The organism is Polaromonas sp., from assembly GCF_018780625.1.
Classification (GTDB): domain Bacteria; phylum Pseudomonadota; class Gammaproteobacteria; order Burkholderiales; family Burkholderiaceae_C; genus Polaromonas.
On sequence record NZ_JADMJK010000096.1, the window covers coordinates 3033 to 58566 of the forward strand.

The following is a 55534-nucleotide window of genomic DNA, read 5'->3' on the forward strand; positions in this document are numbered from 1 at the left end:
CGATGCCTATATTGCCAAGCCCTTGCGCTACCAGGCCTTGTATGCCGTGATCGATTCCCTGCTGGTCAGGACTGCGCCGCCAGCGACCCGCTAAACCACTTAATTCACTCTGTCGCCATGACCAGCGCCAATGCCCACTCCAACGCCACCATCCTCATCATTGATGACGAAGACCTGAACCGCAAGCTGCTCGAAGCACTGTTACTGCCCGAAGGCTACCGCACCATCTGCGCCGCCAGCGGCGAAGAAGCCCTGGCCATGATTGCGCAGCAGGCACCCGACCTGATCCTGCTCGACATCATGATGCCGGGCATGGACGGTTACCAGGTGACCAGCGTTCTTAAAGCGAATCCCGCCACGTCCCGGATTCCCATCATTGTGGTGTCTGCGCTTGAAGACCGCAGCGCACGCCTGCTGGGCCTTGCGGCCGGCGCCGAAGAGTTCTTGAGCAAGCCCATAGACCGGGCCGAGTTGTGCTTGAGGGTGCGCAATTTGCTCAGGCTCAAGGAATTCAGCGACTTCTACCAGAACCACACCCGCATCCTTGAAGAGCAGGTGCAGGCGCGCACGGCCGACCTGCAGCGCTTTCGCTCAGCCCTGGACGCCACCGCCGATGCGATTTTCCTGACAAACCGCAGGACCATGCAGTATGTCGAGGTCAATGCGACCGCCTGCACCATGCTGGGCTACACCCGCGAAGAATTTTTCAAACGGGGTCCGGGATCATTCAACACCATCACGCGGGACGCGCTGGAGCGCACCTACGACGCCCTGATCGCCGGCAATGGGGCAAACCGCATGATCGAAACGCTGATGCGTTGCAAAAACGGGCGCGCGTTGCAGGTCGAAGTGCACCGGCAGGCCCAGCGCTTTGGTGACGACTGGATTATTGTCAGCGTGCTGCGTGACATCACCGAACGCAAGCAGGCCCAGCAGGAAATACTTCAACTGAACGCCAGCCTGGAGCAGCGCGTGCGCCAACGCACGGCCGAGCTGGAGGAAGCCAACGAAGAACTGCAATCTTTTTCCTACTCGGTGTCACACGACCTGCGCGCCCCGCTGCGCACCATTGACGGATTCAGCAGCCTGCTTCGCAAGGAGATCGACGAGAGCGCGGCCAGCGAGCGCAGCAAGCATTGCGTGACCCGCATCAGCGCCGGGGTACTGCAGATGGGCGAGCTGATTGACGCCATGCTGTCACTGGCGCAGGTGTCGCGGAGCAGCTTGCGCTGGGATCTTGTAGACATGAGCGCGCTGGCCCAAACGATACTGGATGGCTATCAGGAGCAGGCGCCCGAACGAGAACTGCTGCGCGATATTCAACCCACCATCATGGCCCAGGGCGACCCGGCATTGCTCAGGCAGGTGCTCGACAACCTGCTGGGCAACGCGTGGAAGTTCACCGCCCAGCAGCCACACACCCGCATTGCATTTCAAGCCGCCACCCGCCCGGAAGGTGAAACCGTCTATACCGTGCAGGACAACGGCGCGGGCTTTGACATGGCCGATTCGGACAAGCTGTTTGGTGCTTTTCAGCGGCTGCACACCGCATCCGAATTTGCTGGAAATGGCATTGGCCTGGCCACGGTGCACAAAATCGTGACGCGGCATGGCGGCAAGATCTGGGCCGATTCTGCTCCGGGCCAGGGCGCGACGTTCAGTTTCACGCTGGGGCCGCCGCCCCCCTGACCGCCTCGGGTTGATACCGGCGAGGCATCCAAAAAACGCCCTCAATGTCGATGTGGATGATGCGCGTCCGGGACATGCGCATGGTTGTGGGACAAGGGTTCGTGTTGATGAACATGGCTGTGCGTCCCGTCAGGCATCTCGTCATGCACGTGGTTGTGATGCCCATCGTCATGCCGGTGGGCGTGCTCATGCGTCATGGCTTCATGCGTGTGCGCATGCGCATGGCTTTCCATCAAATGCAGCATCACGCCCGCCAGCATGAACAAGCCGCCCAAGCCCATCAACGCGCTGGCTGACCGCTCCCCGAACGCAAAGGCCACCAAGGCACCAATGAACGGTGCGAAGGCAAATACCGATCCGGTGCGCGCTGCGCCAAAAGCGCGCTGTGCAAGCAAATAAAACCGCAAGCTAAGCCCATAACCGGTGGCGCCCACCGCAAGGAGGCCCAGTGCAGCCGTGAGCGTTGGAAGCGGTTCGCCCATGGTCGCAGCCAGCGCGGTGGTGGCAAAAGCGCCCAGCGCCGCTTTGACCAAAACCACCTGTCCAGGGTCGCGATCAGCCACGCCGCGCGACAGCGTGTTGTCCACCCCCCACGCTGCCGTGGCCAGCAGTACCGCCATCAAGCCCGCCAACTGCGCATCGCCCTGGCGGCCCTGGTCTAAAACCAGAACCATTCCACCGGCCAGCAGCAACAGCATGGCGGCCCAGACGCGCCGGTCCATCGTCTCGTGGTACAGCTTCCAGGCCAGCACCGCCGTGAACAGCGCTTCCAGCGTCAGCATCAGCGAGGCACTGGTGCCGCTGGTGCGCTGCAGTCCCCATGCCAGCGCAACGGGTCCAATGACGGCGCCAAAGCCGGCCATGGCCAGCAAGCGCCCCAGGTCGCTGCGCTGCAGGCGGGCCTCCCGTTCTACGGGCTGCCTGAGCAATGTCCCGACGACCGCCGCACCGGCATACAGCAAGGCTGCGGTGGTGAAGGCGCCCAGGCCAACTCCAAAAAATTGAACCAAAGGCGTGCTGACGCCGAACAGCCCTGCGGCCAGCAAGGCCAGCGCTCCGCCCCGAAGCGCTGGCCCACGCAAAGATGCCTGCACGGTCTTACTTGCCTGTGAAATTGGCAGCAATGAAGTTGCCTGGCGGCGTGAAGAACATATAGAGCGTCTCTTTCGTCTTGTCCTTGGCAGCCGAGTCCATGAAGCTCACTTTCCATTCCTTGCCTTTCGCGCCTTCGGCCATTTCGGCCTTGTCATGTTTGACGGCTTGCCAGGATTTGTCGATCTTGCCGCTGGCCACCAGAGCGTCCTTGCGCTGGCGGGCGCAACCGAGCACGGTGGCCTCGTTGGCAGGCTTGTTGCCGTGAAAGTGACAGCCACCACCTTCGGCAGCAAAAGCGGAAGGTGCGGCGGCGAATGCAGCGACGAGAGTGGCGATAGACAAGATGCGTTTCATGGGAGTCTTCTTTCGGTTGAGTAAGTGAAAAATACAAGATAGTTAAAGGGCGTTGCGGCTGGCATCCGTCGAATTTTTTATATCCATGTCTTCATGAATAGGCTGGTGCTCCTCTGCCGGGAATCGAAAGCTGTCGGGGCTGGCATCGTGTTGGTAGCCATGCAATTGCATGAACAGCAAATAAACACCCGCGTAAATCAGGCCCATATTGGCCGCAAAGCTGAAGCGCTTGAATGACGGGCGATGCCGCCAGAACGCCAGCAGACCTACCATCACCGTCAAAGCGGCAATCTGACCGATCTCCACCCCCAGATTGAAGCTCAGGATGCGCAGCAACATGCTGGTGTTGTCGTCGCCCAGGGGCAACTGCTGCAGCCGGGTGGAAAGCCCAAAGCCATGCAGCAGCCCGAAGCCAAAGACCGCGGCCAGCAGGTTGGGCGACTTCATGTCGAAATACTTCTGAAAGCCGCCATTGTTGTCAAAGCCCTTGTAGATCACGCTGATGGCGATGATCGCGTCCACCAGATAGAAATTCCAGGTGATCTTGAAGTACGTGGCAAAGATCAGTGTGATGCAGTGAACCAGGGTGAAAACGGTGACAAACCTGGCCACGTCCTTGAAGCTGGTCAGGAAAAATACCATCCCCAACAAGAACAGCAGGTGGTCGTAGCCCGTGAGCATATGGCTGGCACCCAACCCGATATAGCGCAAATAGCCGCCATCAAGCATGCTCTGACGGTCAGCCTCGGAAATTCCGTGGGCGAGTGCCACCAACGGCAACGCCATCAGCAGCAAGGCCATGAGGCGGCCTGCGAGTAACTTGTTCATTCAATAACTTTCTGGATTTGAGGCACGGTTGCGCACACAGTGCGACCTGCGGCGTAAGCCGGGTCGCAAACGGGATCTTCAGAAGATGCAAATGCAAATACCCAGCGCCCCTTGCAAGGCGCTGGACATTCCCTCAAGCGTTGCGCTGGGGGGGCCTGAGCGGGCCTTCAAGATGCGGGGATGGCCCCAATGATTTCACCGTCTTGCTGGGTGAAAGTGGCCGAACGGTTGCGACCGTGGCCCAGCCCGTGGTCAGCAAACCGGCCGTATTGAATCCAGCATATGCATGCACATGCTGAACCGCGCCGTCCACGCCGTCTGCTTCATCCGCTTCGTCCATGTGCACAGCCTGTCCATCGTCATCATCATGGTGGTGATGGCTGGCATCCTGGCTGTGCAGTGCGATGTGTTCCAGCTTGACGGCACGCTCTGCCACAGCCAGCGGGCTGAACATGGTCAGTGCCTGGCAAATAATGGCAAGTAGCAGAAGAATCGCGCGAATTCGGCGGGGCATGGAGGCAGATGTTATCCTGTCTTTTCTCACGTTGTAGGGCGGATGCAATGTGTTTCCCATTTCTCAATCGCCACAACGCCACCGGCTGAGTGATGAAGTCAATTGACACTCACCCGGCAGCATATTGCGCTGATTCCAGTGGGTTGTGGGGCTCCGAACGACTGGCTCAGACCATATATTGCGCACCGCTTTTTCGCCCAACAGGCAAATGCCCGGCGCATACTCTGCCCATGCCTGCCCTCTTGCTTCACCTGCTAAAAAAAACTGCGCTGACCGGCGCCGTCGCGCCCTCGTCCCGCTTCCTCGCCTCGGCCATGGTCCGCGCCACAGGCGAGGCGAGACATGTCGTGGAACTGGGCGCCGGCACGGGCCCCGTCACGAAGGAGTTGCGCAGCCGGCTGCCCAACGCCTCACTGATAGCAGTCGAAATACAGCCCAGTCTGGCGCAACAGCTTCGTAGCAGGTTTCCGGGGCTGGACGTGCGGCAGGACCTGGCTCACGAGGTACTGGACGGCCTCGTCTACACCGACCCGGTGGTGGTGGTGTCCAGCCTTCCCTTTCGCTCACTCCCAAAGGACATGCACGATGTGACTGTGACGAGCATCGAGCGGCTTTTGCGCAGAGTCCCCGGCTCCAAGCTGGTGCAGTTCACCTACCAGCCGCGCGCGCCCTTTGAGGCATCAGCGGATTTTCAGTGGAACAAGACCTGCTCGGTGTGGCGCAATGCACCGCCGGCGGGCGTGTGGGTGTTGCAAAGCTTGCCCGCGGCTTGAGCTGCGGCTCCTCGCAACCTTTCGCTTTTCATCGCCCGACATCGCGAAAAGGCAAATGGCCTACGGGAACCTTTCCCGCCATCGCTTATCATTAAGTAATGCGTCGCTTTACCTTCGTCCTCATGATCGCCCTGCTGCTGTTGCGCGGCTGGATGGGCGAAGCCATGGCGACCGGGATGGCGCTGGCGCCGTTGCAGCCCCTGCCATCGGCGACACAAACAGTCGCGGCCCATGCCCATGCGCCAAGCGCGCAAATGCATGTTGGTCATGAAACCGCAGAACCCGAGGCGCTTTACGAGGCGCAGGCTGTTCACGACTGCACTGGCGGTCCTGCCAGCGAAGATCCATCCCATGCGGGCCCTGCCCACTGCGACGCCTGCACAGCCTGCCAGGCCTGCCACACCGTGGCCTTGACGCCATTTGCCGCCAGCGCCCACCCCGTTTTCAGCGCACGTGCGCTGCCCCGCGCCAAGGCAGCGTTCTTTGCCAGCGCCGACACGGCACGCGGCCAGAAACCACCGATTTCCTGACCTCCAGGCCCGCAATGGGTCTGTACTTGCTTCCGGCACAGGCTTTACAGGCCCGTCATGCCCGGATCGTTGCGGTGCGCCAAGCATCGCCCCGTTTGTATGTCAGGAGATTTCAGTGAACGTCCGTTTTATTTCAACGTCGCCCGCCAGGCTGGCGTTGCTTGCCTTTTTGGCGCTGCCGGCCGCAGCCATCGCACAGGCTGCGCCCTATCCCCAACTCGACCCCAAGCACACCATGCAGGGCGCCAGTGCCGACACGCCCGTGCCGCCCGCGCTCTACCGCTCGGTGTTTGCCGGCCTGCCCACCGGGGTGGAAGAAACCCGCGTGGACTGGAAAAAGGCCAACGCCGACGTGGGCCAGTTCAAACGAGGCCATGCCGACCTTCTGAAATGGGAACAAGAGCAGGCCAAGGCACCGCCCAAGGCCGCTGACCGCCCTTCCGGCCCACCCACCCGCTAAAGCGCATCATGAAAAAACTTTTGAACACCCGCGCAACCCCGGCATTGCGCCTGAGTGCCATGACCGTGCTACTGCTGGCCTTGAGCGGCCAAGCGCTCGCTGCACCGGATGCCGATGGCGGCGTGGCTGGACTGCAGCAACTTCTCAATGGCAAGCTGGTGGGTTTGGGCGACACCAGCGTCCCGATTGCCCGTCCGGGCGCAGACACAAGCGCCCTGGTGAACGAGTTGCTGAAAGCGCCGCTTGGCGCGGAAGCGGCCGTGCGCATCGCTTTACTGAACAATCCTGGGCTGCAGGTGTCGCTGGGAAGCGCTGGCGTGGGCCTCTCAGACACCGTCGGCGCCGCCAGCCCGGCCAGACGCAAGGCGCAGCAGACCCTCACGCGGCTGTCCACCGATGCGCGCAAGGCCTGGATTGAGGCCGTTGCCGCAGCCCAAAGCGCACGCTACGTGCGCGAGGCCAAAGAAGCCACCGAAGCCGCAGGCGAGTTGGCCAGACGCATGACGCAGGTCGGCAACATCAGCAAATTTCAGCAGGCGCGCGAACAAGCCACGCTGTCTGATGCCGCCGTGCAGCTGGCCAAATCGCAGCAGGCCGCATTCAATGCCCGCGAAAAACTCATCGTCACGCTGGGCTTGTGGGGCGCCCAAACAGGGTTTGAACTGCCCGGCGAACTGCCTGCGCTGCCGCCCCAAGCACAGGACCTGCCCGACATCGAAACCCGCGTGCTCAAACAGAGCGAGGCGCTGCGCCTGGCACAAGTCCAGTGGCAACGCCAGTTGGCAGGGCCACGTCCGGCCAGCGCAGATGACCTGTGGGATGCCATGGGCGACGCGGCCACCGTACGCGAGTTGGCGGTCAAAACGCGCAGCGAAGCGCGCCAGGCCTACAACGACTACCGCACCACTTACGACCTGGCGCGGCATTACCGTGACGAGGTGATGCCGCTGCGCAAGTTCATCAACGACGAGGTGGTGCTGCGCTACAACGGCATGCTGCTCAGCGTGTTTGACCTGCTGGCCGATACACGCGCGCAGGTGCTTGCCACAGGCAGCGCCATCGAGGCACAGCGCGACTTCTGGCTCGCCGAGGCCGAGCTGCAAGCGATGCTGGCGGGCGCACCAGTGGCGCTTTCCTCCGGCGCGCCAGCTTCAAGCGGCACCGCAGCCGGTGGCGCTGCCGCCGCGCACTGAATTGCATAAAAAAATACCAAGGATTTCCCCATGAATCGACGACATTTTTTCAACGGTGCGGCGCTCACAGCCGTCGCAGCGGCCTCGGTCAGCCGGGTCGCCATGGCCGCCCTGCCGGAGCCGGTCATCATGAGCGGGGCGGACACCGCGCCGCCGCTCGTCCCGTCCAGCGGGCGGCCCTACAACCCGGTGGTCACACTCAATGGCTGGACCTTGCCCTGGCGCATGAACAACGGCGTGAAGGAGTTTCACCTGGTGGCCGAGCCGGTGGTGCGCGAGATGACCCCGGGCTTCAAGGCCCACATGTGGGGCTACAACGGCCAGAGCCCCGGCCCCACGATCGAGGTGGTCGAAGGCGACCGGGTGCGCGTGTTCGTGACCAACAAGCTGCCTGAGCACACCAGCGTGCACTGGCACGGCCAGCGCTTGCCCAGCGGCATGGACGGCGTGTCGGGCCTGAACCAGCCGGCAATTCCGGTCGGCAAGACTTTTGTCTACGAGTTCATGGCGCGCCGCCCCGGCACCTTCATGTACCACCCGCATGCCGACGAAATGACGCAGATGGCGATGGGCATGATGGGTTTCTGGGTGACCCACCCCAAAGGCAAACACCCGCTGATTGACGAGGTGGACCGCGACTTCGTGTTCCTGCTCAACGCCTACGACATCGACCCCGGCACCATGACGCCCAAGATCATGACCATGACGGACTTCAATCTGTGGTCATGGAACAGCCGGATTTTCCCGGGTATAGACACACTCAATGTGCGCTTGGGCGACAAGGTGCGGATCCGCATTGGCAACCTCACCATGACCAACCACCCCATCCACCTGCATGGCCACGAGTTCAAGGTCACGGGCAGCGACGGCGGGCCGTGGCCCATGGCGGCACGTGCCCCCGAAGTCACCACCGATGTGGCCGTGGGCCAGATGCGGCAGCTTGATTTTCTGGCCGACGAAGAAGGCGACTGGGCCTTTCATTGCCACAAGAGCCACCACACCATGAACGCCATGGGCCACGCCATTCCCACCACGATTGGCGTGGACCATCGCGGCCTCGTCAAAAAACTGCAAAAAGTCATGCCCGACTACATGATGATGGGCGAGCGCGGCATGGCCGACATGGGCGAGATGGAAATGCAGATCCCCGAAAACACCGCACCGATGATGACCGGCACCGGCCCTTACGGCGGCGTGGAAATGGGCGGCATGTTCAGCATCCTCAAGGTCCGAAAAAACCAAAAGCCTGGCGACTACAAGGACCCCGGCTGGTATAAGCAGCCGGCCGGCACCCAAGCCTATGAATGGACAGGCGCACTGCCCGATCCTGCGCGCATGAAGGCAAGCAGCACAGCCATGCCGGCAACCGCAGGCCCCGGCACCGAAGTCCAGATCCGTAAACCCATGGGCAACATGGCCCACTAATTCACTAATCCATCAACCCTGCAACCAAGGAAATCTCTTGAAAAATACAATCAAACTCATCGCTGCTTGTGCAGTATTGGCGAGCGTCACAGGCACTTTTGCAGCAGGCAGTCACGGCGGCGGGCATGATGCGCAAGTCGTCGGCAAACCCGGCGTCGCCAGCAAGGTGACCCGCACCATCGAGGTTGACATGAGCGACACCATGCGCTTTACGCCCGCCAACATCAAGGCCAAACAAGGCGAGACGATCCGCTTCGTGGTGAAGAATTCGGGCCAGCTGAGCCACGAGTTTGTGCTGGGCACGGCCAAAGACCTGAAGGCGCATTACGAGGTGATGAAAAAGAACCCCGAGATGGAGCACGCCGACGACAACATGCTCACCGTCAAGCCCGGACAGACCAGTGAGATTCTGTGGCAATTCACCAAAGCGGGAACCGTTGATTTTGCTTGCCTGCATCCAGGGCACTACGACGCGGGCATGAAAGGGAAAATCGCCGTTTCACCCACTAAACGGAATGCCGAATTGGCTTCCAGGTAAACACACGAAAGAAAAACCATGAACATTCTTAAAAACTTCGCCCTCGGCGCCCTGCTGGCCACAACCACCCTTGTTTCTACCAGCCTGTTGGCTCAACCCGCCATGGACATGAGCGGGATGAAGGAAAAAGGCATGAGCATGGAGATGAGCAACGGCGAGGTGAAAAAAATTGACATAGAAGCGCAAAAAATTACCCTCAAGCACGGCGAGATCAAAAGCATGGACATGCCGGGCATGACCATGGTTTTTAGAACTCAGGACCCGTCTCTGCTGGACAACCTCAAAGTCGGAGACAAGGTCAAATTCAACGCTGAAAAACGCGAAGGTTTCATCGTTGTCACGGCGATTGAAGCCATCAAGTAATTTGACGGCTTTGGGGTGCGCCTGCGGCAGGCAGAGGCTTCGTTCTCGGCTGCAGCGCCCCCGCCAATCAGTTGTCCATTAACTCCCAGCTCACTCAAGGAGTACATGATGAAAAGACGTTTTCTTATTCAAGCCCTCGCCAGCCTGGCTGGCGCTTCAGCCCTGCCGCCCAGCCTGATGGCGCAAACCAAACCGCTGGTAGAGGTCTGGAAAGACCCCGACTGCGGCTGCTGCCAGGACTGGATCAGCCACCTGGAAGCCAACGGGTTTCGGGTCAAGGTACAAGGCAGCGGCAACACGGCCGCACGGGCACGGCTGGGCGTGCCTGACAAACTGGGCTCCTGCCACACCGCGCAGGTCGGCGGCTATGCCCTTGAGGGCCATGTTCCAGCCCGCGACATTCACCAGATCCTGAAGGAGCGCCCCAAGGCCATTGGTCTTGCAGTGCCGGGTATGCCTGTCGGCTCACCAGGCATGGACGGGCCAGCCTATGGGGGACGCAAGGACCCGTATGACGTGCTGCTCGTGCTTGCGGACGGCAACTCCCGTATCTATCAGTCTTATCCCTCAAGCCAGTTGCAAGCGCCTAAAAAGAAATCATCATGAAATCCTTCTGACTATTTTTCCGTCTCACTGCATGCTGGAAACAGCCAAAGCGGTGGACAGTCCGGAATGCCGTCACGGCGTCACGCTAATGCCGTTGGGCCCCTTTTCCACGCGAACGGTCGCAACGACCTTGCGATCCTTGACGTCAAGCACAGACACCGAGTTGGCGTAGATATTGGTGACGTAAGCGTATCGTCCGTCACGGTCGACGACCACGCCATGCGCACCGGCGCCGGTCACGATTGTCTTTGCGACCTTGAAACTCTCCAGATCAATCAGGCTGACCGTGCTGCCAGGCTTCTTGCGCGTACCCTGGTTGGCCACCAGCAGCGTGCGCGAGTCCGGCGTGGCGTACAGCTGGATCGGCACCGACCCGACAGCAACCTTGCGAATCACCTTGCGCGTGGCCGGGTCGATCACGGCGACGGCGTTTTCCTCAGACAGCGAGACAAAGGCAAGGCGGCCGTCCGGCGCGAAGCCGACCTGCGCCGGGCCCTTGCCTGCTGGAATTTTCGCTACCTCCTTTTGGTTTACGGTATCGATCACCGACACTGTACCGCCCTTGAGGTTGGCGACGTAGACCTGCTTGCCGTCCGGGCTGATCCGAAGACCGTGAGGAAACTGGCCGACCGGAATCGTCGCCACGAGGTGATGCGCCGATGTGTCGATCACACTGACCGTGTTGTCGCCACCGTTGGTGACGTAGGCGAAGCGGCCGTCGGGCGACACCACCACATGGGCCGGGTGCATGCCAACCGGAACCTTGGCGACGACGGCGTCGCTACTGGTATCGATGGCCCAGACCGCCCCGGGCTTTCCCATTGCATCGTGCTCGCCCTGGGCCATGCCCTTGTGCGCAGAAGTGTCAGCCGCCTGGCCAGGCTCGCCGTTGTTGGTCACCCATACGAGCTTGCCGTCGGGCGATACCTGCACGTTGTGCGGCATCTTGCCGACGCGCACGCTCGCCAGCGTTTTGAACGAAGCGGCATCGAGCACGCTGACCGTGTCAGCGCCCTCATTGGCTACATACACCTTGTCGGCGGCCAGGGTGGCGCCAGACCAGGCCAGCAGGGCCATCTGCACCGTTGTCAAAAGCCAGTTGTCTTTTCTTGCCATCACGATCCATCCTTGTTGATAAAAATCAGGCGAAATCTTCCGAACTGCGGCGTCATGTCTTGCTGCGCCGCAAACGCAGCGCATTACCAATCACAGACACCGAGCTGAAACTCATGGCCAGCGCCGCGATCAACGGCGACAGCAGCCAGCCGGTCAGCGGGTACAGCACCCCAGCCGCAATCGGGATACCCAGCGCGTTGTACAAAAAGGCAAATACCAGGTTCTGCTTCATGTTGCCCACCGTCGCTTCCGATAGCGCACGCGCAACTGCAATCCCGCGCAGATCGCCCTTGACCAGCGTGACCTGCGCGCTGTTCATGGCCACGTCGGTCCCGGTACCCATGGCCACGCCAACATCGGCCTTGGCCAGCGCTGGCGCATCGTTGATGCCGTCTCCGGCCATCGCCACGACGCGGCCTTCCTTTTGCAGTTTCTCCACCAGCAGCAGCTTGTCGGCCGGCTTGACCTCACCATGGACCTCGTCGATGCCCAGGCGGGCTGCAACAGCCTTGGCCGTGGTCAGTCCGTCACCGGTCGCCATCACGATGCGCAGCCCGGCCGCTTTCAGCGTCGCCAGCGCCTCGGGCGTGCTGGACTTGATCGGGTCGGACACAGCCAGCAGGCCCATCAGCTGGCCATCGACTGCCAGGTGCATCACGCTGGCGCCTTCTGCGCGCAAGGCCTCGGCCTGCGGCACCAGGGCCGCGACCGAAACGCCAATCTGCTCCATCAGCGTGGTGTTGCCCAGCGCCAGCTGACGCCCGGCCACCTGCCCACGCACGCCGATGCCTGAGCCGGACTCGAAGTTCTCGGGCTTGTCCAGCACCATGCCGCGTTCGCGGGCGGCGCGCACGATGGTTTCGGCCAGCGGATGCTCGCTGCCCTGGTCCAGGCTGGCAGCCAGGCGCAGCACCTCGTCGGCCTCAAAGCCGGGCGCGGGAACGGCACGCTCAAACGTGGGGCGGCCCTCGGTGAGCGTACCGGTCTTGTCGATGATGAGGGTGTCGATCTTGCGCATGTTCTCGATGGCCGCGGCATCGCGGAACAGCACGCCGTGCGTCGCGCCCAGGCCGGTGGCGACCATGATGGACATGGGTGTGGCCAGGCCCAGCGCGCAGGGGCAGGCAATGATCAGCACCGACACCGCGTTGATCAGGCCGAACACCCAGCGCGGCTCGGGACCAAACAGGCCCCAGCCGAAGAAGGTCAGCACGGCAATGCCCACCACCGTGACGACGAAGTAGCCCGCCACCACGTCGGCCATGCGCTGCATCGGCGCCCGGGAACGCTGGGCCTGGGCCACCATCTGCACGATCTGGGCCAGCATGGTGGACGCGCCGACGCGTTCAGCGCGCATCACCAGCGCGCCGCTGGTGTTGAGCGTGGCGCCTATCACCTTGTCGCCCACGCGCTTGGCCACCGGCATGGGCTCGCCCGTGAGCATCGACTCATCGACCGAACTGCCACCTTCGCTCACCACGCCATCGACCGGAACTTTTTCTCCGGGGCGCACGCGCAGCAAGTCGCCCACATGCACATGGTTCAGTGGCACGTCCTCTTCGGTGCCATCTTCCCGGATACGGCGGGCGGTTTTGGGCGCCAGACCCAGCAGCGACTTGATCGCCGCCGAGGTCTGCGACCGGGCCTTGAGTTCGAGCACCTGGCCCAGCAGCGTGAGCGAGATGATCACGGCGGCCGCTTCAAAGTACACGGCGACGCGGCCCATGGAGATGAACGAGGCCGGAAACACCTGGGGAGCGACCGTCGCCACCACGCTGTAAACGAAGGCGGCGCCGGTGCCCAGACCAATCAAGGTCCACATGTTGGGACTGCGGTTCACCACGGACTGCCATCCGCGCGAGAAGAATGGCCAGCCGGCCCAGAGGACGATGGGGATCGACAGCACCAGTTCAATCCAGGTCTGGGTAGTGGATTCAAACCACTGCATTTGATGGCCGAACATCGCCAAAACAGTGACCACGACAGTCAGCGGCAGCGTCCACCAGAAGCGGCGCTGAAAATCGCGCAATTCAGGGTTTTCATCGTCACCCAGTTCCGGCAGCAAGGGCTCGAGCGTCATGCCGCACTTGGGGCAGTTTCCCGGATGGTCCTGTCGAATCTCGGGGTGCATCGGGCAGGTGTAGATCGTGCCGGACGCCGCTGGCGGCACGTCCACAGGCAGGGAAGGTGCGAGGTATTGCATAGGGTTCGCCGCGAACTTGCCCTGGCACTTGGCGCTGCAGAAATAATAGGGCCGCCCCTCATGCGTCAGCGTGTGAGGCGACTGCTCGGTGACAGTCATGCCGCACACCGGATCCTTGAGGTCGGTTGGCGCTGGAGGGCTGCCGCTGGGATGCTGATGCGCTTTCATGTCCATCTGGTGACCTCTTTCTATCGCTTGTTAGAGTTGCCAGCGAAAGGTACGGGGAGCGGATTCGCCCGGCCGGTCGATCCGGAGTTCGATCGCGCCAGGCCGCGGCGCCGGCACATCGAATGCCAGCACGCCTTCACGGTGATGGCCACCCGGTGGCGCGCCGAGCCAGCCCGTGGGCTTGAACCTGCGACCGTCGTCGGTCGTCAAGATGGCGCTTTGAGCCAGGTCATCGCTCAAGTCGGCACTGTGCGTGTCCAGCACGACAGCGAACTCCCACTGGCTGTCCGGCAGTCCGATCGACTTCGCCGTCACCTTGACCGTCACGCCCTGCTCGCTCGACGACTGTGCGGCGCTGGCATCAAGGCTTGTTTGGGCCAACGCCACCGAAGGCGACGTCGCCAGCCCGAGGCTAGCGCAAGCCACCCAGCCCGCGAGCATCCATCGTTGACCAATCCTGCAGCCTCTTGTGTAAACCATGTCGATCTCCTGTAGAAAAAGATTTTGTGCAGAAGCTCAGTCCGCAGCCAGCGCGGCGCACACCCGTTGCAGTCGCTCGCGTGCCTCCCGTGCGACCGTTGCCACTTCCGGGTTGTCTGTCAGTTGCAGCATTGCTATCGGGTCAATAAGGCCGACCGTCACCTTGCCGTCGGCATCCTGACGCACGACTACATTGCACGGCAGCAACAGGCCGATGTCAGGTTCAGCCATCAGCGCGCGGTGAGCCAGCGTGGGATTGCAGGCGCCGAGAATGCGATGCGCAAGAACATCGATGCCCAATTTGTTTTTCATCGTTGCTTGCACGTCGATCTCGGTCAAGATGCCGAAACCCTCATTTTTCAGTGCTGCACTCACCTGTTCGACGGCGGCTGCAAAGTCGGTATTTCCGAGGTAGGCGTGAAACCCGTACGATGGGGATACGGGCTTCGCATTGACCTCGGGCTGTAGGGGGCGGTCGTTAGAGGGCATGGTCATTTCTTTCAAGGAGTGTTAACTGTCCGGGCGTCGGACTCCACCTTGGTCAGCAGCCACCGCAACCACCTGTGCTGCCGCTGTGGCAGCCAGAGGCCTTGGGAAACAGCCTTGCCGCAGTGGGACAAAAAAAGTAAGCCACCGGTAGCGCTTAGCGGCTTGCCTGCGAGACTTCCGTCAATTTTCCACCCGCCAGTTTGAAGTGAAACTTGGCGCTCACCGGTGTGGACCACAGGTCTTTGTCTTTCAGTTCGCGCTGGAACGTCGGGACATCGACCGTCACCGTGGCGGCGTAGGTACCGTCCCCCAGAAGCGCGGTGTTAGCCGAATAGTGAAGGCCACTGCTGCCCCACATCGGCGGCAAAGGCAAGTTGATGGTTTTTCCGGTTTCCTTGTTTGTCGCTGCAAAGTTGATGTTTGCGTAGGGAATGCGCGTCTTGCTCTTCGGGTCTGTCAGCTTTAACTCGACGTGATAGCGCTCGTCGGCAGCCGGTTGATGTGCATCCCAAGTGGGCGGATTGCCCATCTGCATCCACATCGGTTCGGAACCTTCAAGTTCCAGTTGAAACAGCATGTTGCCTGTCGCGGCACGGCCGACGAGCACCGCTTTTTTCAAAGGGTCGGCCGCTACCGCGAGCTTCTCGACTTTTGGCTCGGCAAGCTGCGCCGCAGCGCTTTTCTGACTATTTTGAGAGGTCTGCGCAGAGGTTTGAGCCCATGCGCCCGCAGAGGCTGCAGCAAGAGCGAAAGTCAAAAGGGTGTAACGAAGAGACGACATGGTGAACTCCATTCAGGAAAGTCAAGGTAAAAAGAAACACGCGCTTCGGGACAGTCCCCACAGGCCACGCGAAGAAAGATGCGGGCAAAGGTGAAAGTCATAAGCGGCATTGCCGTCAAGGGGTCTGATGTTTGAATGATTTGTCATGAACCTTTCCAGATGAACTTTTGGGGTTTCGGGTCAATTGGCGCTTGAACGACGAAGTAATCGTGGAAGGAAGCGCGGTGTACGCTCCGCATAACGATCAAAGACCTCGCCAAATTGCGCACGCATTTCGGCCTCTTCAGTCAGCGCCAGGCGCCCGTACATGATCAGCAGAATCGGGAACATGACCAGGGTCAGCAGCGTCGGCCACTGCAACAGAAAGCCCAGCAGGATCAGGACAAAAGCCACGTACTGTGGATGCCGAATCACGGCATAAGGCCCAGTGGTCGCCATCGCATGCCTGCGTTGCGCGTGGTACAGAACATTCCAGGCACTGGACAGCAGGTAAAAGCCAAAGCCCAGGAACACATAGCTTGCGATGTGCAGCAGTCCAAAGTGGGGATCACCTTTTTCGCCCAGAAGCGTAGACCACAGGTGACCTGTGTTGTGGGACAGCAGGTCAAGGTTCGGGAACTTGGTCTGTAGCCATCCTGACAACAGGTAGAGGGTCAACGGGAAGCCATACATCTCGACAAACAAGGCCACGATGAACGCGGAGAATGCCCCAAAGGTTCGCCAGTCCCGCGCCGTTGCCGGCTTGAAAAAACTGTAGGCAAACAGGATGAAAACGGCCGAGTTGAGGGCAACCAGCAGCCATAGGCCGTAGGCCGGTTGTTCGCGGCTCATGATGGATTTCCTTGCTTCGGTGGCTCTGGCTTGTCCGGCCCGGCTTGTGGCTCGCCACGGCCATGGCGATGAGCACCATGACCGTGATGCATGAAAACATGCATCAGCGGGCAGGCCAGAACCAGCAGGTAGGGCAATGCACCCAGGAAGTGGGCACGGTGCTCGCTCAGCAAAAAGTAGGCGGCGACGGCACCGAACACCACCAGGCCCAAACCGTACCGCGAGCGCCAAAATGGCGTGGCGCCCGGAGGGCAGGACTGAGAACTGTGCTTGTCGTCCATGGGAATCTCCAGGGAGAAGGGTGTGACGCCGGCTCACCGAGCCGGTGTCATCAACCCTTCACGCGAAAGTTGATCATCATGCCGCCATCTTCGTGTTCCAGGTTGTGGCAATGGAAGACATAGGTCTGGTCACCGGGGAAGTCGTGGGCGAAGTCGATCGCCACCCGCACCGTTTCGCCGGGCCAGACCAGCACGGTGTCCTTCCAGCCGAGGTCGCTCACGGTGCGGCCCTTGCCGAAACGCGCCGTGGCCGCGACCTGGGGCGGGCTGCCGATGCGTTCGAGCACCTGGAACGAAAAGCCGTGGATGTGCATCGGGTGCGGCATGCCCATCGTCGGGTTGCTGATGTTCCAGATTTCCACCGCGCCGCGTTTGACGTCGAACGCGATCTCGTCCATGTGGAAGGTGCGTCCGTTGATCAGGAAGCGCATCTGTCCCATCGACAGCTCGATCTTGCGCTGCGCGGCGCCTTCGGTTCGGATCGGCTTGACCTGGGACAGCGTGGCCGGCAGTTTGGCGGCGACGCGATCGCCGGCCGTCACCGACAGCTTCAACACGTTGAACTCCGCGCCCAGCGGCAGCCGTGACGAGCTCATGCTGGCCATCATCCGCCCCATGCCCATACCACCCATACCACCCATACCACCAGTTCCGCCAGCAGGCCCTTCGTTTTCCATGGCATCGAACGTCAGGCTCCTGAGGAAGATGTCCTCACCGGGCTGCGCCTGGCCCGCGTCGAACAGCACATCGAGGCGCTCGCCCGGCGCGAGAAAGGCCTCGGTCACAGTTTCGGGCCGCTCGATCAGGCCGCCGTCGGTGCCGATGACGGTGAAATCCAGCGGCGTGCTGCCCTTGACGAAGGCAAGCCGGTAGATGCGTGCATTCGATCCATTGAGAAGCCGCAGGCGATAGGTGCGCGGGGTGACGGCCTGGACCGCATTGGGCGTCAGGTTGGCGAGCACGATGTCGCCGAGCCAGCCCATCATGGCTTCATGGGCATCAGGCTTGTACAACAGCTTGCCCTGCGCGTCGAACTGCTTGTCCTGGATGACCAGGGGCAGGTCGGTGACGCCGAGTTGCAAGTCAAGCGACTTGCTCAGCCGGCGCTGGTCGTCGTCGTCCACCAGGAAGAAACTCGCCAGGCCGTGGTAGGCCTGCTCGGCGGTCAGCTCGTGGGCATGCGTGTGGTACCAGTAGGTGCCGCCGCGGTTGCTCACTTTGAAGTCGTACGCGTAGCGCCCGCCGGGGCCGATGGTACTGGCCGGGTGGCCGTCCATGGCGGCGGGCGTGTGCAGGCCGTGCCAGTGGATGATGGTCGGCTCGGCCAGCGCGTTGTCCAGGCTGGCCGTGAAGCGCGCGCCGCTCTCGATGCGCAATATCGGGTTCTGGTAGGCCTTGCCCGCCTGCTCGGTCTGGTACAGCAGGAACGGCGATTCGCGGCCGGGCAGAAGCGGGAAGCTCGCCGCAACGGTGCGGATTTTCAGCGGCCCGGCGACATCGAGCACCCCGAACGGCCCGCTGCCCACAGGGATGAACAGCTTTTGCTGGAAGTTCGCGGCGGCGACCGGATCGAAGGGATAGTGGCGAAACGGCCCGCCAGCCAGCGCGTTGGAACGAGGCGATCCGTAATACATCCAACCGGCCCCACCGGTGGCGGCCACGGCCGCTACCCCGCCAAACTGAAGCAATTGTCTTCTTTGTAACATAGGGTTCTCCTTAGCGCGCCGTCGCCGCCGGCATCCGGTCCATCATCATTTTCATCATGGCCTGCATCATGTCCATGCGCTTTTCCATCATCTGCTGGCGTGCGCCCATGTCGCCGGTCATGCCTTTCATACCGCCCATGCCGGCGCCGGACATGCCGTCCATCATGGCCATGCCGTCCTGCATGGTTTTCATGTGTTCGGCCATCAGTTTGCTGCGCTCTTCCGGGGTCTTGGCGTTCATCATTTTTTCGTGCATGCCCTGCATGGTCTTCATCTGCGCATCCATCCGGGCCATCTGGTCGGGCATGGCCATGCTGTTGGCAAACGATGTGCCCATGGGCATCGTCGGGGCGGTGTTGCAGGCGACCAGGGCGCTGGCGGCGGTGAGGGCAATGGCAAGGGGAATAAATCGAAAATGGGTCATGACAGACTCCTGGTGAGGTGGAAAAAAAATGGAATGCGGTGTGCGTTAGCACAACTGAATTGGGATGTGCACGCGAATCGCAGAGCAAGAGGCTCCGGACCAGGCGACGAAGGACGGCTAGAGTGCCAGGCGCGAGAAGCGAACCCGGACGGGCAGCGCAGGGGTGGCGGGCTGCGGGTCATCAATGTTGCGGGGCGCCAGGACGACGGATGCCGCAGAGATGGTCCAGAGCACCGCAAGCAGGGGTGCCGGACCAGGATCGGATTGAGCGAGCGTCAATTCCTGCTTGGGAAAAGAGCGTGAGCCATCGTCACAAACCTTCAGGCAGGGGGCTTTAAACTGCGAAACGTCAATGCCGTCGGCAACGGCTCCCGCATGACCTGGCAGTATGGGAGACGCATGCGCAGCCTCGGAATATCCGGCGGCGACAACATGGGAATGCGTTTCGCGCACCTCCAGCAGACACGCGTTTGCAACCCCTGAAGCCAAGGCAAACAGCCACACCAGCAACACCATGAATACGGTGTGGCGCGTGGTGCGGGCAGTTGAAAAGAGGTTCATATTGGGACAGGTCACTATTGGCCCATGTTATATGCAGGCGCCGCGATGAAGTATTGATCTGTATCAAAAAATCAGCACTGACGGATGCTGGCTGCCACCACATGCTATGGTTCTTTGCATGCCCAAAACCATACGCTACACCCTGCTGTCGCTGCGCGATCTCACCGTTTCTGCCGGCCCCTTCCTGCTGCTGGCCGCGATGCTGCTGGTACTGGCCTACAGCTGGCTGGACCCCAACCCGCCCAAGCGCGTCACGCTGGCCACCGGCCCGGCGCAAAGCGCCTATGAGGCGTTTGGCAAGCGTTACGCCGAGGCGCTGAAAAAGGAAGGCATTGAGGTCGTGCTTCTGCCCTCCGAAGGGTCGGCCGCCAACCTGCAGCTGCTGCGCGCGGGCAAGGCCGACCTGGGCTTTGTGCAAGGCGGCAGCAGCGCGCCGGGCAGCCCGCAGGACGAGGAACTTGAATCGCTGGGCAGCCTGTTTCTGGAGCCCGTCTGGCTGTTTTACCGGGAAGAGGCGGCGCGCCGCGTGAACCCCACAGCCACGCTGACCGCGCTGCCCGAACTCAAGGGGCTGCGCGTCAACGTCGGCACGCCGGGCAGCGGCCTGCCCAGCCTGATGGACAAATTGCTGGAAAGCAACCGGATTGACAAAAGCACGCTGGTGCTGTCCGAGCTGGAGCAAACACCGGCCACCGTGGCCTTTCTGGGCGGCGAACTGGACGCCATCGTGTTTGCCTCGGCCCCCGAGTCGCTGATGGTGCAGATGCTGCTGCAAACCCCGGGGGTCAAGCTCATGGATTTTGCGCAGAGCGAGGCGTATTCGCGGCGCTTTGCGTTTCTGAGCCCGGCCGTGCTGCCGCGCGGCGTGGTCGATCTGGCGGCCAACATTCCGCCGCAAGACGTGCGCCTGGTGGCACCGACCACCACCCTGCTCACGCGCACCGGCACGCACCCGGCGCTGCTCCAGCTGTTTGCCCTGGCGGGCAATGACATTCACGGCAGCGCGGGCTGGTTCAAGCAGGCCCGCGAATACCCCAAGCTGGCCAACAACGAAGTGCCGATTTCAGCCGAAGCCGAGCGCAGCATCAAAAACGACAAGCCTTTCTTGCAGCGCTACCTGCCGTTTTGGGTGGCCAATCTGGTGGAACGCATGTGGCTGGTGATGGGCCTGATCATTGCCATCATGCTGCCGCTGTCGCGCATCGTGCCGCCGCTCTATGAGTTTCGGGTGCGCTCGCGCATTTTCAGGTGGTACGGCCAGCTGCGCGACATTGAAAACCGCATTGACAGCGCAGACAGCCCGGATGCGCTGCATGAAGAACTGGAAAGCCTGGAACACCGCGCCGAAAAAATCAGCGTGCCGCTGTCCTATGCCGACGAACTGTATGCGCTGCGCAACAATATTCAGCTGGTGCAAAAAAAGCTGCAAAGGCGGCAGATCCAGGCGCCGCGCAGCAAGCCATAAGCCCGGAGTGCCAGCCCAGGGCGCACCTCTTGATCCAACGCAACTTATGCGGCCTTGCGCGCGAACGAAGGTCGGCCCCTGGTTTATTTGCAGCCGTTGTGCGTTATTCTGAAAATTTTGGAAATTGGCCTTGCATGACTTCAGCGACGAAAGCACCGGGTAGTAAGGCGGCGCCTTCGGCGCCAGCGTGGCATGCCTTGCAAAGCGAAAACGTGCTGGCACGGCTCGCCTGCGACCCCGCGTCGGGCTTGAGCGCCGCAGAAGTCGCGCTGCGGCAGGCCCGGGACGGCGCCAACACCCTGCCCGAGCCGCCGCGCCGCTCCGTGTTTTCCATCGTCGCGCGTCAGTTCAAGAGTCCGCTGATCTACATCCTGTTTGTGGCGGCGCTGCTGGCAGTGGCGCTGTCACATCACGGCGATGCGGTGGTGATTCTGCTCGTGGTGCTGGTCAATGCGCTGATAGGCGCATTCCAGGAAGGCCGCGCCGAGCGCTCGATGGCCTCGCTCAGGCAACTCTCGGCGTTGCGGGTGCGCGTGCTGCGGGACGGGCAGGAAACAGTGGTCGAGGCACGCAGCCTGGTGATGGGCGATCTGCTGCTGCTGGCCGCAGGCGACGCGATTGGCGCCGATGCGCGTCTGATTGAAGAGGCACAGCTGCAGGTGGCTGAAGCGGCGCTGACCGGCGAGTCGGTGCCGGTCAGCAAAAACGTACTGGCTTTGCCAAAGGCGACCGGCCTGGCCGACCGCCACAACATGGTGTTTTCAGGCACCTACGCCACCGCCGGGCGCGCACGCGCGGTGGTGGTGGCGATTGGCACCGCCACCGAAGTCGGCCGCATTGCCAGCATGACCGAAACCGCGACCGAGCCCAAGACGCCGCTGGAGCAGCGCATCGAGCAGTTTGGCCGCTGGCTGGTGGTGGCCGCGCTGGTGCTGTTTGGTGCAGTGGTGGCGCTGGGTCTGTACCGCGAACTGCCGCTGGCCGATGTGCTGATGGTCGCCATCAGCCAGATGGTGTCGATGGTGCCCGAAGGATTGCCCGTGGCCATGACGATTGCGCTGGCCGTGGGCATGCAGCGCATGGCGGCGCGCGGCGCCATCATTCGCCGCCTGTCCGCCGTCGAAACGCTGGGCTCAACCACGGTGATTTGCACCGACAAGACCGGCACCCTGACGCGCAATGAAATGACGGTCAGCACCCTGTGGCTGCCGGGTGGGGTGGAAATCGACGTGAGCGGGATTGGCTACGCGCCAGAGGGAAAATTCAGCGTGGAAGATGCGGCACTGGCGCCGCTGCTGCAGGCAGCAGCGCTGTGCAACGATGCGCAACTGCTGCCGCCCGAACAAGGGCGCACCGAATGGACGGTGGTGGGCGACCCGACCGAAGGCGCGCTGAAGGTGCTGGCGGCCAAGAGCGGCATGGAACTGGACCAGTTGGCGCAAGGTGCACCGCGCGAAGCCGAGTTGCCCTTCGATTCAGACATCAAGATGATGGCCACGCGCCACCGCCTGGCCGATGCGCCGCGCCGGGTGTACATCAAGGGTGCGCCCGAAGCGGTGCTGGGCCTGTGCGCGGCCGACGGCACGGCGTTGACCCATGCCGCGCGCATGGCCGCTGAAGCCATGGCGGCGCGCGCGCTGCGGGTGCTGGCGTTTGCCGTGGTGCAAGACGACCCGCTCGATGCCGACGCGGGCTTTGCCGCGCTGGCCGGCCGCGCCCACCTGCTGGGCATGGTCGGTCAGATCGACCCGCCGCGCGAGGAGGTCAAGGCCGCCGTCGCCGAATGCCGCGCGGCCGGCATCCGGCCCGTGATGGTGACGGGTGACCACAAACTCACAGGGCTGGCCATTGCGCGTGCGCTCGGCATTGCGCGGGAGGGCGACCGGGCCGTGGATGGCGATGAACTCGAGCGCATGAACGAGACCGACCTTCGCAGCGCGCTGGATCAGATCGCCGTGTTTGCGCGCGTTCACCCGGCGCAAAAGCTGCGCATCGTGGAAGCGCTGCAGGCCCATGGAGAGGTCGTGGCCATGACCGGCGACGGCGTCAACGATGCGCCTGCGCTGGCACGCGCCGACGTCGGCGTGGCAATGGGGATCACCGGCACCGAGGTCGCCAAGAGCGCTGCCAAGATCGTCATCACCGACGACAACTTTTCCACCATTGTGGAAGCGGTCGAGCAGGGGCGCGTGGTCTATGGCAATCTGAAAAAGGTGATTTTGTACCTGTTCACCACCTCGGTCGATGAGGTCGTGCTACTTCTGCTGGCCTTGCTGGGCGGCTACCCGCTGCCGCTGGTGGCGGTGCAAATCCTGTGGATCAACATTGTGACCGAGGGAACGCTGACCGTGAACCTGGTGATGGACCCACCCGACGGGGACGAGATGGAGCATGAACCTATTGCGCGCAACGACCCCTTGCTGGACCGCACCATGCTCGGTCGGGTGCTGCTGATGGCCACCACTGCGGTGCTGGTGACCTTCAGCTGGTTTGTCTGGCGAATCGGGCAAGACGTGCCGATCGAGATGGTGCGCACCGAGACCTTCACACTGCTGGCCATGTGCCAGTGGTTCAACGTGCTGAACTGCCAGTCGGCCAGCCGCTCGGCGCTGAAACTGGGCCTGCTGAAGAACCCCTGGCTGCTCGGCGGCTTGTCGCTCAGTGTGCTGCTGCAGCTGCTGGTGCTTTATTGGCCGCTGATGAACACGCTTTTCCACACCGTGCCGCTGGCCCCCGCCTCGTTGCTGCCGCTGGTCGCCCTGGCCAGTTGCGTGCTCTGGGCCGAGGAGTTGCGCAAGCTCATCGTGCGCTCACACCCGCGGCGCACGCCATGACGCTCGCGCTGCTGGGAATGCAATTTATGCTGTGCGCCGCGTTGATTGCGGGCGCGGGCTATGTCCTTTGCCAGAGTGCCGATGCCATCGCAAGAGCGACCGGGCTCACGGGCGGCTGGATGGGTCTGGCCCTGCTGGCGACTGTGACCTCGCTGCCCGAACTGGCGTCGGGCATCAGCGCGGTGACGGTAATGGATGCGCCCAACCTGGCGGTCGGCAATGCGCTGGGGGCCTGCGTGTTCAACCTGGTGTTTCTGGTGGTGATTGACGCGCTGCAGCGTCGGGAGCCGATCTATTGCCGCGCCAGCACCGCGCATTTGCTGTCGGCGGCCTTTGGTGTGGTGATGCTCGGCTTTGTGGCGATGAGCCTGCTGCTGCCCGAACGCGCGCCGGGCCTGCTCCATCTAGGGCTGTACAGCCCGGCGCTGCTGGCGCTGTATTTGCTCGCACTGCGCAGCGTGTTTGCCCATGAGCAAGCGTTACGCCCCCCGCGTGATGCGCAGGCCGACCCTGATCCCGCACCGGCAATGACCCGCGAATGGCGCCGCTTTGGCCTGGCGGCAGTGGTCGTGGTGACGGCGGGCAGTTGGCTGCCGTCCCTTGCCGACCAACTGGCGCTGGTGATGGGCTGGAGCCGGAGCTTTGTCGGCACGCTTTTCATGGCGCTGGTGACCACGCTGCCCGAAATCGCGGTCACGCTATCGGCCCTGCGACTGCGCGCGCTAGACATGGCGATAGGCAACCTGCTCGGCAGCAATTTGTTCAATGTGGCGATTCTCGCCATCGACGACATTTTTTACGTGCGCGGGCCACTGCTTGCGGACGCATCGCCGGTGCATGCAGGAACGGCGGTCGCGGCGGTGGTGATGACCGGGCTGGTCATGGTCGGGCTGGTGATGCGGCCACAGGGCCGCGAACTGCGGGTGCTGAGTTGGGTCAGCGTGGGGCTGCTGGCGACCTACCTGTTGAATGCCGCGCTGGTGTTTCTGCATGGCGGTGCATGACGCAGATATTGAACCCCTTTGACGATGCCGCCGACCACACCGCACAGCGCCTGGTCAGGAAAATACACCTGCCTGTTGAAAAGGACCGACCATGACCCCTCTTCACTCCCTTTTGGCCGTCACCGATTTTTCGGCACCGGCACGCCACGCGGCAGACCGCGCAGCGCACCTGGCCCATGAGACCGGCGCGCAGCTCACGCTGCTGCACGCGGTCCCGGGCTCCAAGCTGGACGAATTGCGGCAGTGGCTGGGAGCTGGCCACGGCGCCGAGCAGCAACTGCTCAAGGACGCCGCAGAGCGACTGCAGACGCTGGCCAACGAGCTTGCCACGGCGCGGCGCGTGGCGATACAAGCGCAGCTGGCCACTGGCCGCGTGCTGGACGAAATTGCGCGCGAGGCCGATGCCCTGCACGCCGACCTGGTGGTGCTCGGTGCGCGCGGTGCCGGCTTTTTGCGCCGGCTGATGCTGGGCACCACGTCCGAGCGGCTGCTGCTGCGCTCAACGCAGCCACTGCTGGTGGTCAAACAGACGCCGCGTGGGCCCTACCGCCGCGTACTGGTGGCGGTGGACTTTTCACCGTGGTCGGCGCACGCGATTGAGACCGCCCGGCGCGTCGCGCCGCACGCAAGGCTGCTGCTGCTTAGCGCGTTTGAGGTGCCGTTTGAAGGAAAACTGCAACTCGCTGGCGTGGACACCCAGACGATTGAACACTACCGCCGCCAAGCCCAGGCCAGCGCCAGGCAGCAGCTCGATACGCTGGCCCACCAGGCCGGCCTCAAACCCGGCCACTGGGATGCCTGCGTCATCGAAGGCGACGCCTGGCAGCGCATCGTGGAACAAGAGCAGGAACAGGACTGCGACCTGGTGGTGCTGGGCAAACACGGCCAGTCCGCCGCCGAAGAACTCCTGCTGGGAAGCGTGACCAAATCTGTGCTGGCCGAGGGCAGCAGCGACGTACTGGTTTCAGTGGCGCGCGCAGCATGAACTTGCAGTGGGGCGCGCTGCCCCGCACCCTGGCGAGCCTGGCGCTGGCCGCGCTGGTCTACGCGGCCGCGCCGCCGCCAGATGCGCTGCGCGCCGGCCTGGCGCTGTTTGTGCTGATTGGCAGCCTCTGGATGACGCAGGCGCTACCCCTGAGCATCAGCGCACTCATGGTGCCGCTGCTGGCCGTGTTGACGGGCCTGATGGGCGTGCGCGAGGCGCTGGCGCCCTTTGCGCATCCCATCATTTTCTTGTTCCTGGGCGGCTTTGCGCTGGCCGCCGCGCTGCAGCGCCACGGTCTGGACCGCGCATTGGCACTGGCGGTGCTGCGCCTGGCCGGCGGACACCGGGTTCGCGCCGTGTTGCTGCTGTTTGGACTGACCGCGCTGCTATCCATGTGGATCAGCAACACCGCCTGCGCCGCCATGATGCTGCCGCTGGCGCGCGGGCTGCTGCAGGACGGCGAAGCAGCCGACAGCCCCATGGGCACGCGCGAAAAATCCTTCGTGCTGCTTGGCCTGGCCTACAGCGCCAACATCGGCGGCATGGGCACGTTGGTCGGCAGCCCACCCAACGCCATTGCCGCCGCCCAGGCCGGCATTGGCTTTGCGCAGTGGCTGGCGTTTGGTGTGCCGCTGGTGGCGCTGCTGTTGCCGCTGATGATTGGCGTGCTGTACCTGACGCTGCGGCCAAGGCTGCGCGGGCGCATCACCGTGACGCGCGAGGCGCTGGTGTGGACCCGCGAACGGCGCACCACGATGGCCGTGTTTGCGCTGACCGCGGCCGCCTGGGTGGCCAGCGCACCGATCGGGAAAATGCTCGACATCGATGCGGACATCGACAGCCTGATTGCACTGGCCGCCCTCATTGCGCTGGTCGCAAGCGGCACACTGCGCTGGCCCGAGGTGGAGCAAGGCACCCAATGGGGCGTGCTGCTGCTTTTTGGCGGCGGGCTGGCACTGAGCGAGGTCATGCGCGCCAGCGGTGCCAGCCAGTTTCTTGCCGGGCAGTTGCTGGCACTGCTGCAGGGCGCACCCGTGCTGCTGGTACTGCTGGGCATGGTGACATTCGTCGTCTTTTTAACGGAACTGGTCAGCAACACCGCCAGCGCCGCCTTGCTGATACCGATCTTCCTCGGGGTTGCCAGCGCGCTCGGATTGCCGCCGCAACTGCTGGCCGCCGCCATTGCAGCAGCGGCGTCATGCGCCTTCATGCTGCCGGTGGCAACTCCGCCCAACGCGATTGTTTTTGCCACTGAACAAGTTTCACAGGGCACCATGATGCGCTGCGGCCTGGCCCTGAACCTGGTGTCGATTGCGGTAATCAGCGCGCTGGCAACAGCGGTTCAGTGGTGAAGCACGCGGCCCTGCAGACAAGGGGCAGGGCCGGGCCTGACAGCCACCAGGACAAAAATCAGCCTGGCAAACCCAGGCACTGCCAACCCGCATGGCCCAGCTTTTCCAGCGTCTTGATGTTCTCTTCAAAAATTGCTTCCGCCTGCGGAAAAGCCTCGACCGCACGGTCAATGCTTTCCTCGCGCAGCAAGTGCAGGATGGCAAACGGCGCGCGGTTGGTGTAGTTGCCGATGTCGTCCGGCTCGGTGCCGTCAAACTGGAACTTCGGGTGAAAGCTGGCCAGTTGCACCACGCCTTCCAGCCCATGCTCGTCCACCACGCCTTCGGCAATTTCCAGAAAATCGTTGAAATCAAGGAAATCTTCAAATAGCGTGGGATGAATCAGCAGCGTGGTGTCGAGCTCTTGCGCTGGCGTGGCCACCAGCAGGTCGAGTTCACGGTCCAGTTCATCCAGCAAATCATCGGCATGCCGGGCGTGGCTGACCACCAGGCGCACCTGATCCTTCACATAAACAGCTTTGGCGAACGGGCACAGGTTCAGCCCGATCACGGCTTTTTCAAGCCAGTGACGGGTTTGAGTCAGGACTTCGTCGTCGGTCATCAGCATCTCCAGCAAGCTACACGCCATCAGCGGTCGTGAGAATTCTCGGCCCAGCAGGGGCCGCGGAACCGGCTTCGCCGGGCCGCAGGCGCAGCGCCCCCTCGGGGGGCAGCGCATTACACGAAGTGAAAAGCGTGGGGGCTTAATGCAATGCCTTGAAACGCATGCGCTTGGGCTTGGCACCCTCTTCGCCCAGACGGCGCTTCTTGTCGGCTTCGTATTCCTGGTAGTTGCCGTCAAAGAAAGTCCACTGGCTGTCGCCCTCGGCGGCCAGGATGTGGGTGGCAATGCGGTCGAGGAACCAGCGGTCGTGGCTGATGACCATCACCGAGCCGGCAAATTCGAGCAGCGCGTCTTCCAGCGCGCGCAGGGTTTCCACGTCCAGGTCGTTGGACGGCTCATCGAGCATCAGCACGTTGCCGCCGGCAATCAGCGTTTTGGCCAGGTGCAAGCGCCCTCGCTCGCCGCCCGACAGCGTGCCGACGCGTTTTTGCTGGTCGCCGCCGTTGAAGTTGAAGCGCCCGCAATAAGCGCGGCTGGGCATCTGGAACTTGCCGACATTCAAAATGTCCAGGCCGCCCGAAACGTCTTCCCAGACGGTTTTTTCATTCGCCAGATCATCGCGGTGCTGGTCCACGAAGGCCATGCGCACGGTCGAGCCAATCACCACTTCGCCGGCGTCCGGCTTTTCCTTGCCGGCGATCAGCTTGAACAGCGTCGATTTACCGGCGCCGTTCGGGCCGATGATGCCGACGATGGCGCCCGCCGGAACGGTGAAGCTCAGGTTGTCAATCAGCACCCGGTCGCCAAACGATTTGGTGACGTTGTGAAACTCGATGACCTGATGGCCCAGACGCTCGGCCACCGGAATGAAGATTTCATTGGTTTCGACGCGCTTCTGGTATTCAAAGTCGGACAGTTCCTCAAACCGGGCCAGGCGCGACTTGCTCTTGGCCTGGCGGGCCTTGGGGTTCTGGCGCGACCATTCCAGTTCTTTTTTCAGGGCCTTGGCGCGGGCTTCCTCGCCCTTTTGCTCCAGCGCCAGACGATCCCCTTTTTGGGTCAGCCAGGAACTGTAGTTACCCTTCCAGGGAATGCCGTGACCACGGTCCAGTTCCAGAATCCATTCGGCGGCGTTGTCCAGGAAGTAGCGGTCATGGGTGATGGCCACCACGGTACCAGGGTAACGCTGCAAAAACTGCTCCAGCCAGTCCACCGATTCGGCATCCAGGTGGTTGGTGGGTTCGTCGAGCAGCAGCATGTCGGGCTTGGATAGCAGCATGCTGCACAGCGCCACGCGGCGCTTTTCACCGCCGGACAAAAGACCGATCTTGGCGTCCCAGGGCGGCAGGCGCAGCGCATCGGCAGCGATTTCAAGCTGGTGCTCGGAGTCAGTGCCGGCCGTGGCAATGATGGCTTCCAGGCGTGCCTGCTCGGCGGCCAGCGCATCGAAGTCGGCATCTTCCTCGGCATAAGCGGCATACACGTCTTCGAGCTGGGCCTTGGCGGCAAACACCGCGCCCATGCCGGCTTCCACGCTCTCGCGTACCGTGTGCTCGGGATTGAGCTTGGGTTCCTGCGGCAGGTAGCCGATGTTCAGGCCAGGCATCGGCGTGGCTTCGCCTTCGATTTCCTTGTCAATGCCGGCCATGATCTTGAGCAGGGTGGATTTGCCGGAACCGTTGACGCCCAGCACGCCGATCTTGGCGCCGGGGAAAAAGCTCAGGGAAACGTCCTTGAGAATCTGTCGCTTGGGCGGCACAATTTTGCCGACCTTGTTCATGGTGAATACGTACTGAGCCATCAGGATCACTTTGCTAAAAATAGGAAACAACGCAAAAGAAACGGGCTGCAGGCCGCCTGTACACAGGGTTCTAGGGGGCTCTTTGCAGGGGTCTTTTGCAGACGAAAACAACATCCATTACCTTGGGGGCCGACGCCTCAAATCAAGGCACGTGCATGGCGTGAATACGTCGATTATCGTTCCGTGCAACAATACCGGGGTTGGTGGCTCCAGTTGCCCTCAACATTTGGGCACATCCCTGTACTACTTTGCAGTAATTACCGACGGTGTTTTTGGCCCGAGTCCCTGACCCCATCTGCCTATGACTGGCGGGTTGCCTTCAAACAAGGCGCCCAACAGGCCGATCTAAAGCGCCCCCTGGGTGCAACACCATGACATTTGAAGAATTGAATCTGGCTCCGGCCATTCTTAAAGCCGTGCTTGAGCAAGGCTATGACACGCCCACGCCCATCCAGGCACAGGCTATTCCCGCTGTGCTCGCAGGCAGCGACTTGCTGGGCGGCGCCCAGACCGGCACCGGCAAGACGGCCGCTTTCACGCTGCCGCTGCTGCAGCGCCTGAGCACCGAGCCTCGCCTGACCAACCGGCGCGGCGTCAATGCCGTGCGCGCCCTCATCATGACGCCGACCCGCGAGCTCGCCGCCCAGGTGGAAGAAAGCGTACGCACTTACGGCAAATACCTGGACCTCACCTCGATGGTGATGTTTGGTGGTGTCGGCATGGGCGCGCAAATTGAAAAACTGCGCCGCGGCGTGGACATTCTGGTGGCCACCCCCGGCCGCCTGCTCGACCATGCAGGCCAGGGCACGCTGGACCTGAGCCAGGTGCAGATCCTGATCCTGGACGAAGCCGACCGCATGCTGGACATGGGCTTCATCCACGACATCAAGAAAGTGCTGGCCCTGGTGCCCAAGCAAAAGCAGACGCTGCTGTTCAGCGCCACGTTCAGCGATGAAATCCGCGAACTGACCAACGGCCTGCTGCGCAACCCGGTGTCGATTCAGGTGACGCCGCGCAACACCACGGTGCAGCGCATCACGCAAACCGTTCACCCGGTCGGCCGCAGCAAAAAGAAAGCGCTGCTCACGCACATCATCAACGAGCACAACTGGAGCCAGGTGCTGGTGTTCACGCGCACCAAGTTCGGCGCCAACAATGTGGCCGAACACCTGACCAAAAATGGTATTTTGGCCATGGCGCTGCACGGCAACAAGAGCCAGACCGCACGCACGCAAGCCCTGCAGGGCTTCAAGAATGGCGACATCCGCGCGCTGGTCGCCACCGACATCGCCGCACGCGGCATTGACATCGACGAGCTGCCGCACGTGGTGAACTACGAAATCCCGAACGTCAGCGAAGACTATGTGCACCGCATCGGCCGCACCGGCCGCGCCGGCAACAGCGGCGAGGCCGTGAGCCTGGTGTGCCTGGACGAAGAAGGCTTCATGCAGGACATCGAGCGCTTTACCAAGCAGAACATCGAAAAAATCATTGTTCCCGGCTTTGAAGCCGAGCCCGGCGAAAAAGCCGAGCCGCTGGCCATGGGCCGCCAGACCATCTGGGGCGGCCTGGGCAAGCCGCCAAGCCGCGACGTGATGCAGGCAGCCGCCAAGGCCGCACGCAGCGAAATGATGACACGCATCCGTGACACCAAAGGCGCACAGCCTGCGCGTGGCGGCAATGGTGGTGGTGGCGGCGAACGCAGCGCCAATGCAGGCGGCCGTGGCCGCAGCCCGGCCGGCGGCAATGGTGGTGGTGGCGAAGGTCGTAGCGACAGCCGCGGCAGCCCTTACGGCGGCGGCAATGCCGGCCGCCGCAGCCCGGCCCAGCCACGCCAGAACACCGGTTACGGCCAAGGTGGCGGCCAGCCTTCGGGCCAGCCCAGAAACGCCTATGCGCAAGCGCCCCGCGCGCACAGCAGCGAGCCGCGCAACGACTTTGACAACCAGCAGCCGGCCAGCCACGCATCGTCCGGCTTCCCTTCGTCCGGCCAGCCCACAGGCAACCGCAACAACTTCCGGGGCAGCCGCCCCAGCGGTGGCGGCGGCGCAGGCGGCCCTGGTGGCCGAAGCAGCAACAACGGACCGCGGCGCTCAGGCGGCACAGGCTCGTTCACGGGCCGATAAGCCCCGCCCCCTCGCCCGGTGACCAAGCACCGGGCGGCATCAAACAGGCAAGAGGCCATCGGCTCTTCTTGCCTTTTTTTTGAAAAATTCATGGCAAAAGCCCAATCAGAATGGGCTTTATCCGCTATTTATTAAATAGCAAAAATGGGCAAGCGGGGGTTTTCAGCGCAGGCGCTGCTACTATCCCGCCATGAACGCCAACGCATCCAAAATTTCCTTCGGGCTAGCCGGCCGTGTCTGCATCGTCACGGGTGGCGCGCAAGGCATTGGCGAGGCCTGCATTCGCCGCTTCGCGCGGGAAGGCGCGCACATCGTGGTGGCCGACATTGACGACCTGCGCGGCACCGCGCTGGCCCGCGAACTGGGCGGCCTGTACCTGCATTGCGACGTGGGCGACAAGGCCCAGGTCGATGCCCTGGTGGCCAGCGTCCTGGCAGCGCATGGCCGCATCGACGTACTGGTCAACAACGCCGGAATTTTCAAAGCGGCTGATTTCCTTGACGCCACCGAGGAAGATTTCGACGCGGTCCTGCGCATCAACCTCAAGGGCGCATTCCTGGTGGGCCAGGCCGTGGCGCGCAGCATGGCCAAAGCCGGCAAGGGCAGCATCATCAACATGAGCTCGGTCAACGGTACGCTGGCCATTCCCACGATTGCCAGCTACAACGTCAGCAAGGGCGGCATCAACCAGCTCACGCGCGTGATGGCGCTGTCGCTGGCCGACAAGGGCGTGCGCGTGAACGCGGTGGCGCCCGGCACCATCGCCACCGAACTGGCGGCCCGGGCCGTGCTGACCAGCGACGAAGCCAAAGCCCGCATCCTGAGCCGTACCCCGATGAAGCGGCTGGGCGAGCCCTCGGAAATCGCCGACACGGTGGCCTACCTGGCCAGCGACGCGGCCAGCTACATCACCGGCGAGATCGTGGTGGTCGATGGTGGACGCATGACCCTGAACTACACGGTGGCGGTGTAGCAAAACCCGGTTTCGGGGCGCTTAAAGCAAATCCAGACTGCCACCATGCCGCCCCTGACTGACATTTCCACGCTGCTAGGCCTGTGCGTCGCGCTCGGCACAGGCCTGCTGATTGGCGCCGAGCGCGAACGCCGAAAAGGCAGCGGACCTGCGCGCGGTGCGGCGGGTATTCGCACCTTTGCCGCCTCTGCCCTGCTGGGAGCCCTGGGTGTGCTGCTGGGCGGTGGGCTGCTGCTGGCCGTGGTGGCGCTGGTGGTGGGCGCGCTGGCCGTGGCGGCCTACCTGCGCACGCAGAGCGATGACCCGGGCATGACCACCGAGATTGCCCTGCTGCTGACCTGCCTGCTGGGCGGCCTGGCGATGCGCGACGCCAGCCTGGCCGCCGGCATAGGCGTGGCGCTGGCGGCTTTGCTGGCGGCACGAAACCGCATTCACCATTTCGTCAGCAGCGTGCTGAGCGAACGCGAGTTGCACGACGCACTGCTGTTTCTGGCCGCAGCCCTGATTGCCTTGCCGCTGGCGCCGGACCGCTTCATGGGGCCGTTCGATGCGATCAACCCGCACGCCATCACGCGCCTGATCGTGCTGGTGATGGGTATCAGCGCGCTGGGCTATGTCGCCATGCGCGCCCTGGGGCCGCGCTACGGCTTGCCGCTGGCTGGCTTTGCCGCAGGCTTCGTGTCCAGCACGGCGACCATCCACGCCATGGGCGCGCGCGCGCAGCAGCAACCGGCGCAAATGACCAGCGCCGTGGCGGGCGCGGTGCTCTCCACCGTGGCCACCATCATCCAGATGGCCGTGGTGGTGGCCACGGTGCAGCCAGCGCTGCTCGATGCGCTGCTATGGCCGCTGCTGTTCGGCGGCGCGGCTGCCTGCGCCTATAGCCTGCCCTTCATTCCCGGGAAGGCGTCGCAGCAGCAGGAGCAGCCCAATGCAGACGCCGGCCGCGCCTTCGATCTGAAAACCGCGCTGGTATTTTCTGCGGTCGTCAGCGCCGTGTTGCTGCTGTCTGCAGGCCTGAGCGCCTGGCTGGGCGCGCGCGGCACCTTGCTGGCAGCCGCATTGACAGGACTGGTGGACACGCATGCGACCGCCGCCTCGGTCGCGTCGCTGGTCGTGGCCCACAAGCTGTCGGTGAACGCGGCGCTGTGGCCGATTCTGGCGGGACTCACCACCAACACGCTGATGAAAGTGCTGGTGGCGTTTAGCGCCGGCGGCGTACGTTATGCGGCGCGTATTGTGCCGGGGCTGGCGCTGGTGATAGTCGCGGTTTGGCTGGGTACGTTGATGGGATAAGCCCGCAAAGCGACGCACAAGCACCGATTCAACGTCCCGCGGCCTATTTTCTGGCGCTCATGCCCGCGTCAATCGTTTCAACAGCCCCGCCGTCGTGCGCGGCCAGCCCATAGCGCCAAACCACGCACCGCCGGCGATGGCCGAGGCGTTCACCAGCCCGTAGATGACCAGCGCCACGCCTTGGGCGATGAATACCCCGGTCAAGCCGCTGCCCCAGCGCAAGGCCAGCCAGCCGCCGGTGACGGCCACAGCCAGCCGCGCCACATTGCCAATCACCGGCCAGAGCAGACGCCCGGCCCCCTGCGATGCAAAGTACAGCACCAGACCCAGGCCGAAAAAGCCATAAACCGGCCCCACCGCCCGCAGGTACAGGCTGCCCGCCTCCAGCATCGCCGGGTCGCTGTTGAACAGCGACAGCCAGGCCCGTGGAAAAGCGGCCGCCCACAGACCGATGGCTTCGGTCATCGCAAAGGCAAGGCCGGCGCCTATCCAGGTGGCTTTCAGCGCGCGCTCACGCTGGCCTGCCCCCATGCAGGTGCCGACCATCGCCACCAGTGGCGCGCCCAGGCCGAACACCAGCGGCACCAGCAAATACTCCAGTCGCGAGGCCGTTCCGTAACCGGCAATCGCAGCCGTCCCAAAACCGCCAACCAGCGCGGTGGTGATGCCTATGGCCAGGTTGGTGGCCACGGTGGACACCGTGCCGACCAGGCCGACACGCAGGATGTCCTTGAACAGCAGCCAGCGAAAACGGATGTGGGTCAGCGACGGACGCAGCAGGCTTTTCGGCGACCACAGATAGGCCGCCAGCGCGAGGCTGCCAACCAGGTAGTACGCCAGCAAGGCGACGGCGCCACCGGCAATGCCCAGCCCGGGCAGCGGGCCCCAGCCGAAAATCAGCAGCGGCGACAGCGGCACCAGCACCAGCGCCCCCGCAACGGTGACGACGGCCGGCACCGCCATATTGCCGGTGCCGCGAATCACGGCTGACAGTGTGTTGAAAATCCACACCAGTGCGGCGCCGGCGAACACCCAGTTGGAATAGGTCATGGCCGCCTCCAGCGCGCCGCCGGTCCCGCCCATCCTGCCATACAGCCAGCGGCCGCCGCCCAGCACCGCCAGCATGAACAGCAGCGAGAACACGCCGGCGATGACGATGGCGTGCAGCACCAGCGCGTCGGCATCGGCCCGGCGCCGCGCGCCGAGCGCGCGCGCAATGGCCGAGGCAATGCCGCCGCCCATCGCACCGGCCGAGGTCATCTGCATCAGCATCACCACGGGAAAAACCAGGGCCATGCCGGCCAGCGCGTCAGTGCCGAGCTTGCCGACGAAATAGGTTTCCATCAGCCCGACGCCGGCCTGCGCCAGCATGACCAGCACGTTGGGCGCGGCCAGGCGCAGCAGGGTGGACGCGATCGGCGCCTCCAGCAGCAGTCGGGTGCGGGGGTCCATCGCGCTCACGCCGTGCCTAGGCGGTAGCACGAAGCACCCGGGCTTCGCGGATCAGCAGGTTGACCAGCGCCAACCGCCAGCGCATCGGCCTATTCATCATGAACGCCAGGGACAGGCGACAGGCGCTCCAGCGCTTCGTCCATCAGCGCGTGCAGGGCCAGCACGCGGTCTGAGCCCAGCAATTGATTGAGGCCCTCCTGCGCCACCCGCCAGCGCCGCTGGGCTTCGGCCCGCTTCTGGCGGCCGGCATCGGTGATGCTGACGAGGCGGCTGCGCCCGTCGCCACCGGGCGCCAGCGCCAGCCAGCCCGCCGCGACCATCGGCTTGAGGTTGCGCGTCAGCGTGGAGGCATCGACCATCATTTCGCGCGCCAGGTCCCCGGGGCGGATGGGGCCCAACTTGAGGACGTAGGACAGCAAGGAATACTGCGTGCCTTTCAGCCCGCTCTTGCCGACTTCGGCGTCGTAATGCTGCGTCACGCGGCGCATCAGCTGGCGCAGCTTCAGATTGGTGCAGCCCTGAGGCCGGAGGCCGGACAGCGCTGACGCAGATGTGACAGGATTCATCATTTGATTGTAGCTACAATTATTGCAGCTACAACCAATGGACCCAAAATGACCCCGGAACAGACACTTGACTTGTGGAACGAAGAGCGCAGCACCGTCGTTGAACGCATGCGGGCCGGCGGCGGCAAGGCGGGCCTGGCACACCCCGACATGGTGGCGGGCAAGACCGGCCTGGAAATCATGCAGGCCATGCTGGCGGGCGAACTGCCCTTTCCCCACATTGCAGAAACCCTGGATTTTTCCCTGGTGGAAGTGGCACCCGGAAAGGCCGTGTTCCAGGGCACGCCGCAGCTCAAGCACTACAACCCGCTGGGCACCGTGCATGGTGGCTGGTATGCAACGCTGCTGGACTCGGCACTGGGCTGCGCCGTGCACACCATGATGCCGGTGGGCCGAGGCTACACAACAGCCGAACTCGGCGTCAACATCGTGCGGGCGGCCTCGCACCAAACCGGCCCGCTGCGCGCCATCGGCACCGTGCTTCACTGCGGCCGGCAGCTGGCCACCGCCGAGGCCCGCATCGTCGGGCCTGACGGCAAGCTGTATGCCCATGCCACCACCACCTGCCTGGTGTTTGAGTTGCCGCCGCGCCAGCAATAAGACCCGGCACCGTACGCCTATCGGCAGGCCGTACAGCCTGTCGCGGCAGATTGGCGACAATCTGCTGCTTCCCCACTACCGAACGATCCCACGATGCGACTTCTACACACCATGCTGCGCGTTGGCGACCTCCAGCGCTCCATCGATTTCTACACCAAGGTGCTGGGCATGCAACTGCTGCGCCGGTCCGAAAACCCGGAATACCAATACAGCCTGGCATTTGTCGGCTACGAAGGCAACCCGGCACAGGCCGAAATCGAGTTGACCTACAACCACGGCACCGACCACTACGAGATGGGAACGGCCTATGGCCACATCGCGCTCGGCGTGCCCGATGCCTACGCGGCCTGCGAAAAAATCAAGGCGGCGGGCGGCAACGTGACGCGCGAAGCCGGCCCGGTCAAGGGCGGCAGCACGGTGATCGCCTTCGTGACGGACCCGGACGGCTACAAGATCGAGTTGATCCAGCGCGCTGAATACGCTGAAGGCGCCGGGCTGCGCTAGCCTGCAGGGCCATCTATGTAGCTATATTTTTTATAGCTATAAGCTCCCGTGATTATTTGGCAAAAATCCTTTTTTTCTTAAAATCAGGCATTCGGGCGGACCAGCTGGCAGGCCTGCTGCGCCAGCGCCGTCACCTGTGCCCAGTCGCCACGCGCCAGCGCGTCGGCCGGCGTGAGCCAGGAGCCGCCCACGCAGGCCACGTTGGGCAGCGCCAAAAACTCGGCCGCATTGGCCATGCTCACGCCGCCGGTGGGGCAAAACCGCACGTCGCCAAACGGCCCGCTCCAGGCTTTGAGCATGGCCGGCCCGCCGGCCTGCATCGCCGGAAAAAATTTGAGCTCACTCAGGCCGTCTTCCTGCGCCATCATGATTTCGCTGCCGGTGGCCACGCCGGGCAGCAGCGGCAAGCGGCCATCGCGGCAGGCCTGGCCCACGGCATGGGTGTAACCCGGACTGACCGCAAAGCGCGCGCCGGCCATGGCGCAGGCCTGTGCGTCTGCGGCGCTGCGCACCGTTCCGGCGCCCACCACGGCGTCGGGCACCTCACGCGCAATGGCCTCAATACAGGCCAGCGCCTGCGGCGTGCGCAAAGTGACCTCCAGCATGCGGATGCCGCCCGCCACCAGCGCGCGCGCCAGCAGCACCGCCTGGCCGGTGTCCGTCAGCACAATCACGGGAATCACGGGGGCGTCCCGCATGACCTGCAAGGCGGTCAGTTTTCCGCTCACGTCTAAAGTTACATCCACGATAAAGCTCCTTCTTCCGCTGTTAACGCCCGCTGGCGCATGCCGGCAAACAATCCCCTGCCCATGCCAACGCCGTTGCGCTGGCGCAAGCCGTCGGGCATCAGGTCCACCGGCCGCGCGGCCCATTCAACCTCGGCCACCAGCACCTGCAACTGGCCCGTCACCGCATCGACGCGGATCACGTCGCCGTCGCGCACCTTGGCCAGCGGGCCGCCCGCAGCGGCTTCGGGCGACACGTGAATCGCGGCGGGCACCTTGCCCGAGGCGCCGCTCATGCGGCCGTCCGTGACCAGCGCCACCATGAAACCCTTGCCCTGCAGCACCGCCAGCGGCGGCGTGAGCTTGTGCAGCTCGGGCATGCCATTGGCCTGCGGCCCCTGCCAGCGCACCACGCACACCACATCACGCGCCAGCTCGCCGGCATTGAAGCAGGCAAGCAAGGCTTCCTGCGAGTCAAACACGCGGGCCGGCGCTTCAATCACATGCCGGTCATCGGGCACGGCGGACACCTTGATCACGCTGCGGCCCAGGTTGCCCTGCAGCAGCTTGAGCCCGCCCGTGGGGCTGAACGGGCGGGTGACCGGCCGCACGATGGTGTCGTCCCTGGAGTCGCCGGCGTCATGCCAGACCAGGGCGGCGCCCACCATGGCCGGCTCGCGGGTGTATTCGCGGATGCCGCCTTCCCGCACCGTCAGCACGTCCTCGTGCATGAAGCCTGCATCGAGCAATTCGCGGATCACCAGCCCGGTGCCGCCTGCCGCCTGGAACTGGTTCACGTCGGCGCTGCCGTTGGGGTAAACATGCGTCAGCAGCGGCACCACATCGGACAAGGCCGAAAAGTCATTCCAGTCAATCACAATGCCGGCCGACTGCGCCACGGCGACCCAGTGAATCAGGTGGTTGGTCGAACCGCCGGTGGCCAGCAGCGCCACCATGGCGTTGACGATAGCCCGTTCGTCGACAAGCTGGCCAATCGGCGCAAACCGCCTGGACTTGATGATGCCCAGCACGGTACGCGCCGCCTCGCGCGTGAGTTCGTCGCGCAACGCGCCGCCGGGCGCCACAAAAGCGGTGCCGGGCACATGCAGGCCCATGGCTTCGAGGAGCATCTGGTTGCTGTTGGCCGTGCCGTAAAACGTGCAGGTGCCGGGGCTGTGGTAGGACTGCAGTTCAGCCTCCAGCAAGCCTTCCCGCCCGATCAGGCCCTGCGCCGCCTGCTCGCGCAGCCGGGCTTTTTCCTTGTTGGGCAGGCCCGACGGCATCGGTCCGGCCGGCACAAACACCGTGGGCAAGTGGCCAAACTGCAGCGCGCCAATCAGCAGGCCGGGCACGATCTTGTCGCACACGCCGAGCATCAGCGCGGCGTCAAACATGTCGTGGCTAAGCGCCACGGCGGTCGCCATGGCAATCACATCGCGGCTGAACAGGCTGAGCTCCATGCCGCTGGTGCCCTGCGTGACGCCGTCGCACATGGCCGGCACGCCGCCCGCCACCTGCGCCGTGGCGCCCAGCTTGCGCGCTTCGTCCTTGATCAGGGCCGGGTAGCCTTGCAGCGGCGTGTGCGCCGACAGCATGTCGTTGTAGGCGGTGACGATGCCGATGTTGGGCGCACGCTGGGTGATGACCTTGAAGCGGTCGTCCAGCGGAATGCCGGCCACCGCATGCGCAATGTTGGCGCAACCCATGCGGTCCATGCTGGGCGGGCGCGTGCTGTCGGCGTGTAGCTGCGCCAGGTAGGCGCGGCGCGTCGGGCCGCTGCGCTCGGCAATGCGGGCCGTGATGTCTGAAACTGCGGGGTGGAGTGCCATGAGGGTGCCTTATAAGTCTGTAACTTAATTACTGACTCTATGGTAACGGGTTACCGGGACATTTCCCCCTTTTGGGTTACAGGGTGGTTACCAAACGCAGGGCCTATTGGAGGCTGATTTCCACGCGCCGTGCATCCGCATCGCTGCCGCTGCCGCTGCCGGTCAGCGGCCGGGGCTTGGCAAGTTCAATTTGCGCGTCCGCCACACCGGCGGCCTTCAGGGCCGCACGCACCGCCAGGGCGCGCCTGCGCGCCAAGTCGGCATTCCTGAGCGGGTCGCCGACGGCATCGTGAAAGCCTGAAATCACCAGCTTGCGGCGCCCCTGGCCTGCCTGGGCCGCCTTGACCATATCAGCCAGCGCGTCGCCCGCCCCCGCCGCCAGCTCGGCACTGCCGGAGGCAAAGTAAAACTTGACCACACCCTGTTCCACCTGGATGCTGGCCGCGTCCGCAACCGCTTGCGCCGTGGCGGCTGCGGATGCGGGCGCCTCGATCGGCGGGCTGACGGGCAACGGGAGCGCGGGGGCGGTAGCCGGGCCTGGGACCGCAGCCGGGCTTGCGGCGGCGGGCGTGGCTTTCAGGCGCGCGCGGCTTTGCTGCACCCCGAAACCGATCACCGTGGCGACGACCAGCGCCACCAACCCAAAAACCACCGTCAGTGCAAGGCCTTGCTGGCCGTCATTATTTTCAGAAAACATAGCCCGACTCCGGTCACGAAAAATCGTCGCATTGTAAAGTGCGACTGTGACCTATTCAGCCCATCCAGCGCCTCCAGCCCCTTCAGTGGCTGCACCCCGAAACCCCGCACGCATGCTGGAGACCGTCCTGCAGCAATGGGGTGGGCAGACCGACCTGTGGGTTTTTGGCTACGCCTCGCTGATCTGGCGGCCTGAATTTGAATTCACCGAAGAGCGTCTTGCCACGCTGCATGGCTACCACCGCGCGCTCAAGATGTGGAGCCGCCTCAATCGCGGCACGCCGGAGCGGCCGGGGCTGGTGTTTGGCCTGCTGCCGGGCGGCAGTTGCAAAGGCGTGGTGTTTCGCCTGCCCCAAGCCCATGTGGCGGCGGCCCTGCCCGCCTTGTGGGCGCGGGAGATGCCCAACGCGGTGTACGACCCGCGCTGGCTGCGCTGCCGCAGCGCGTCGGGGGATGTCAAGGCGCTGGCCTTCACGCTGTCAAAGCGCAGCCCCAGCCACACCGGCGTGCTCAGTGATGAGACCTATCGGCAAATTTTCTCCGGTGCCGCCGGGCGCTACGGAAGCACCCGCGACTATGCGCAGCTGACCTACGACAAGCTGCGCGCGCTGGGCATTCACGACCAGGCGCTCGAAACACTGCTGCAACGCATCGGCCGCTGAACGGCCAGGACTGGCCAGGACGGGCACAAGTTCCTGTTGCAGACCCGGACGATGCCACCTAAAGTGGCGTCTTCACCCACCACCAAAAGGATCTCGCCATGATTTTCCGTTTAACACTGGTTGCCAGCGCACTGGTCTTGAGCGCCTGCGCATCATCAACACCCAGCGGGCCGCGCGCAGTCGCTCAGCTGCAAAGCACCACCGGCAATGCCACCACCGGCACCATCAGCTTTACCCAGGCGGGCGACAAGGTGATCATTGCAGGCGAAGTGCGCGGCCTCAAACCCAACGCCGAACATGGATTTCATGTGCACGAAAAAGGCGACTGCTCCAGCGGCGACGGCCTGAGCGCCGGCGGGCATTTCAACCCCGGTGGCAAAAGCCACGGCCAGCACGCCATGGGCACGCACCATGCGGGCGACCTGCCCAGCCTGAAGGCCGATGCCAACGGCGTGGCCAAGTTCAATTTGGCGTCAACCAGCGTGACGGTCGGCAGCGGCGCGTCCGACATCATCGGGCGTGGACTGATTGTTCACCGCGACCCGGACGACTACAAAACCCAGCCCACGGGCAACGCAGGCCCCCGGCTGGCGTGCGCCGTGATCACCCGAGGCTGAGCGCCTGCCCCGGCAGGACACGGAGCGCTCCCTATACTTCAGGCATGTCCGAACACACCCCCTCCATCGCCGATCTCCGAAAAAGCTACGAGCGCGCCGAACTCAACGAAGACGCGTCGCATGCCGACCCCTTGCTGCAGTTCGACCAGTGGCTCAAGGAAGCCATCACGGCGCAAGTGCCCGAACCCAACGCCATGACAGTCGCCACCGTGGGCAGCAACCTGCGCCCGTCCACCCGCGTCGTGCTGATCAAGGGATTCGATGCCGAGGGCATTGTGTGGTTTACCAATTACGCCAGCCGCAAGGGGCAGGAACTGGCCGGCAACCCCTATGCAGCGCTGCAGTTTCACTGGGTCGAACTGGAACGCGTGGTGCGCATCGAGGGCCTGGTCGAGAAAGTTTCTGACGAGGAAAGCGACGCGTACTTTCACAGCCGGCCGCTCGATTCGCGCATTGGCGCCTGGGCCAGCCCGCAAAGCGAAGTGATTTCCGGCCGTGGCGTGCTGATCGCCAATGCCGCAAAATTTGGCGCCAAATTCTTGCTGCAGCCCCCGCGGCCGCCGCACTGGGGCGGCTACCGGCTCAAGCCGGACAACTGGCAGTTCTGGCAGGGCCGCAAAAGCCGCCTGCATGACCGCCTGCGCTACACGCAGCAAGCCGACGGTCTGTGGCTGCGCGAGCGCCTGGCACCCTGACCCTCTCAGCCCCGCAGGGGGCCCAGCCGCTCAATGGCCTGGTGGCGCACGGCATTCAATTGCGCGGCGCTGACGAGGCCGGGGGCGATTTCAGCCAGCGGCACCAGCACAAAAGCACGCTGCATCATGCGCGGGTGGGGCACGGTCAGGCGCGCTGAATCCATGCAGGCGCTGCCGTACAGCAGCAAGTCCAGGTCCAGCGTGCGCGGCGCGTTGCGAAAGGGCCGCTCACGCCCGGCCTGCTGCTCGATCTGCTGCAGAGCATCGAGCAGCGCGGGGGCTGTCAGGCCGGTCTGCAGCTCCACCACCGCATTGAAGTAGGACGGCCCCGTTGCAGCGACCTCACGGCCGGCATCGGTGTCCAGTGGCGCAGTTCTATAAAGACTGGAAACCCGGCCAAGCTGTGTGCGCGGCAAGCCGTCGATGGCGTGGACGGCCTGGCGCAGCATGGCCGCCGCATCGCCCAGGTTGGCGCCCAGGGCGACATAAGCACGGACGCGCCCCGCCTGCTGCCCACCTGAGTGCATCACAGGGCTGGCCCGGCTCAAGCGTTCGAAGCAGCGCCCGGTGAAGACGCGTCGTTGCCGCCTTCGCCGCCTTTGGTAGAGGCACGGCTGGTGGGTTTGCGGCGGCGGCGGCGTTTTTTGGCCGGGGCCGCATCGCCGTCTTCCTGAAAAGCTTCAGCGCCCTCAGGCGCCGCGCGGCCGGCCTCGGCCCCGGATGGCTTCACAGCATCGGCAGCGGGCCGCTTCGCGCGGACCCGGGGCTGCTGGGGCTTTTGCAATTGGGCTTCGCGCACCGCTTCAATCATGGCGTGGCGTTCATCGTCATAGGCGGTGCTGAAGGTTTCCCACCAGTCGGCCAGCGCCGGGTCAATCTCGCCAATCTGCGCGCGCAGGCGCATGAAGTCGAAACCGGCCCGAAAGCGCGGCTGATCCAGCAGGGTGTAGGGCGCACTGCCCACACGCTTTTCAAAGCGCGGCTGCATGGTCCAGATCTCGCGCATGTCGGCGCCGAGCTTGCCGCGGCCCGAGACATCGCCAATCCGGGCGTTGAACGCATCGTCCACAGAATCCTGCAACGCCGACATCAGGTGTTCGCCGCGCTTGAGGCGGCTGTCCCAGCCCTGCCGCACCTCGGACCACAGCACGCACGACAGCAAAAAGCTGGGCGCCACCGGCTTGCCTTCGCCCACGCGGCGGTCGGTGTCCTGCAAGGCGAGTTTGAGGAAGGGGTCGTCGGCCATTTCCACCACCACATCGAGCAGCGGGTAAATGCCGGTGCCCAGCCCCAGGGTTTTGAGTTGCTCAATGCTGGCCAGCGAGTGGCCGGTTTGCAGCAGTTTCAGCATTTCGTCAAACAGGCGCGACTGCGGCACGTCGGCCAGCAGGCCGCGCATCTCGCGCAGCGGGGCTACCGTCTTGTCTTCAAACGTGAAGCCGAGCGCGTTGAGCTTGGCGGCAAAACGCACGGCACGAATGATGCGCACCGGGTCTTCGCGATAACGCACCGCCGGGTTGCCGATCATGCGCACGATTTTCTTCTTGGCGTCCCGGATGCCGTTGTGGTAGTCCACCACCACCTGCGTCTCGGGGTCGTAGTACATGGCGTTGATGGTGAAGTCGCGCCGCGCGGCGTCTTCTTCCATGGAGCCCCAGACGTTGTCGCGCAGCACCCGGCCCGAGCTGTCCACGGCGTGCTTCATGCCCGCCAGCTGGCTCTTGCTGGTGCGCTCGTTGCCGCCCACCTGCTCGGCCAGGCTGCTGTCCAGGTGGGCGCGAAAAGTCGACACCTCGATCACTTCATGCTCGCGGCCCCGGCCGTAAATGACATGCACGATGCGAAAGCGCCGGCCAATGATGAAGGCGCGGCGAAACAAGGACTTGACCTGCTCGGGCGTGGCATCGGTGGCCACGTCAAAGTCCTTGGGACGCAGGCCCACCAGCAGGTCGCGCACCGCGCCGCCCACCACAAAGGCCTCAAATCCACCCTGCTTCAGGGTGCGCACAACGTCCATGGCACGTTCATCCACCAGTTGAGGGTTGATGCCGTGTTCCTTGACGGTGACTTCCTGGCGTTTGCCAAAAGGCGACTTTTTAACCCGATGGGCGCCGGACTCCGTGCTGCCTGATTTGCCAAACAGCTTGTCTATAAATTTTTTGATCATGATTCTCTAAATACTTTGCAGGGCAGACGGTCAGACGGTAGTTGCGCTGCCCGCACTAAAACAGGTCGAGTATGCGCCATCCGCGCTCTGTCGCCAGGGCACGCAAACGGTCGTCCGGGTTGGTCGCCACCGGGTGCGTCGCTTTTTCAAGCAGGGCCAGATCGTTCATGGAGTCGGTGTAGAAAGTGGTTTCCACGTCGTCCCAGCCCAGATTGCGGGCCGCCAGCCATTGCGCCATGCGCGTCACCTTGCCCTCGCGGGCCGATGGCGTGCCTTTGATCTCACCGGTCGGCCACCCCAGCGCGTCGCGCTCCAGCTCCACCGCAATCAGCTCGTTCACGCCAAAAGCCTCGGCAATCGGCCGGGTCACAAACTCGTTGGTGGCCGTCACGATCACCAGTTCATCGCCGGCCGCCCGGTGCTGCTGAACCAGCGCCTGGGCTTGCACGGTGATGACTTTTTGGACCACCTCGCCCATGAAACGCGCATGAGCAGCTTCGGATTTTATAGCACCCTGGGTCCGGATGGCCTGGGTGGCGAAGCGCACATAGTCATGCACATCGAGCGTTCCGGCGCGGTATTGTTCAAAGAACTCGGCGTTGCGGCGCTTGAATTCAGTGGCGTCGCACCACCCCAGCGCAATGGTGAACTCCCCCCACTCGTAGTCGGAATCGATGGGGATCAGCGTATGGTCCAGATCGAACAAGGCCAGCTTGCGGCGGGCATTCACTTTTTTTGAACTCATTCACTCTCCAGCATTGATTTAAGCAGCGGAACGGTGATGGCCCGCTTGGTTTGCAGCGCGTAGCCATCGAGCTTGTCGAGCAACTGCATCAAGCTTCCCAGATCCCGCGAAAAACGCGTCAGCATGAAATCCATCACATCGTCGCTCAAAAATACGCCCCGTGCATCGGCTTCGCGCCGCAGCACGGCACGCCGCTCGGCATCGTTCAAGGCCTGCAGGGCAAACACATTGCCCCATCCCAGGCGGGTTCGCAAGTCTTCCCGCAGGGGCAGATCGGCGGGCGGCACGTTGCCGGCCGCCACGACCCAGCGCGGGTGGCCGTCGTCGGTGCTCAGCGCATTGACAAACCAGTTGAAGGCCGCGCGCTGCTGCGCGGGCGTATACAAGTGGCAGTCATCCATGATGACGGCGGACCAGGATTCGTTGAACTCAGGCGGCTCCAGCATGGAGGCGTCCATCCATCCGCTGGAGGCGCCCTGCCCGCGCAAGGCTTCGCTGACCGCCTTGAGCAGATGGCTTTTGCCGCTGGCCTCTTCGCCCCACAGGTAGATGGGGACAGGAGATGGCAAGAGGCCGCCAGCGGCAGCTTCAAGGTGCTTGACGGCCGCCGCATTCGGCCCGGCAAAAAAATTGGCGAACGAGGGGTCGGAAGCCAATCCGATGTCCAGTGCGATCTGTTTCATGCCTTTCATGGCGGTGTTCATCCTTGGTAGAGCTTGCTGGCCAGGTAGCTGCCCCGCACCCGGCGAATGCCCACCAGCAGCACCGCGCTGGCGGGCAACGCAATCAGCAAGCCCAGAAAGCCAAACAACTGCCCAAACGCCAGCAGGGAAAAAATAACAGCCAGCGGATGCAGGCCAATGCGCTCGCCCACCAACCGGGGCGTGAGGTAAATGCTCTCGACCAGCTGCCCGGCGCCATACACGCCCGCGACCACCAGGACGGCGTACCAACTGCCAAACTGCAGCAGGCCGGCGAGCATGGCCAGAATCAAGCCCAGGCCAAACCCGAGATAGGGGATGAAAAACGCCAGCCCGGTGAACACGCCCACCGGCACGGCCAGGTCAAACCGAAACAGCGCCAGCGCCACACTGAAATAAATCGCCAGCACCCCCATCACCAGCAACTGGCCGCGCAGGTACTGGCCCAGCACCTTGTCGGCCTCTTGCGTGAAACTGTCGAACGAGGCGCGCATCTTGGGCGGCACCAGCTCGACCATGCGGGTGACAAAGCGGCTCCAGTCGTTCAGCAGAAAAAACAGCGCCACCGGAATCAGTATCACGTTGCCCACGATGGTCAGGGCCACGCTGCCGCCCAGCTTGAGCGACGACATGACCGAGCCGAAGGCATCTTCAAAGTTTGCATTGAGGTACTTGAACACAAAGGTCTTGATGCTTTCGACGTCCAGCGACAGCTTGACGCCAAACTGCGCCAGCCAGGGACCCAGCGAGTCGTTGAGCCGTGCGGCCAGCACCGGCAACTGTTCGCGCAGCAAAGGCAGTTCCTTGGCAAAAATCGGCACCACCAGCAGCATGACGGACAAAAGAGCGAGGATGAACAAGGTTTCAACCAGCAGCACGGCCAGTACACGCGGCAGCCGGCCCCGCCCCATGTTGTCGAGTTTGTCCACCACCGGCGTAAGGACGTAGGCCAGCACGGCCGCCACCATGAAAGGCGTCAAGACCGGCCCGAGCAACCACAAGGCCAGCACCACCAGCGCAGCGATCAGACACCAGGTCGCGGTGCGTTTTTGGGTCGAAGTGAATTGCATACAGCCTGACAGGGGTGAACCCTTAGAATCTTAGGCTGAATTCTATCGGGCTCGCGCAATGGTGCCCGGACTGAACCACAGCCCTCATACCCCCAGCCTTACCCAACCCAAGCAGCATGACCACTTCCTCCTCTTCTCCCTTGAGCTACAAAGACGCCGGCGTTGACATTGACGCGGGCGACGCCCTGGTTGAACGCATCAAGCCGCTGGCCAAAAAAACCATGCGCGAAGGCGTGCTGGCCGGCATCGGCGGCTTTGGCGCCCTGTTTGAAGTGCCCAAGCGCTACAAGGAACCGGTGCTGGTCAGCGGCACCGACGGCGTGGGCACCAAGCTCAAGCTGGCCTTTGAATGGAACATGCACGACACCGTCGGCATCGACCTGGTGGCCATGAGCGTCAACGACGTGCTGGTGCAAGGCGCAGAGCCGCTGTTTTTCCTCGACTACTTCGCCTGCGGCAAGCTCGATGTCGACACGGCCGCAGCCGTGGTCGGCGGTATTGCCAGGGGCTGCGAGCTCAGTGGCTGCGCGCTGATAGGCGGCGAAACCGCTGAAATGCCCGGCATGTACCCCAGCGGTGAATACGACCTGGCCGGCTTTGCCGTCGGCGCGGTCGAAAAATCAAAGATTTTGACCGGCAAGGACGTGACCCCCGGCGACGTGGTGCTCGGCCTGGCCAGCAGCGGCGTGCATTCCAATGGTTTCAGCCTGGTGCGCAAATGCATCGAACGCGCAGGCGCAGATCTGCCCGCCACGCTGGACGGCAAGCCGTTCAAAGAGGCCCTGATGGAGCCAACCCGCCTGTATGTCAAGAATGTATTGGCGGCCCTCGCAGCTCACCCGATCAAGGCGCTGGCCCACATCACCGGCGGCGGCCTGCTGGAAAACATTCCCCGCGTGCTGCCCGAAGGCACGGCCGCGCACCTGGTCAAAGGCAGCTGGCCACAGACCGAACTGTTTGCCTGGCTGCAAAAAACCGCCGGCATCGACGACATCGAGATGAACCGCACCTTCAACAACGGCATCGGCATGGTCGTGGTGATTGACGCGGCCAGCGCCGCCGCTTGCGCCGCCATGCTGCGCGAAGCGGGCGAGACGGTTTATGAGATTGGGGTGATTGCGGCGCTGGGCGACGGCGCCGCCGTCATCGTCGGCTAGGCAGCACAGCACAGCGGCTGATGGCAATACCCCGAAAGTAGAGCCTCATGCCCCAACCCGCCAGCGCCGCCCCTCGCCGCCTCCCCGCCGCCATCTGGGCGCTGGGTTTTGTCAGCCTGCTGATGGACATTTCTTCCGAGATGATCCACAGCCTGCTGCCGGTTTTCATGGTGACGGTGCTGGGCACCAGCATGTGGGCGGTCGGGCTGATTGAAGGCGCTGCCGAGGCCACGGCGCTCGTCGTCAAGGTGTTCTCGGGCGTGCTCAGCGACTACTGGGGCAAGCGCAAGCCGCTGGCGGTGCTGGGCTACGGCCTGGGCGCCGCATCCAAGCCTCTCTTTGCGCTGGCGACCACGTCCGGCATGGTGCTGGCGGCCCGCCTGATCGACCGCGTTGGCAAGGGCATGCGTGGCGCACCGCGCGACGCGCTGGTGGCCGACCTGGCGCCATCCGGCATGCGAGGGGCGGCGTTTGGGCTGCGCCAGTCGCTGGACACCGTGGGTGCTTTTGTCGGCCCCTTGCTCGCCATGGGCCTGATGCTGCTTTGGGCCAACGACTTTAGGGCGATTTTCTGGGTCGCCATGGTTCCGGGCTTCATGGCGGTGGCGCTGCTGCTGTTTGGCGTGCAGGAACCCGAGCGCGCCCAGGCACCCCGGGGAACGCCGCGCGTCAACCCGATCAGCCAAGCCAACTTGCGCCGCCTGAGTACCCCGTACTGGCGCGTGGTCGCGATTGGCGCCGTGTTTACGCTGGCCCGTTTCAGCGAGGCGTTTTTGCTGCTGCGCGCGCTGCAGGGCGGCCTGCCGGTGGCGTACACGCCGCTGGTGCTGATCGGCATGAACATCGTCTACGCCCTCGGCGCCTACCCCTTTGGCAAGCTGTCGGATGCCGTCAGCCACCGCACGCTGCTGGCATGGGGCCTGGTGGTATTGATTGCTGCCGATATAGTGCTGGCGTCCGGCAGCAGCCTGGGCTGGATCGCGGCTGGCGTTGTGCTGTGGGGGCTGCACATGGCCATGACCCAGGGCCTGCTCGCCACCATGGTGGCCGACACGGCACCACCCGACCTGCGCGGCACGGCTTTTGGATTTTTCAACCTGGTCAGTGGCCTGGCGATGCTGCTGGCCAGCACTGTGGCGGGCGTGCTGTGGGACCAGTTGGGCGCACCGGCCACCTTCTTAGCGGGCGCATTGTTCAGCCTGCTGGCAATGGCGCTGCTGTGGTGGTGGCGCAGGGCGCCCCCGTCCGTCTGACGCTGCACCCTTTTTTAATTTAAAGCCGCGACTGTATCTTGGCCTGCAGCGTCAGGTAGCGTTCGGCCCTTGCGCCGCCCAAGGCCACGGCCCGGGCGACTGCCGCAGCAGCTTCCTTGAAGCGGCCCTGTTCAAACCGCACCTGCGCCAGGTTGTTCCAGGCATCGGCAAAGTCAGCGTGCTGGCTGGCCGCTGCCTGGTAGGCCGCAGCGGCGCGTTCCAGTTGACCCTGCGCATAGGCGGTGTTGCCGGCGCCCAGCATGGCCGCCCGCTGACCCGGCCAGGCCGTCAACGCGGTGGCATAGGCGGTCTGCGCGGCAGCGGGCCGCACGCGCTCAAGGGCTGCCGCCGCTGCCGTGTAGGCCTCGGGCTGGGCCGTGACCGGCAAGCGCGAGGGCTGCAGCGCCACCATGGACCAGTAGTCGCCGCGAGCCCATATCCGCTCAAAGGTAAACAGCGACATCTCCAGCCGCTCCGTCACGCCGGAGTGCAGCATGATGGTGTTGCGTTCGCGGTCAAAGCCGATGACCACCGCGTAGTGCCACAGCGGTGAAAAGGAAAAGGCGAGGTTTTGCAGCACCAGCACCGGATTGCCGCCAGCCACTTCGCGCAGCAAGTCCTCGAGTTGCGGCGCCAGCGGATAGGCCAGCAGACCCTGGCGGCGACTGGCGGCCAGCATCTCCACCTGCAAAGAGCCCTGGCGTCCGGGCAAATACACCTGATCGGTGAGGTCGTCCGGCAGCACCGGAACACCGGCCGTTTGCGCCACCATGGCCAATGCGGCCGGCCCGCAGTGGTACTGCTCCTGCGGAAAAAAAGGTACGTCCCTGATCTGGACCACCGCCGGCAAATTAGCAGGCCAGCGCTGATCGAGCTGGCTCACCTGCGGCGTGGCGCAACCGGCCAGCCCCAGCAGAAGCATGCAAACAAAAACCCCCGCCGCAGCGGGGGTCCTGGCGCAGGCGCGCAACCAGTTCATCGAACCGATCGTGTGAAAGGAAACACCTTGGTCAGGCCAAAAATGTCCGTGATCAACAAGACAATGAACACGGTGAAGATCAGTCCGAGAATACCGCCGGCGGGGGCCTGGTCAACGCGTGAAGCGAGTTGCGACACCTCGGAGTCGGACATGGCCCTGACGCGCTCGGTGGCAGCATCGCCACTGACGCCCTGGGCTTGCAATGCACTGCGAATATCTTCGCGGGCCAGGAAAGCCGTGACCTTGTCGCGGTTGGCGTCGGCCGAAGCCACGGACATGGACTCGTCCGTCGACACGATGCTGGCCTGAGCCGTCAGGGGCAGGCCCATTAAAGTGGTGCTGGCAATCAGCACGGAAGCCACAAAGCGTTTAAACGGGTTCATTGGTTGAAGTCCTCCGGTTATCTGTCAGAAAGGGCGGGCGACAGGCAACTGTCAACTGCACTGCCAGCCCGACGCCAAGTTAGTCAGTCACGCATCAACCGTCAACGCAACTTACACGCAGAAACATCAAATATTGGCAAGGGCAAGGTTTTGGCGTGTCGCCGACTCAGTCACAGGAGCGGCGCAACTCGGCCAGGCGCTCGCCAATAGCGTCCATGTCCAGCGCATCCTCGGCATGTGCGAGGTAGGTTTCCAGGTCGGCCACCGCGCGCGCTACTTCACCCTGGACTGCCCAGGCCAGCCCACGGTCACGGTACTCAAGCCAGGCATCGGGCTGCAGCACGATCAGGCGGTCCTGCACTGCAATCAGGCGCTGCCAGTCCTCCTGGGTCCGGTGAATGTCCTTGAGGTTGCGCAGCATGCGGCTGATGATCTCGCGCGGCGGCGCCGACTGCAGGTACAGGCCCATGGGAACCTCAAACTCGTCGGCCATGCCGCCGCGCGGCTTGAAGGGCTCCAGCCGCTCAGCCAGTTCTTCGCGGCTCAGGGACTGGCCACTGAAGGGGTCAATCAGCACCTGGCCCTTGGGCAGGTTGACCTTGACCATGAAATGCCCGGGAAACGCCACGCCCCGCGCGTTCAGGTCCAGGCCCAAAGCCAGTTCCAGCCACAGCACCGCCAGCGTGATCGGAATGCCGCGCCGCGTGCGCAGCACCGCGTTCAGGTAGCTGTTGTCCGGGTCGTAGTAGTCATTGACGTTGCCGCCAAAGCTCAGATCGTAGAAGAAAAACTGGTTGAGCGCACGCAGGCGTTGCAGGGCGGGCGCATCAGTGGGCAGGCGTCGCTTCAGCCGCGCCAGCAGCTGGTCGACATCGCCGAGCACCTGCTGCACATCCAGGTCCGGGTAGTCGTCCTGGGCCAGGCTGATGGCGGCTTCGAGCAAGGGAAAATGCTCATCGCTTTGCACCAGACTGGAAAAATACTGCAGTGGAGAGGGAACGGCCAGATTTAATTGCATGGTGCTACTTTCTCACAAACCGAAGCACAGTGTGAACCAGGAAATGCAGTGCGGTTTGCCCTTGATCAAGCTGAAGCAAACCCCGCCCGTTTTATTAGCGCCGGAGCAGTTGGCGAAGCTTGAGCCTGAACGCCCAAAGAGCTACAAAATAAATAGCTGCCGATGCAGACAGAACAAGGGCCAACAACCCAATTCGTTGTAAATACTGGCTTTTCAGGCCAACCCAGTTCACACGCGCTTCAGCCCATAGCAAAAATACCGCCAGCAGCGCGCTGGCGACCGCAACCTGCAGCGCAAACACGCCCCAGCCGGGCGCTGGCTTGTAGCTGCCGCGCCGCATCAGGCCCAGCAGCAGCCACAGCGCATTGATCAGCGCACCAATGCCGATCGCCAGCGCCAGCCCGGCATGCTGGAAATACGGCACCAGCGCCAGGTTGAGCAACTGCGTGACCACCAGCACCACCACCGCGATGCGAACCGGTGTCTTGATGTCCTGGCTGGCATAAAAGCCCGGCGCCAGCACCTTGATGGCCACCAGGCCCAGCAGGCCGGCGCCATAGCCCATCAGCGCACGCGTGGTTTGCAGCACATCGCGGTCGGTAAACGCGCCATAGTGGTAGAGCGTGGCAACCAGCGGCTCGGCAAAGGTCAGCAAGGCCACCGCACAGGGCACCGCCAGCACCACCACGATGCGCAGGCCCCAGTCCAGCATGGCCGAGTATTTGGCGGCATCGTTTGCCGCCTTGGCGGCCGCCAGTTGCGGCGTCAGCACCACACCGATGGCCACCCCCAGCATGGCGGTGGGAAACTCCATCAGACGATCCGCGTAGGTCAGCCAACTGACACTGCCGGGCGTGAGGTGGGAGGCGATCTGGGTGTTGATCAGCAGGGAAATTTGCGCGACGCTGACGCCCAGCAAGGCGGGAACCATCAGCTTTGCGATGCTTTTGGTCGCCGGATCAGCCCAGGCGTCTTTGACAACCGAAAAGTTAAACCGGATTTTTGGCAACAGCCCAAGCCGCAGCAAGGCAGGCACCTGCACCGCCAATTGCAGCAGGCCGCCCAGCATCACGCCGCCGACCAGGGCGAACATGGGCTCAATGCCTTGCGCCCTTAACCAGGGCGCGCCCAGCCAGGCCGCGCCAATCATGGACAAATTGAGCAGCACCGGCGTGGCGGCAGGCACCGCAAAATGCCGCCAGGTATTGAGCACGCCAGAAGACAACGCCACCAGTGACATGAAGCCGATATAGGGAAACATCCAGCGCGTCATGAACACGGCGGCTTCAAAGCCGCGCGGGTCCTGCTTCAGGCCGCTGGCCATGGCCCAGACCAGCACCGGCGCCGCCGCCACGCCGGCCACGCAGGTCAGCAGCAGCGCCCAAGTCAGCAGCGTCGCCACCCGGTCAATCAGCAGCTTGGTGGCGGCCTCGCCGTTTTTTGCCTTGCTGGCCGCCAGCACGGGGACAAAGGCCTGGCTGAAAGCCCCCTCGGCAAACAGCCGGCGAAACAGGTTGGGAATGCGAAAGGCCACGTTGAAGGCATCGGTCATGGCGCTGGCGCCAAAGGTCGATGCAATCAGGAGTTCACGCGCCAAACCAGTGATGCGGGAGAGCAGCGTGAACAGGGAGACGGTGGAGGCGGATTTAAAAAGTGACACCACGGGAGTTTAGGTGACAACTTTGCAGCCAGCATATAATCATGGGCTTCGCTTGCAACATCTGCAGACTCCTCCCAGGATTAAAGGAAACTATTTATGGCAACCGCCAAACCCAAGAAAAAGAACCCCCGCCTCGCCTCCGGCCGCAAACGCGTCCGCCAGGACGTCAAACTCAACGCTGCGAACACCTCGCTGCGTTCGAAATACCGCACCGCTGTGAAAAACGTCGAAAAAGCCGTTCTCACCGGTGACAAAACCAAAGCCACAGAAATGTTTGCCAAGGCACAGAGCATTGTGGACGCAGTTGCCGACAAGGGCATCTTCCACAAGAACAAGGCAGCGCGCGACAAGAGCCGCCTGTCCGCCAAGGTGAAAGCCCTGGCACTGAAAGTCGAAGAACCAAAGGCCGCCTAACTTTTAGGCAAACCGCCCGGACTGGATTTTTAACCAATACAGTCCGCCGTTTTGTAGGGTGCGCTGCAAGCGAAGTAAAAAAACCACCAGCGTGTCACGCTCTGGTGGTTTTTTTATGTGCAACGTTCAAGGCCTGCAAGCTGCGGCCTCACTCCGAACGTCAGCGTTTGGGCGAATCGGGAATCAGGCAGGCTTCAGCCATCTGCAAATCGTTGTCTTTGGCAAAGTTGATCGCAAAGTCCCAGGCCATAGGCTCGGCGTCGCGTAATTGCGCGTTGACGACCACGCACTTGATGCCGTTGACGACCGTGGGTACGCACCAGGGCGAATACGTCAGGTGACTGCCCGGTTGGGGACCGCCGGGGCGGAACTGGCTCATCACACCGCACAACCTGTCCGCCCAGTCGCTGGGCCGGAAGGTTTTGCCATCGCGGGTGACGCCCTGAATGAAGACTTCTTTAGCGGAGTTGGAGACCATCGGGTGGAGGGTTTGAGCGTGCCAAGGGACGAGGGTAATGCCCGATGCTGCATCGCACAACTATTCTATCTTATATAAGACTCAGCGCTGCTTGCGGGTCCGGCACCTGCGGGCCGGACACCTTGCAAGACCCCTGCTTGCGGTGAGGCACCGCCGCAACAAGAGACAGTGAGCACTGCGCCTAAAATCACATCAGATTCGCAGCCGTATATCGCGGCCTCCTTTTTTTGACGATTGCCCCCGGAGCTTTTTCCATGACCGCTGCCCTGCCCCTTCCTATTGAAGCCGCGTCCCCCCATGTGATGACGACCTATGCCCGTTTGCCGATCGCGCTGTCGCATGGCCAGGGTTGCCGGGTCTGGGATGTCAATGGCAAGTCCTACCTCGATGCGCTGGGCGGTATCGCCGTCAACACCCTGGGACACAACCACCCCCGGTTGGTGCCTGCCCTGCAAGAGCAGATCGGCAAGCTGATTCACTGTTCCAACTACTACCATGTGCCGCTTCAGGAAACGCTGGCGGCCAAGCTGGTGGAACTGTCCGGTCTGGAAAATGTTTTTTTCTGCTCGACCGGACTGGAAGCCAACGAGGCAGCACTGAAACTGGCGCGCAAGTTCGGCCATGACAAAGGCATTGAGCGCCCCGAAATCGTGGTCTACGAGAAGGCCTTTCACGGCCGCAGCATTGCCACGCTGAGCGCCACCGGCAACCCCAAGGTGCAGGCAGGCTTTGGCCCGCTGGTCGAAGGCTTTATCCGCGTTCCCCTCAACGACTTTGAGGCGCTGAAAGCGGCCACCGCCAACAACCCGAACGTGGTCGCGGTGTTTTTTGAGGCGATCCAGGGCGAAGGCGGCGTCAACAGCATGCGCGACGAATACCTGCAGCAAGCGCGCCAGCTCTGCGACGAACGCGACTGGCTGCTCATGATTGACGAGGTGCAGTGCGGCATGGGCCGCACCGGCAAATGGTTTGCGCACCAGTGGTCCGGCATCAAGCCCGACGTGATGCCACTGGCCAAGGGGCTGGGCTCAGGCGTTCCCGTAGGCGCTGTGGTGGCCGGCCCCAAGGCCGCCCATATTTTTGCCCCCGGCAACCACGGCACCACCTTTGGCGGCAACCCGCTGGCCATGCGGGCCGGCGTGGAAACCATCCGCATCATGGAAGAAGACGGCTTGCTGGCCAATGCGGCCCGGGTCGGCGACCACCTGCGGGCCGCACTGACCCGGGAACTGGCCAGCCTCAAGGGCTTCAAGGAAATCCGCGGGCGCGGCCTCATGCTGGGCATCGAGTTGACCATCCCTTGCGGCGACCTGGT

Annotated in this window: 57 protein-coding genes (1 of these 57 running past the window's edge); 27 read left to right on the forward strand and 30 right to left on the reverse strand. The window is 63.4% G+C overall.

From position 1 onward, the window contains the following. The first annotated feature begins 117 nt into the window (after positions 1–117). A complete protein-coding gene (locus tag IV091_RS08640; protein ID WP_293467613.1) occupies positions 118–1689 on the forward strand; it encodes a response regulator in 1572 nt (523 codons plus the stop codon). A gap of 41 nt (positions 1690–1730) precedes the next feature. Here IV091_RS08640 and IV091_RS08645 read toward each other — a convergent pair whose 3' ends face one another. Genes IV091_RS08645 through IV091_RS08655 form a run of 3 tightly spaced genes read right to left on the reverse strand, consistent with a single transcriptional unit; the run spans position 1731 to position 3966 of the window. After that, positions 1731–2783: a DMT family transporter gene (locus tag IV091_RS08645; protein WP_293467615.1), complete on the reverse strand. Its 1053-nt coding sequence runs from the start codon at positions 2781–2783 to the stop codon at positions 1731–1733. A 4-nt stretch (positions 2784–2787) separates the two neighbouring features. Beyond that, on the reverse strand, positions 2788–3138 hold the full coding sequence (locus tag IV091_RS08650; protein WP_293467617.1) for a DUF6488 family protein: 351 nt from the start codon (positions 3136–3138) through the stop codon (positions 2788–2790). A 42-nt stretch (positions 3139–3180) separates the two neighbouring features. Beyond that, positions 3181–3966, reverse strand: coding sequence for a HupE/UreJ family protein (locus IV091_RS08655; RefSeq protein WP_293467619.1), 786 nt, complete (start codon positions 3964–3966; stop codon positions 3181–3183). Positions 3967–4252: 286 nt separating this feature from the next. Between IV091_RS08655 and IV091_RS08660 the strand changes: the two genes are divergently transcribed. From IV091_RS08660 to IV091_RS08700, 9 genes are all read left to right on the forward strand, one after another. Next, positions 4253–4450 carry a hypothetical protein gene (locus tag IV091_RS08660; protein ID WP_293467621.1) on the forward strand — a complete coding sequence of 66 codons (198 nt, stop codon included), beginning with the start codon at positions 4253–4255 and terminating at the stop codon, positions 4448–4450. A gap of 260 nt (positions 4451–4710) precedes the next feature. Beyond that, on the forward strand, positions 4711–5253 hold the full coding sequence (locus tag IV091_RS08665) for a methyltransferase domain-containing protein (protein ID WP_293467623.1): 543 nt from the start codon (positions 4711–4713) through the stop codon (positions 5251–5253). A gap of 98 nt (positions 5254–5351) precedes the next feature. Then, positions 5352–5783, forward strand: a complete 432-nt coding sequence (locus IV091_RS08670) for a hypothetical protein (RefSeq protein ID WP_293467625.1) — start codon at positions 5352–5354, stop codon at positions 5781–5783. 115 nt (positions 5784–5898) lie between these two features. Then, the gene (locus IV091_RS08675) at positions 5899–6243 is read left to right on the forward strand and encodes a hypothetical protein (RefSeq protein WP_293467628.1); all 345 of its coding nucleotides are present in this window, start codon (positions 5899–5901) and stop codon (positions 6241–6243) included. An 8-nt stretch (positions 6244–6251) separates the two neighbouring features. Beyond that, positions 6252–7436 (forward strand): hypothetical protein, encoded by a 1185-nt coding sequence (locus tag IV091_RS08680; RefSeq protein ID WP_293467630.1) that lies wholly within the window; start codon positions 6252–6254, stop codon positions 7434–7436. Positions 7437–7466: 30 nt separating this feature from the next. Continuing rightward, positions 7467–8861 (forward strand): copper oxidase, encoded by a 1395-nt coding sequence (locus IV091_RS08685; RefSeq protein ID WP_293467632.1) that lies wholly within the window; start codon positions 7467–7469, stop codon positions 8859–8861. A 37-nt stretch (positions 8862–8898) separates the two neighbouring features. After that, complete coding sequence (locus tag IV091_RS08690; protein ID WP_293467634.1) at positions 8899–9399, forward strand: cupredoxin family protein; 501 nt, start codon at positions 8899–8901, stop codon at positions 9397–9399. Positions 9400–9417: 18 nt separating this feature from the next. Beyond that, the gene (locus tag IV091_RS08695; protein ID WP_293467636.1) at positions 9418–9762 is read left to right on the forward strand and encodes a copper-binding protein; all 345 of its coding nucleotides are present in this window, start codon (positions 9418–9420) and stop codon (positions 9760–9762) included. Between the two features lie 108 nt (positions 9763–9870). Beyond that, a complete protein-coding gene (locus IV091_RS08700; protein WP_293467638.1) occupies positions 9871–10368 on the forward strand; it encodes a DUF411 domain-containing protein in 498 nt (165 codons plus the stop codon). Positions 10369–10440: 72 nt separating this feature from the next. Here IV091_RS08700 and IV091_RS08705 read toward each other — a convergent pair whose 3' ends face one another. The 10 genes from IV091_RS08705 to IV091_RS08750 form a co-directional block, all read right to left on the reverse strand. Continuing rightward, positions 10441–11484, reverse strand: coding sequence for a cytochrome D1 domain-containing protein (locus IV091_RS08705; RefSeq protein WP_293467640.1), 1044 nt, complete (start codon positions 11482–11484; stop codon positions 10441–10443). Between the two features lie 52 nt (positions 11485–11536). Next, entirely contained in the window at positions 11537–13861 is a 2325-nt protein-coding gene (locus IV091_RS08710; protein WP_293467643.1) for a heavy metal translocating P-type ATPase, read from the reverse strand. Positions 13862–13885: 24 nt separating this feature from the next. After that, entirely contained in the window at positions 13886–14335 is a 450-nt protein-coding gene (locus IV091_RS08715) for a hypothetical protein (RefSeq protein WP_293467657.1), read from the reverse strand. A gap of 36 nt (positions 14336–14371) precedes the next feature. Further along, positions 14372–14824 carry a DUF302 domain-containing protein gene (locus IV091_RS08720; protein ID WP_293467659.1) on the reverse strand — a complete coding sequence of 151 codons (453 nt, stop codon included), beginning with the start codon at positions 14822–14824 and terminating at the stop codon, positions 14372–14374. Between the two features lie 154 nt (positions 14825–14978). Beyond that, on the reverse strand, positions 14979–15605 hold the full coding sequence (locus IV091_RS08725) for an iron transporter (RefSeq protein WP_293467661.1): 627 nt from the start codon (positions 15603–15605) through the stop codon (positions 14979–14981). Between the two features lie 180 nt (positions 15606–15785). After that, the gene (locus tag IV091_RS08730) at positions 15786–16436 is read right to left on the reverse strand and encodes an isoprenylcysteine carboxylmethyltransferase family protein (RefSeq protein WP_293467663.1); all 651 of its coding nucleotides are present in this window, start codon (positions 16434–16436) and stop codon (positions 15786–15788) included. Further along, entirely contained in the window at positions 16433–16717 is a 285-nt protein-coding gene (locus IV091_RS08735) for a DUF2933 domain-containing protein (protein ID WP_293467665.1), read from the reverse strand. The genes IV091_RS08730 and IV091_RS08735 overlap by 4 nt, the downstream gene beginning before the upstream one ends. A gap of 50 nt (positions 16718–16767) precedes the next feature. Beyond that, complete coding sequence (locus tag IV091_RS08740; protein WP_293467667.1) at positions 16768–18423, reverse strand: multicopper oxidase domain-containing protein; 1656 nt, start codon at positions 18421–18423, stop codon at positions 16768–16770. Positions 18424–18433: 10 nt separating this feature from the next. Next, entirely contained in the window at positions 18434–18847 is a 414-nt protein-coding gene (locus IV091_RS08745) for a hypothetical protein (RefSeq protein WP_293467669.1), read from the reverse strand. A 117-nt stretch (positions 18848–18964) separates the two neighbouring features. Then, a complete protein-coding gene (locus tag IV091_RS08750; RefSeq protein ID WP_293467671.1) occupies positions 18965–19408 on the reverse strand; it encodes a hypothetical protein in 444 nt (147 codons plus the stop codon). A gap of 118 nt (positions 19409–19526) precedes the next feature. On the opposite strand from IV091_RS08750, the gene IV091_RS08755 reads away from it, so the two are divergent. The 5 genes from IV091_RS08755 (at position 19527) to IV091_RS08775 (ending at position 27048) form a co-directional block, all read left to right on the forward strand. Further along, positions 19527–20873: a TAXI family TRAP transporter solute-binding subunit gene (locus IV091_RS08755; RefSeq protein WP_293467673.1), complete on the forward strand. Its 1347-nt coding sequence runs from the start codon at positions 19527–19529 to the stop codon at positions 20871–20873. Between the two features lie 197 nt (positions 20874–21070). Beyond that, positions 21071–23707, forward strand: coding sequence for an HAD-IC family P-type ATPase (locus IV091_RS08760; protein WP_366806987.1), 2637 nt, complete (start codon positions 21071–21073; stop codon positions 23705–23707). Further along, positions 23704–24711: a sodium:calcium antiporter gene (locus IV091_RS08765; protein WP_293467677.1), complete on the forward strand. Its 1008-nt coding sequence runs from the start codon at positions 23704–23706 to the stop codon at positions 24709–24711. The genes IV091_RS08760 and IV091_RS08765 overlap by 4 nt, the downstream gene beginning before the upstream one ends. Positions 24712–24802: 91 nt before the next feature. Next, positions 24803–25696 carry a universal stress protein gene (locus IV091_RS08770; protein WP_293467679.1) on the forward strand — a complete coding sequence of 298 codons (894 nt, stop codon included), beginning with the start codon at positions 24803–24805 and terminating at the stop codon, positions 25694–25696. Continuing rightward, on the forward strand, positions 25693–27048 hold the full coding sequence (locus tag IV091_RS08775; protein WP_293467681.1) for a DASS family sodium-coupled anion symporter: 1356 nt from the start codon (positions 25693–25695) through the stop codon (positions 27046–27048). The genes IV091_RS08770 and IV091_RS08775 overlap by 4 nt, the downstream gene beginning before the upstream one ends. 58 nt (positions 27049–27106) lie before the next feature. Here the strand turns inward: IV091_RS08775 and IV091_RS08780 are convergent, their stop codons facing one another. Beyond that, on the reverse strand, positions 27107–27649 hold the full coding sequence (locus IV091_RS08780) for a DUF1415 domain-containing protein (RefSeq protein ID WP_293467683.1): 543 nt from the start codon (positions 27647–27649) through the stop codon (positions 27107–27109). Between the two features lie 142 nt (positions 27650–27791). Beyond that, a complete protein-coding gene (gene ettA / locus IV091_RS08785; protein ID WP_293467686.1) occupies positions 27792–29453 on the reverse strand; it encodes an energy-dependent translational throttle protein EttA in 1662 nt (553 codons plus the stop codon). Between the two features lie 371 nt (positions 29454–29824). On the opposite strand from ettA, the gene IV091_RS08790 reads away from it, so the two are divergent. From IV091_RS08790 to IV091_RS08800, 3 genes are all read left to right on the forward strand, one after another. Beyond that, positions 29825–31579 (forward strand): DEAD/DEAH box helicase, encoded by a 1755-nt coding sequence (locus tag IV091_RS08790; protein WP_293467689.1) that lies wholly within the window; start codon positions 29825–29827, stop codon positions 31577–31579. Between the two features lie 190 nt (positions 31580–31769). Further along, positions 31770–32552 (forward strand): SDR family NAD(P)-dependent oxidoreductase, encoded by a 783-nt coding sequence (locus IV091_RS08795; protein WP_293467692.1) that lies wholly within the window; start codon positions 31770–31772, stop codon positions 32550–32552. Positions 32553–32597: 45 nt separating this feature from the next. Continuing rightward, a complete protein-coding gene (locus tag IV091_RS08800) occupies positions 32598–33848 on the forward strand; it encodes a DUF4010 domain-containing protein (RefSeq protein ID WP_293467695.1) in 1251 nt (416 codons plus the stop codon). A gap of 57 nt (positions 33849–33905) precedes the next feature. On the opposite strand, the gene IV091_RS08805 is transcribed toward IV091_RS08800, so the two are convergent. After that, a complete protein-coding gene (locus IV091_RS08805; protein ID WP_293467697.1) occupies positions 33906–35300 on the reverse strand; it encodes an MATE family efflux transporter in 1395 nt (464 codons plus the stop codon). A gap of 89 nt (positions 35301–35389) precedes the next feature. Continuing rightward, positions 35390–35866, reverse strand: a complete 477-nt coding sequence (locus tag IV091_RS08810; protein ID WP_293467699.1) for a MarR family winged helix-turn-helix transcriptional regulator — start codon at positions 35864–35866, stop codon at positions 35390–35392. A gap of 48 nt (positions 35867–35914) precedes the next feature. Here IV091_RS08810 and IV091_RS08815 point away from each other — a divergent pair, with 48 nt between their 5' ends. Beyond that, entirely contained in the window at positions 35915–36466 is a 552-nt protein-coding gene (locus IV091_RS08815; RefSeq protein ID WP_293467701.1) for a PaaI family thioesterase, read from the forward strand. 93 nt (positions 36467–36559) lie between these two features. Beyond that, positions 36560–36970: a lactoylglutathione lyase gene (gene gloA, locus IV091_RS08820; protein WP_293467703.1), complete on the forward strand. Its 411-nt coding sequence runs from the start codon at positions 36560–36562 to the stop codon at positions 36968–36970. Positions 36971–37053: 83 nt separating this feature from the next. On the opposite strand, the gene eda is transcribed toward gloA, so the two are convergent. From eda to IV091_RS08835, 3 genes are all read right to left on the reverse strand, one after another. Further along, positions 37054–37716, reverse strand: a complete 663-nt coding sequence (gene eda / locus IV091_RS08825; RefSeq protein ID WP_293467705.1) for a bifunctional 4-hydroxy-2-oxoglutarate aldolase/2-dehydro-3-deoxy-phosphogluconate aldolase — start codon at positions 37714–37716, stop codon at positions 37054–37056. After that, positions 37707–39524, reverse strand: coding sequence for a phosphogluconate dehydratase (gene edd, locus IV091_RS08830; protein ID WP_293467708.1), 1818 nt, complete (start codon positions 39522–39524; stop codon positions 37707–37709). Before edd ends, eda begins: the two co-directional genes overlap by 10 nt. Positions 39525–39627: 103 nt before the next feature. Further along, positions 39628–40221 carry an OmpA family protein gene (locus tag IV091_RS08835; RefSeq protein ID WP_293467710.1) on the reverse strand — a complete coding sequence of 198 codons (594 nt, stop codon included), beginning with the start codon at positions 40219–40221 and terminating at the stop codon, positions 39628–39630. 112 nt (positions 40222–40333) lie between these two features. On the opposite strand from IV091_RS08835, the gene IV091_RS08840 reads away from it, so the two are divergent. From IV091_RS08840 to pdxH, 3 genes are all read left to right on the forward strand, one after another. Then, the gene (locus IV091_RS08840; RefSeq protein WP_293467713.1) at positions 40334–40882 is read left to right on the forward strand and encodes a gamma-glutamylcyclotransferase; all 549 of its coding nucleotides are present in this window, start codon (positions 40334–40336) and stop codon (positions 40880–40882) included. Between the two features lie 98 nt (positions 40883–40980). After that, positions 40981–41499 carry a superoxide dismutase family protein gene (locus IV091_RS08845; RefSeq protein WP_293467716.1) on the forward strand — a complete coding sequence of 173 codons (519 nt, stop codon included), beginning with the start codon at positions 40981–40983 and terminating at the stop codon, positions 41497–41499. A 44-nt stretch (positions 41500–41543) separates the two neighbouring features. Further along, a complete protein-coding gene (gene pdxH / locus IV091_RS08850) occupies positions 41544–42194 on the forward strand; it encodes a pyridoxamine 5'-phosphate oxidase (protein WP_293467719.1) in 651 nt (216 codons plus the stop codon). A gap of 5 nt (positions 42195–42199) precedes the next feature. Here the strand turns inward: pdxH and folK are convergent, their stop codons facing one another. Genes folK through IV091_RS08875 form a run of 5 tightly spaced genes read right to left on the reverse strand, consistent with a single transcriptional unit; the run spans position 42200 to position 46877 of the window. Then, positions 42200–42721 carry a 2-amino-4-hydroxy-6-hydroxymethyldihydropteridine diphosphokinase gene (gene folK, locus IV091_RS08855; RefSeq protein WP_293467722.1) on the reverse strand — a complete coding sequence of 174 codons (522 nt, stop codon included), beginning with the start codon at positions 42719–42721 and terminating at the stop codon, positions 42200–42202. A gap of 17 nt (positions 42722–42738) precedes the next feature. After that, positions 42739–44361, reverse strand: coding sequence for a polynucleotide adenylyltransferase PcnB (pcnB, locus tag IV091_RS08860; protein WP_293467725.1), 1623 nt, complete (start codon positions 44359–44361; stop codon positions 42739–42741). Positions 44362–44416: 55 nt separating this feature from the next. Further along, on the reverse strand, positions 44417–45106 hold the full coding sequence (locus tag IV091_RS08865; protein ID WP_293467728.1) for an HAD family hydrolase: 690 nt from the start codon (positions 45104–45106) through the stop codon (positions 44417–44419). After that, positions 45103–45789 carry a DnaA regulatory inactivator Hda gene (hda, locus tag IV091_RS08870; protein WP_293467731.1) on the reverse strand — a complete coding sequence of 229 codons (687 nt, stop codon included), beginning with the start codon at positions 45787–45789 and terminating at the stop codon, positions 45103–45105. Before hda ends, IV091_RS08865 begins: the two co-directional genes overlap by 4 nt. Positions 45790–45806: 17 nt before the next feature. Continuing rightward, the gene (locus tag IV091_RS08875) at positions 45807–46877 is read right to left on the reverse strand and encodes an AI-2E family transporter (RefSeq protein ID WP_293467734.1); all 1071 of its coding nucleotides are present in this window, start codon (positions 46875–46877) and stop codon (positions 45807–45809) included. Positions 46878–46993: 116 nt separating this feature from the next. On the opposite strand from IV091_RS08875, the gene purM reads away from it, so the two are divergent. Continuing rightward, a complete protein-coding gene (gene purM / locus IV091_RS08880; RefSeq protein ID WP_293467737.1) occupies positions 46994–48034 on the forward strand; it encodes a phosphoribosylformylglycinamidine cyclo-ligase in 1041 nt (346 codons plus the stop codon). 47 nt (positions 48035–48081) lie between these two features. Then, a complete protein-coding gene (locus tag IV091_RS08885) occupies positions 48082–49287 on the forward strand; it encodes an MFS transporter (RefSeq protein WP_293467740.1) in 1206 nt (401 codons plus the stop codon). Positions 49288–49306: 19 nt separating this feature from the next. On the opposite strand, the gene IV091_RS08890 is transcribed toward IV091_RS08885, so the two are convergent. From IV091_RS08890 to murJ, 4 genes are all read right to left on the reverse strand, one after another. Beyond that, a complete protein-coding gene (locus IV091_RS08890; RefSeq protein ID WP_293467742.1) occupies positions 49307–50266 on the reverse strand; it encodes a PA2778 family cysteine peptidase in 960 nt (319 codons plus the stop codon). Continuing rightward, on the reverse strand, positions 50263–50649 hold the full coding sequence (locus IV091_RS08895; protein ID WP_293467745.1) for a PA2779 family protein: 387 nt from the start codon (positions 50647–50649) through the stop codon (positions 50263–50265). Before IV091_RS08895 ends, IV091_RS08890 begins: the two co-directional genes overlap by 4 nt. Positions 50650–50815: 166 nt before the next feature. Next, positions 50816–51667: a tetratricopeptide repeat protein gene (locus IV091_RS08900; protein ID WP_293467748.1), complete on the reverse strand. Its 852-nt coding sequence runs from the start codon at positions 51665–51667 to the stop codon at positions 50816–50818. 94 nt (positions 51668–51761) lie between these two features. Then, positions 51762–53327, reverse strand: a complete 1566-nt coding sequence (murJ, locus tag IV091_RS08905) for a murein biosynthesis integral membrane protein MurJ (RefSeq protein ID WP_293467751.1) — start codon at positions 53325–53327, stop codon at positions 51762–51764. A gap of 96 nt (positions 53328–53423) precedes the next feature. On the opposite strand from murJ, the gene rpsT reads away from it, so the two are divergent. Continuing rightward, the gene (gene rpsT, locus IV091_RS08910; protein WP_293467754.1) at positions 53424–53741 is read left to right on the forward strand and encodes a 30S ribosomal protein S20; all 318 of its coding nucleotides are present in this window, start codon (positions 53424–53426) and stop codon (positions 53739–53741) included. A 160-nt stretch (positions 53742–53901) separates the two neighbouring features. Here rpsT and IV091_RS08915 read toward each other — a convergent pair whose 3' ends face one another. Further along, positions 53902–54219 carry a DUF3579 domain-containing protein gene (locus tag IV091_RS08915; RefSeq protein WP_293467757.1) on the reverse strand — a complete coding sequence of 106 codons (318 nt, stop codon included), beginning with the start codon at positions 54217–54219 and terminating at the stop codon, positions 53902–53904. A gap of 254 nt (positions 54220–54473) precedes the next feature. Here IV091_RS08915 and IV091_RS08920 point away from each other — a divergent pair, with 254 nt between their 5' ends. After that, positions 54474–55534 carry the 5' portion of an aspartate aminotransferase family protein gene (locus IV091_RS08920; RefSeq protein ID WP_293467759.1) on the forward strand. Its footprint extends 154 nt past the window's final position, so the window shows 1061 of its 1215 coding nt (coding positions 1–1061); its start codon is at positions 54474–54476; the stop codon falls past the right edge of the window.

Bases quoted from the DNA above. Each gene is read 5' to 3' on its own strand.
- IV091_RS08700 (WP_293467638.1), top strand. From the start codon at position 9,871: ATGAAAAGACGTTTTCTTATTCAAGCCCTCGCCAGCCTGGCTGGCGCT.
- IV091_RS08715 (WP_293467657.1), bottom strand. From the start codon at position 14,335: ATGGTTTACACAAGAGGCTGCAGGATTGGTCAACGATGGATGCTCGCG.
- IV091_RS08805 (WP_293467697.1), bottom strand. From the start codon at position 35,300: ATGGACCCCCGCACCCGACTGCTGCTGGAGGCGCCGATCGCGTCCACC.
- IV091_RS08710 (WP_293467643.1), bottom strand. From the start codon at position 13,861: ATGGACATGAAAGCGCATCAGCATCCCAGCGGCAGCCCTCCAGCGCCA.
- IV091_RS08885 (WP_293467740.1), top strand. From the start codon at position 48,082: ATGCCCCAACCCGCCAGCGCCGCCCCTCGCCGCCTCCCCGCCGCCATC.
- IV091_RS08685 (WP_293467632.1), top strand. From the start codon at position 7,467: ATGAATCGACGACATTTTTTCAACGGTGCGGCGCTCACAGCCGTCGCA.
- IV091_RS08725 (WP_293467661.1), bottom strand. From the start codon at position 15,605: ATGTCGTCTCTTCGTTACACCCTTTTGACTTTCGCTCTTGCTGCAGCC.
- IV091_RS08695 (WP_293467636.1), top strand. From the start codon at position 9,418: ATGAACATTCTTAAAAACTTCGCCCTCGGCGCCCTGCTGGCCACAACC.
- IV091_RS08890 (WP_293467742.1), bottom strand. From the start codon at position 50,266: ATGAACTGGTTGCGCGCCTGCGCCAGGACCCCCGCTGCGGCGGGGGTT.
- IV091_RS08875 (WP_293467734.1), bottom strand. From the start codon at position 46,877: ATGCAATTCACTTCGACCCAAAAACGCACCGCGACCTGGTGTCTGATC.
- IV091_RS08650 (WP_293467617.1), bottom strand. From the start codon at position 3,138: ATGAAACGCATCTTGTCTATCGCCACTCTCGTCGCTGCATTCGCCGCC.
- IV091_RS08840 (WP_293467713.1), top strand. From the start codon at position 40,334: ATGCTGGAGACCGTCCTGCAGCAATGGGGTGGGCAGACCGACCTGTGG.
- IV091_RS08895 (WP_293467745.1), bottom strand. From the start codon at position 50,649: ATGAACCCGTTTAAACGCTTTGTGGCTTCCGTGCTGATTGCCAGCACC.
- IV091_RS08750 (WP_293467671.1), bottom strand. From the start codon at position 19,408: ATGAACCTCTTTTCAACTGCCCGCACCACGCGCCACACCGTATTCATG.
- IV091_RS08705 (WP_293467640.1), bottom strand. From the start codon at position 11,484: ATGGCAAGAAAAGACAACTGGCTTTTGACAACGGTGCAGATGGCCCTG.
- edd (WP_293467708.1), bottom strand. From the start codon at position 39,524: ATGGCACTCCACCCCGCAGTTTCAGACATCACGGCCCGCATTGCCGAG.
- IV091_RS08780 (WP_293467683.1), bottom strand. From the start codon at position 27,649: ATGACCGACGACGAAGTCCTGACTCAAACCCGTCACTGGCTTGAAAAA.
- IV091_RS08815 (WP_293467701.1), top strand. From the start codon at position 35,915: ATGACCCCGGAACAGACACTTGACTTGTGGAACGAAGAGCGCAGCACC.
- pcnB (WP_293467725.1), bottom strand. From the start codon at position 44,361: ATGATCAAAAAATTTATAGACAAGCTGTTTGGCAAATCAGGCAGCACG.
- IV091_RS08680 (WP_293467630.1), top strand. From the start codon at position 6,252: ATGAAAAAACTTTTGAACACCCGCGCAACCCCGGCATTGCGCCTGAGT.
- IV091_RS08900 (WP_293467748.1), bottom strand. From the start codon at position 51,667: ATGCAATTAAATCTGGCCGTTCCCTCTCCACTGCAGTATTTTTCCAGT.
- IV091_RS08770 (WP_293467679.1), top strand. From the start codon at position 24,803: ATGACCCCTCTTCACTCCCTTTTGGCCGTCACCGATTTTTCGGCACCG.
- IV091_RS08640 (WP_293467613.1), top strand. From the start codon at position 118: ATGACCAGCGCCAATGCCCACTCCAACGCCACCATCCTCATCATTGAT.
- IV091_RS08790 (WP_293467689.1), top strand. From the start codon at position 29,825: ATGACATTTGAAGAATTGAATCTGGCTCCGGCCATTCTTAAAGCCGTG.
- IV091_RS08765 (WP_293467677.1), top strand. From the start codon at position 23,704: ATGACGCTCGCGCTGCTGGGAATGCAATTTATGCTGTGCGCCGCGTTG.
- IV091_RS08720 (WP_293467659.1), bottom strand. From the start codon at position 14,824: ATGCCCTCTAACGACCGCCCCCTACAGCCCGAGGTCAATGCGAAGCCC.
- IV091_RS08730 (WP_293467663.1), bottom strand. From the start codon at position 16,436: ATGAGCCGCGAACAACCGGCCTACGGCCTATGGCTGCTGGTTGCCCTC.
- gloA (WP_293467703.1), top strand. From the start codon at position 36,560: ATGCGACTTCTACACACCATGCTGCGCGTTGGCGACCTCCAGCGCTCC.
- IV091_RS08670 (WP_293467625.1), top strand. From the start codon at position 5,352: ATGCGTCGCTTTACCTTCGTCCTCATGATCGCCCTGCTGCTGTTGCGC.
- IV091_RS08735 (WP_293467665.1), bottom strand. From the start codon at position 16,717: ATGGACGACAAGCACAGTTCTCAGTCCTGCCCTCCGGGCGCCACGCCA.
- hda (WP_293467731.1), bottom strand. From the start codon at position 45,789: ATGAAACAGATCGCACTGGACATCGGATTGGCTTCCGACCCCTCGTTC.
- IV091_RS08835 (WP_293467710.1), bottom strand. From the start codon at position 40,221: ATGTTTTCTGAAAATAATGACGGCCAGCAAGGCCTTGCACTGACGGTG.
- IV091_RS08810 (WP_293467699.1), bottom strand. From the start codon at position 35,866: ATGAATCCTGTCACATCTGCGTCAGCGCTGTCCGGCCTCCGGCCTCAG.
- IV091_RS08800 (WP_293467695.1), top strand. From the start codon at position 32,598: ATGCCGCCCCTGACTGACATTTCCACGCTGCTAGGCCTGTGCGTCGCG.
- IV091_RS08745 (WP_293467669.1), bottom strand. From the start codon at position 18,847: ATGACCCATTTTCGATTTATTCCCCTTGCCATTGCCCTCACCGCCGCC.
- ettA (WP_293467686.1), bottom strand. From the start codon at position 29,453: ATGGCTCAGTACGTATTCACCATGAACAAGGTCGGCAAAATTGTGCCG.
- IV091_RS08740 (WP_293467667.1), bottom strand. From the start codon at position 18,423: ATGTTACAAAGAAGACAATTGCTTCAGTTTGGCGGGGTAGCGGCCGTG.
- IV091_RS08915 (WP_293467757.1), bottom strand. From the start codon at position 54,219: ATGGTCTCCAACTCCGCTAAAGAAGTCTTCATTCAGGGCGTCACCCGC.
- pdxH (WP_293467719.1), top strand. From the start codon at position 41,544: ATGTCCGAACACACCCCCTCCATCGCCGATCTCCGAAAAAGCTACGAG.
- IV091_RS08845 (WP_293467716.1), top strand. From the start codon at position 40,981: ATGATTTTCCGTTTAACACTGGTTGCCAGCGCACTGGTCTTGAGCGCC.
- folK (WP_293467722.1), bottom strand. From the start codon at position 42,721: ATGCACTCAGGTGGGCAGCAGGCGGGGCGCGTCCGTGCTTATGTCGCC.
- rpsT (WP_293467754.1), top strand. From the start codon at position 53,424: ATGGCAACCGCCAAACCCAAGAAAAAGAACCCCCGCCTCGCCTCCGGC.
- IV091_RS08865 (WP_293467728.1), bottom strand. From the start codon at position 45,106: ATGAGTTCAAAAAAAGTGAATGCCCGCCGCAAGCTGGCCTTGTTCGAT.
- IV091_RS08665 (WP_293467623.1), top strand. From the start codon at position 4,711: ATGCCTGCCCTCTTGCTTCACCTGCTAAAAAAAACTGCGCTGACCGGC.
- IV091_RS08655 (WP_293467619.1), bottom strand. From the start codon at position 3,966: ATGAACAAGTTACTCGCAGGCCGCCTCATGGCCTTGCTGCTGATGGCG.
- IV091_RS08775 (WP_293467681.1), top strand. From the start codon at position 25,693: ATGAACTTGCAGTGGGGCGCGCTGCCCCGCACCCTGGCGAGCCTGGCG.
- IV091_RS08795 (WP_293467692.1), top strand. From the start codon at position 31,770: ATGAACGCCAACGCATCCAAAATTTCCTTCGGGCTAGCCGGCCGTGTC.
- IV091_RS08755 (WP_293467673.1), top strand. From the start codon at position 19,527: ATGCCCAAAACCATACGCTACACCCTGCTGTCGCTGCGCGATCTCACC.
- purM (WP_293467737.1), top strand. From the start codon at position 46,994: ATGACCACTTCCTCCTCTTCTCCCTTGAGCTACAAAGACGCCGGCGTT.
- IV091_RS08660 (WP_293467621.1), top strand. From the start codon at position 4,253: ATGCACATGCTGAACCGCGCCGTCCACGCCGTCTGCTTCATCCGCTTC.